Origin of the sequence: Myroides marinus (genome assembly GCF_900109075.1) — a bacterium.
GTDB classification, from domain to species: domain Bacteria; phylum Bacteroidota; class Bacteroidia; order Flavobacteriales; family Flavobacteriaceae; genus Flavobacterium; species Flavobacterium marinum_A.
Window position 1 is genome coordinate 1 of the sequence record NZ_FNYS01000014.1, and the last position, 57,671, is coordinate 57,671.

Annotated in this window: 50 protein-coding genes and 1 rRNA gene (1 of these 51 running past the window's edge); 18 read left to right on the forward strand and 33 right to left on the reverse strand. The window is 32.9% G+C overall.

The window, feature by feature from the left end; genetic code table 11:
• The 3 genes from BMX53_RS13165 to BMX53_RS13180 form a co-directional block, all read right to left on the reverse strand.
• Positions 1-157: ribosomal RNA gene (locus BMX53_RS13165) — 16S ribosomal RNA — on the reverse strand; the annotation flags it as partial.
• Between the two features lie 1,226 nt (positions 158-1,383).
• Positions 1,384-1,932, reverse strand: a complete 549-nt coding sequence (locus BMX53_RS13175; RefSeq protein ID WP_074746867.1) for a hypothetical protein — start codon at positions 1,930-1,932, stop codon at positions 1,384-1,386.
• 116 nt (positions 1,933-2,048) lie between these two features.
• Positions 2,049-3,044, reverse strand: coding sequence for an LLM class flavin-dependent oxidoreductase (locus BMX53_RS13180; protein ID WP_074746944.1), 996 nt, complete (start codon positions 3,042-3,044; stop codon positions 2,049-2,051).
• 169 nt (positions 3,045-3,213) lie between these two features.
• Here BMX53_RS13180 and BMX53_RS13185 point away from each other — a divergent pair, with 169 nt between their 5' ends.
• Positions 3,214-3,555, forward strand: a complete 342-nt coding sequence (locus BMX53_RS13185; RefSeq protein ID WP_074746946.1) for a cupin domain-containing protein — start codon at positions 3,214-3,216, stop codon at positions 3,553-3,555.
• 97 nt (positions 3,556-3,652) lie between these two features.
• Positions 3,653-4,597: an MBL fold metallo-hydrolase gene (locus tag BMX53_RS13190; protein WP_074746869.1), complete on the forward strand. Its 945-nt coding sequence runs from the start codon at positions 3,653-3,655 to the stop codon at positions 4,595-4,597.
• Between the two features lie 41 nt (positions 4,598-4,638).
• On the opposite strand, the gene brnQ is transcribed toward BMX53_RS13190, so the two are convergent.
• Together brnQ and BMX53_RS13200 are read right to left on the reverse strand one after the other, a co-directional pair.
• Entirely contained in the window at positions 4,639-5,970 is a 1,332-nt protein-coding gene (gene brnQ, locus BMX53_RS13195; protein ID WP_063176337.1) for a branched-chain amino acid transport system II carrier protein, read from the reverse strand.
• A 563-nt stretch (positions 5,971-6,533) separates the two neighbouring features.
• A complete protein-coding gene (locus BMX53_RS13200; RefSeq protein WP_038984526.1) occupies positions 6,534-6,845 on the reverse strand; it encodes a winged helix-turn-helix transcriptional regulator in 312 nt (103 codons plus the stop codon).
• 750 nt (positions 6,846-7,595) lie between these two features.
• On the opposite strand from BMX53_RS13200, the gene BMX53_RS13205 reads away from it, so the two are divergent.
• The gene (locus BMX53_RS13205) at positions 7,596-8,471 is read left to right on the forward strand and encodes a helix-turn-helix domain-containing protein (protein ID WP_038984525.1); all 876 of its coding nucleotides are present in this window, start codon (positions 7,596-7,598) and stop codon (positions 8,469-8,471) included.
• Positions 8,472-8,694: 223 nt separating this feature from the next.
• Here the strand turns inward: BMX53_RS13205 and BMX53_RS13210 are convergent, their stop codons facing one another.
• From BMX53_RS13210 to BMX53_RS13235, 6 genes are all read right to left on the reverse strand, one after another.
• Positions 8,695-9,129: an FKBP-type peptidyl-prolyl cis-trans isomerase gene (locus BMX53_RS13210; RefSeq protein WP_074746871.1), complete on the reverse strand. Its 435-nt coding sequence runs from the start codon at positions 9,127-9,129 to the stop codon at positions 8,695-8,697.
• Positions 9,130-9,174: 45 nt separating this feature from the next.
• On the reverse strand, positions 9,175-10,920 hold the full coding sequence (locus tag BMX53_RS13215; RefSeq protein ID WP_038984523.1) for a nuclease-related domain-containing DEAD/DEAH box helicase: 1,746 nt from the start codon (positions 10,918-10,920) through the stop codon (positions 9,175-9,177).
• Between the two features lie 267 nt (positions 10,921-11,187).
• Complete coding sequence (locus BMX53_RS13220; RefSeq protein ID WP_038984522.1) at positions 11,188-12,333, reverse strand: cytochrome-c peroxidase; 1,146 nt, start codon at positions 12,331-12,333, stop codon at positions 11,188-11,190.
• A gap of 28 nt (positions 12,334-12,361) precedes the next feature.
• Positions 12,362-13,891 (reverse strand): DUF6850 family outer membrane beta-barrel protein, encoded by a 1,530-nt coding sequence (locus tag BMX53_RS13225; RefSeq protein ID WP_074746873.1) that lies wholly within the window; start codon positions 13,889-13,891, stop codon positions 12,362-12,364.
• An 8-nt stretch (positions 13,892-13,899) separates the two neighbouring features.
• Entirely contained in the window at positions 13,900-15,132 is a 1,233-nt protein-coding gene (locus tag BMX53_RS13230) for a DUF4876 domain-containing protein (RefSeq protein WP_074746875.1), read from the reverse strand.
• 4 nt (positions 15,133-15,136) lie between these two features.
• A complete protein-coding gene (locus BMX53_RS13235; RefSeq protein ID WP_074746877.1) occupies positions 15,137-17,887 on the reverse strand; it encodes a TonB-dependent receptor in 2,751 nt (916 codons plus the stop codon).
• A gap of 407 nt (positions 17,888-18,294) precedes the next feature.
• Here BMX53_RS13235 and BMX53_RS13240 point away from each other — a divergent pair, with 407 nt between their 5' ends.
• Positions 18,295-19,299, forward strand: a complete 1,005-nt coding sequence (locus tag BMX53_RS13240) for a GlxA family transcriptional regulator (protein ID WP_074746878.1) — start codon at positions 18,295-18,297, stop codon at positions 19,297-19,299.
• Positions 19,300-19,399: 100 nt separating this feature from the next.
• A complete protein-coding gene (locus BMX53_RS13245) occupies positions 19,400-20,011 on the forward strand; it encodes a DJ-1/PfpI family protein (RefSeq protein WP_074746880.1) in 612 nt (203 codons plus the stop codon).
• 14 nt (positions 20,012-20,025) lie between these two features.
• On the opposite strand, the gene BMX53_RS13250 is transcribed toward BMX53_RS13245, so the two are convergent.
• Positions 20,026-21,405, reverse strand: coding sequence for an MFS transporter (locus tag BMX53_RS13250; RefSeq protein ID WP_074746882.1), 1,380 nt, complete (start codon positions 21,403-21,405; stop codon positions 20,026-20,028).
• A gap of 87 nt (positions 21,406-21,492) precedes the next feature.
• Between BMX53_RS13250 and BMX53_RS13255 the strand changes: the two genes are divergently transcribed.
• Entirely contained in the window at positions 21,493-21,852 is a 360-nt protein-coding gene (locus BMX53_RS13255) for a winged helix-turn-helix transcriptional regulator (RefSeq protein ID WP_038984515.1), read from the forward strand.
• Between the two features lie 78 nt (positions 21,853-21,930).
• On the opposite strand, the gene BMX53_RS13260 is transcribed toward BMX53_RS13255, so the two are convergent.
• The 4 genes from BMX53_RS13260 to BMX53_RS13275 all read right to left on the reverse strand — a co-directional run bounded on the left by BMX53_RS13260 (position 21,931) and on the right by BMX53_RS13275 (position 24,994).
• The gene (locus BMX53_RS13260) at positions 21,931-22,407 is read right to left on the reverse strand and encodes a hypothetical protein (protein WP_063176326.1); all 477 of its coding nucleotides are present in this window, start codon (positions 22,405-22,407) and stop codon (positions 21,931-21,933) included.
• 113 nt (positions 22,408-22,520) lie between these two features.
• The gene (locus tag BMX53_RS13265; protein ID WP_074746884.1) at positions 22,521-23,012 is read right to left on the reverse strand and encodes a hypothetical protein; all 492 of its coding nucleotides are present in this window, start codon (positions 23,010-23,012) and stop codon (positions 22,521-22,523) included.
• A 13-nt stretch (positions 23,013-23,025) separates the two neighbouring features.
• Entirely contained in the window at positions 23,026-23,400 is a 375-nt protein-coding gene (locus tag BMX53_RS13270; protein WP_074746886.1) for a DUF3592 domain-containing protein, read from the reverse strand.
• Positions 23,401-23,758: 358 nt separating this feature from the next.
• Entirely contained in the window at positions 23,759-24,994 is a 1,236-nt protein-coding gene (locus BMX53_RS13275) for an ABC transporter permease (protein WP_074746888.1), read from the reverse strand.
• Between the two features lie 7 nt (positions 24,995-25,001).
• Between BMX53_RS13275 and BMX53_RS13280 the strand changes: the two genes are divergently transcribed.
• The 7 genes from BMX53_RS13280 to BMX53_RS13310 all read left to right on the forward strand — a co-directional run bounded on the left by BMX53_RS13280 (position 25,002) and on the right by BMX53_RS13310 (position 36,436).
• Positions 25,002-26,219: an exo-beta-N-acetylmuramidase NamZ family protein gene (locus BMX53_RS13280; RefSeq protein ID WP_074746948.1), complete on the forward strand. Its 1,218-nt coding sequence runs from the start codon at positions 25,002-25,004 to the stop codon at positions 26,217-26,219.
• Between the two features lie 15 nt (positions 26,220-26,234).
• Positions 26,235-27,788, forward strand: a complete 1,554-nt coding sequence (locus BMX53_RS13285) for a histidine kinase (protein ID WP_244154512.1) — start codon at positions 26,235-26,237, stop codon at positions 27,786-27,788.
• A 105-nt stretch (positions 27,789-27,893) separates the two neighbouring features.
• Positions 27,894-30,485: a zinc-dependent metalloprotease gene (locus tag BMX53_RS13290; protein ID WP_074746890.1), complete on the forward strand. Its 2,592-nt coding sequence runs from the start codon at positions 27,894-27,896 to the stop codon at positions 30,483-30,485.
• A 34-nt stretch (positions 30,486-30,519) separates the two neighbouring features.
• Complete coding sequence (locus BMX53_RS13295; RefSeq protein ID WP_074746892.1) at positions 30,520-33,879, forward strand: SusC/RagA family TonB-linked outer membrane protein; 3,360 nt, start codon at positions 30,520-30,522, stop codon at positions 33,877-33,879.
• A 12-nt stretch (positions 33,880-33,891) separates the two neighbouring features.
• A complete protein-coding gene (locus BMX53_RS13300) occupies positions 33,892-35,220 on the forward strand; it encodes a RagB/SusD family nutrient uptake outer membrane protein (RefSeq protein WP_074746894.1) in 1,329 nt (442 codons plus the stop codon).
• A gap of 141 nt (positions 35,221-35,361) precedes the next feature.
• Complete coding sequence (locus tag BMX53_RS13305; RefSeq protein ID WP_074746896.1) at positions 35,362-36,123, forward strand: LytR/AlgR family response regulator transcription factor; 762 nt, start codon at positions 35,362-35,364, stop codon at positions 36,121-36,123.
• 106 nt (positions 36,124-36,229) lie between these two features.
• Positions 36,230-36,436, forward strand: a complete 207-nt coding sequence (locus BMX53_RS13310) for a hypothetical protein (RefSeq protein WP_038984506.1) — start codon at positions 36,230-36,232, stop codon at positions 36,434-36,436.
• A gap of 7 nt (positions 36,437-36,443) precedes the next feature.
• On the opposite strand, the gene BMX53_RS13315 is transcribed toward BMX53_RS13310, so the two are convergent.
• Positions 36,444-36,941, reverse strand: coding sequence for a YkgJ family cysteine cluster protein (locus BMX53_RS13315; RefSeq protein WP_038984505.1), 498 nt, complete (start codon positions 36,939-36,941; stop codon positions 36,444-36,446).
• 64 nt (positions 36,942-37,005) lie between these two features.
• On the opposite strand from BMX53_RS13315, the gene BMX53_RS13320 reads away from it, so the two are divergent.
• Positions 37,006-37,716, forward strand: coding sequence for a class I SAM-dependent methyltransferase (locus tag BMX53_RS13320; RefSeq protein ID WP_074746898.1), 711 nt, complete (start codon positions 37,006-37,008; stop codon positions 37,714-37,716).
• A 57-nt stretch (positions 37,717-37,773) separates the two neighbouring features.
• Here the strand turns inward: BMX53_RS13320 and BMX53_RS13325 are convergent, their stop codons facing one another.
• From BMX53_RS13325 to BMX53_RS13365, 8 genes are all read right to left on the reverse strand, one after another.
• The gene (locus BMX53_RS13325; RefSeq protein WP_038984503.1) at positions 37,774-38,178 is read right to left on the reverse strand and encodes a DUF2059 domain-containing protein; all 405 of its coding nucleotides are present in this window, start codon (positions 38,176-38,178) and stop codon (positions 37,774-37,776) included.
• Positions 38,179-38,217: 39 nt separating this feature from the next.
• A complete protein-coding gene (locus tag BMX53_RS13330) occupies positions 38,218-38,850 on the reverse strand; it encodes a 7-carboxy-7-deazaguanine synthase QueE (RefSeq protein ID WP_038984502.1) in 633 nt (210 codons plus the stop codon).
• Between the two features lie 115 nt (positions 38,851-38,965).
• Positions 38,966-40,624: a tetratricopeptide repeat protein gene (locus BMX53_RS13335; RefSeq protein ID WP_074746900.1), complete on the reverse strand. Its 1,659-nt coding sequence runs from the start codon at positions 40,622-40,624 to the stop codon at positions 38,966-38,968.
• A gap of 30 nt (positions 40,625-40,654) precedes the next feature.
• Positions 40,655-41,608 (reverse strand): PstS family phosphate ABC transporter substrate-binding protein, encoded by a 954-nt coding sequence (locus BMX53_RS13340; RefSeq protein ID WP_074746902.1) that lies wholly within the window; start codon positions 41,606-41,608, stop codon positions 40,655-40,657.
• Positions 41,609-41,945: 337 nt separating this feature from the next.
• Entirely contained in the window at positions 41,946-42,809 is an 864-nt protein-coding gene (locus BMX53_RS13350; protein WP_038984498.1) for an energy transducer TonB, read from the reverse strand.
• 25 nt (positions 42,810-42,834) lie between these two features.
• Positions 42,835-43,386 (reverse strand): ExbD/TolR family protein, encoded by a 552-nt coding sequence (locus BMX53_RS13355; RefSeq protein ID WP_038984497.1) that lies wholly within the window; start codon positions 43,384-43,386, stop codon positions 42,835-42,837.
• An 18-nt stretch (positions 43,387-43,404) separates the two neighbouring features.
• Positions 43,405-44,034: an ExbD/TolR family protein gene (locus tag BMX53_RS13360; protein ID WP_038984496.1), complete on the reverse strand. Its 630-nt coding sequence runs from the start codon at positions 44,032-44,034 to the stop codon at positions 43,405-43,407.
• An 80-nt stretch (positions 44,035-44,114) separates the two neighbouring features.
• The gene (locus BMX53_RS13365) at positions 44,115-44,951 is read right to left on the reverse strand and encodes a MotA/TolQ/ExbB proton channel family protein (RefSeq protein WP_038984495.1); all 837 of its coding nucleotides are present in this window, start codon (positions 44,949-44,951) and stop codon (positions 44,115-44,117) included.
• A 340-nt stretch (positions 44,952-45,291) separates the two neighbouring features.
• Here BMX53_RS13365 and BMX53_RS13370 point away from each other — a divergent pair, with 340 nt between their 5' ends.
• Entirely contained in the window at positions 45,292-46,842 is a 1,551-nt protein-coding gene (locus tag BMX53_RS13370) for a helicase HerA-like domain-containing protein (protein ID WP_074746904.1), read from the forward strand.
• 43 nt (positions 46,843-46,885) lie between these two features.
• On the opposite strand, the gene BMX53_RS13375 is transcribed toward BMX53_RS13370, so the two are convergent.
• The 3 genes from BMX53_RS13375 to kynU all read right to left on the reverse strand — a co-directional run bounded on the left by BMX53_RS13375 (position 46,886) and on the right by kynU (position 51,031).
• Complete coding sequence (locus BMX53_RS13375) at positions 46,886-48,220, reverse strand: FAD-dependent oxidoreductase (protein WP_074746906.1); 1,335 nt, start codon at positions 48,218-48,220, stop codon at positions 46,886-46,888.
• 301 nt (positions 48,221-48,521) lie between these two features.
• The gene (locus BMX53_RS13380) at positions 48,522-49,607 is read right to left on the reverse strand and encodes an agmatinase family protein (protein ID WP_038984492.1); all 1,086 of its coding nucleotides are present in this window, start codon (positions 49,605-49,607) and stop codon (positions 48,522-48,524) included.
• Positions 49,608-49,738: 131 nt separating this feature from the next.
• The gene (gene kynU / locus BMX53_RS13385) at positions 49,739-51,031 is read right to left on the reverse strand and encodes a kynureninase (protein WP_074746908.1); all 1,293 of its coding nucleotides are present in this window, start codon (positions 51,029-51,031) and stop codon (positions 49,739-49,741) included.
• A 104-nt stretch (positions 51,032-51,135) separates the two neighbouring features.
• Between kynU and BMX53_RS13390 the strand changes: the two genes are divergently transcribed.
• Positions 51,136-51,465, forward strand: coding sequence for a hypothetical protein (locus BMX53_RS13390; protein ID WP_074746910.1), 330 nt, complete (start codon positions 51,136-51,138; stop codon positions 51,463-51,465).
• A 42-nt stretch (positions 51,466-51,507) separates the two neighbouring features.
• On the opposite strand, the gene queA is transcribed toward BMX53_RS13390, so the two are convergent.
• The 5 genes from queA to dtd all read right to left on the reverse strand — a co-directional run bounded on the left by queA (position 51,508) and on the right by dtd (position 54,911).
• On the reverse strand, positions 51,508-52,557 hold the full coding sequence (gene queA, locus BMX53_RS13395; protein WP_006257217.1) for a tRNA preQ1(34) S-adenosylmethionine ribosyltransferase-isomerase QueA: 1,050 nt from the start codon (positions 52,555-52,557) through the stop codon (positions 51,508-51,510).
• A 135-nt stretch (positions 52,558-52,692) separates the two neighbouring features.
• A complete protein-coding gene (locus BMX53_RS13400; RefSeq protein WP_074746912.1) occupies positions 52,693-53,919 on the reverse strand; it encodes a 3-phosphoshikimate 1-carboxyvinyltransferase in 1,227 nt (408 codons plus the stop codon).
• Positions 53,920-53,925: 6 nt separating this feature from the next.
• Positions 53,926-54,252, reverse strand: coding sequence for a nucleotide pyrophosphohydrolase (locus tag BMX53_RS13405; RefSeq protein WP_006257219.1), 327 nt, complete (start codon positions 54,250-54,252; stop codon positions 53,926-53,928).
• A 9-nt stretch (positions 54,253-54,261) separates the two neighbouring features.
• Positions 54,262-54,459, reverse strand: a complete 198-nt coding sequence (locus tag BMX53_RS13410) for a hypothetical protein (RefSeq protein WP_038984482.1) — start codon at positions 54,457-54,459, stop codon at positions 54,262-54,264.
• Positions 54,459-54,911, reverse strand: coding sequence for a D-aminoacyl-tRNA deacylase (dtd, locus tag BMX53_RS13415; RefSeq protein WP_063176308.1), 453 nt, complete (start codon positions 54,909-54,911; stop codon positions 54,459-54,461). Before dtd ends, BMX53_RS13410 begins: the two co-directional genes overlap by 1 nt.
• 247 nt (positions 54,912-55,158) lie before the next feature.
• On the opposite strand from dtd, the gene BMX53_RS13420 reads away from it, so the two are divergent.
• A complete protein-coding gene (locus BMX53_RS13420; protein WP_074746914.1) occupies positions 55,159-56,490 on the forward strand; it encodes a metal-dependent hydrolase family protein in 1,332 nt (443 codons plus the stop codon).
• Between the two features lie 544 nt (positions 56,491-57,034).
• A protein-coding gene (locus BMX53_RS13425) for a SusC/RagA family TonB-linked outer membrane protein (RefSeq protein ID WP_074746916.1) crosses the window boundary here: on the forward strand, positions 57,035-57,671 show its beginning. It continues 2,384 nt past the right edge of the window; only the first 637 of its 3,021 coding nucleotides appear in the window; the start codon lies at positions 57,035-57,037; its stop codon lies beyond the right edge, outside the window.

Here is a 57,671-nt window from a genome sequence, read left to right on the forward strand (position 1 = left end):
AATTTCTCTGGGCTATTCCCCTGTATAAGGTAGATTGCATACGCGTTACTCACCCGTGCGCCGGTCTCAGAAAAGCAAGCTCTTCCTACCCCTCGACTTGCATGTGTTAGGCCTGCCGCTAGCGTTCATCCTGAGCCAGGATCAAACTCTTCATCGTATATTTTTAATTTCGTAAATTAAAAAAGTATAATCCCAAATCTTGCGATTTGCCTTACTCTCTTATTTGTATGCTGTCAATCCAATATGTTTATGAACGTAGTCTTCTTATTCTATTCTCACTTGTTTTTCAAAGCGAGTGCAAAAGTAAAAAACTTTTCTAAACTAGCAAAACTTTTTTTGAAAAATTCTATTTTTCTTTTTTTCGCTAATCCCGCGTTTTTACTGAAGCGGACTGCAAAGATACTATCTTATTTTTATCTTATCCAAATTTATTTTTATAAATTTTTCAAAGCTTATTTTTTAGTAATTCTTGCTTCACTATTTGTTTATAATCGTCTGCCTCTAGAGTCGTTATTACTTCTCTAATGCGGATGCAAAAGTAGTACCTTTTTCCTTACTCGCAAACTTTAGCTAGTCTTTTTTTAAAGGTTTTTTCAAAGTATTCCATAACTACCTATTATACGATGTTTTAGAGATGAAAGTTTTTTTGAAGAATTATCACTTTTCTTGTTTTACTATTGGTGATAGGGAATATTTCTAGCTTTAATGCCATATAAAGAGCCTTTACTTACATATACAGTATCTACACTACTCTATTATATATAGTACAGATATACTCTTATTGAGTAGTTATACTCCCCTACTCTATATTATATAGTATATATTGTGCAAATAGCTATTTTTAAAGGTTATCCCCTTTTCTAGTTATCATTTTTTGCTCTTTAACGCTTTATATGTCCATTTATACCTTTTAAAAACACTATTTAAAAGGTATTTCTAATTTAAATATCCTATTATCACACTTTTAGCGCTCTAAAAGTAAAAAAGTAGTTCACTTTTTTTGTTCTCAAATTGAGATAAATTAAATTAAAGAAACTATAAATCAAACACTTACAAACAAACTACATTAATCACTTACTTTCTAAAACACACTTCTAATCCCAGTAACAGCAAGCGTTCGTGATAAATCCTTTTACAATTCTTCTACAATTCCCCCTATTTGCTCTAAACAAAAGCCGTTTTATAAGAGAATCCTAAAACCATCTTAGACCTATCATAGAACAATCTTTCTCTAGCAATTGCATATAAAAAAACCTCAGTATTTAATACTGAGGTTTTTTATATGATTATTATATTTTACCTATTGATTTTAATACAATAATCTATCTTTTATAATCCTTTATATCCTTTATATACGCTATATAGCGATCTATTATATATGTGTTATATTTCTTTAAATGAACTTATCATCTTTGTCATAGCTGGAAGATTAGCTTCTTTTTTATCTGCTAAAGACCAAGTTAATACTTGATAATACTTATCTTTTCCTTCAACACAAGCTAACTTATGATAAACTTTAACTCCTTCATACATTCCTTGATAAGTACCTACATAAGTAGAAAGCCCATTTGTAGTAACTTGTTTTAACTCTTCATCTGCTTCTAAATCGGCATTACTTAATATAGAACTACTCACTAATTCTGAATATCCTTTAAGGTCAGGTGTAAAAGCTTCAGCCATTATACCAGTACTTTCTTTAACTAGGTCTAGATATTCAGCTTTTTCACTTTCGATTACAATAACATATAACTCTTGAGGCCCATTCTCCATTTGAAAAACAGCTGCATCATTAAGATTTTTTGCATCAGAAAGAGATACAGGTACCTCAATACTCGCAGTAGTACCAACTTTTACTTCTTTAACTTTAGACTGATTATCACATGACGTCAATATCAATGCGAAGATTCCCATTAATGCCACAATTTTTTTCATACCTTTTATTTCCTTTTTTATTAATACTTAAATTTAAGCAAATTTATAAATAAAAGGAATTGTTAAACAATCGTCATAAATTTAAATTTCCTTTCTACCTATTCTTATCTATGTTTTTACATATCTTGTATTAACTCAGAGAACAGTTCAATACTTTTAAGCCTATCGGATAATTCATAAACTGGAGTAGTAATCATAATTTCATCAATTTCTACTGCATTAAACAACTCACGTAATTCAATAGTAACCTTTTCTTTATCCCCTATATACGAAAAGAAAGTTTTTTGGCGCACAACATACTCTTCATAATCTGTCCAATTACCTTCCATAGATTCACAAGGCTTCTGGAGAGGCTTACGATCATTACGTATAATTCCAAGAAACATTTTATAAAACGAAGTTGCTAAAATATCTGCTTGCTCATTGGTATCAGCTACGATAACATTAACACATGGCATAAAATAAGGTTTGTCCAATTGACTCGAAGGGACAAAATTTTTTCTATAAATATTAGCAGCTTGTAACAAATGATCAGGAGCAAAATGACTAGCAAAAGCATAAGGCAATCCTAACTCTGCGGCTAAATAAGCACTATCTGTACTCGATCCTAAAATCCACATTGGGATATCGCACCCTTCTCCAGGAAAAGACCTTACCTTAGCTCCTTCATTAACTTGAAAAAATCTTTTTAACTCTTCAATCTGTTGTGGAAAATAATTAGCCGCATTAAAATCATTTCGACGTAATGCTAAAGCAGTAGCTTGATCAGTTCCTGGAGCACGGCCAAGACCTAAATCTATCCTGTTTGGATATAATGCTTCTAGTGTTCCAAACTGTTCAGCTATCACTAAAGGCGGATGATTAGGCAACATGATTCCACCAGATCCTACTCTAATAGAACTAGTACCGCCAGCTATATAACCAATAAGTACAGATGTTGCAGATGATGCTATGTGAGGCATATTGTGATGTTCTGCAAGCCATAGTCTACTAAACCCTCTCTGTTCGGCATGTTGGGCTACTTTTAAAACATTGTACAATGTATCTGTTGTTGATTTGTCTTCTCCTATAATAGCCAAATCAAGGAATGAATATGGTGTATGATTACTCATCTTATCTTTAAAATTGTTAGTATAACACAAGATAACATTAATATACATACCCTATTTAGTCCTTAACTATAAAATTAACACAAATCAAACATAACAGATTAATAACCAACAAATAAACTAATATATATCGTATATTTATACATATAATTCTTTAATCAAAATAACTATGATACAAATTGATAACTTACTAGAAAACATAGAATATGGTGATAAAAAACCTGCTATTAAAATAATTGTAGACAATGACTTCACAAAAGAAATTAGAATAGTCTTTAGAAAAGGACAAGAAATGAAAGAACATAAAACCTCTTTTCCTATAGTTGTCGAAATAGTAAGAGGATTAATCAAATTCGGTGTAGAAGGAAAACCACATAACTTAAAAGAAGGCAATATCATTACACTAGACCCAAGTATTCCACATGATTTGATAGCTCAAGAAGACAGTATCGTGAGACTTACATTACACAAATCTGATCAAGTTAGTCGAGTAATGAATGTCATTAAAGAGTAAAAGGCATAATCAATGGGATATTAATATAATTATTCTGTAGTACTATTGGAACTTTCCAAATAGCTAAACTACCTTTGTACAAAACATAAATGATACAATGAAAAAAATTATACTAAGCTTTTTACTATTTAGTAGCGCATTAAGTTTTTCGCAAAAGTTAGAAATTATTCCATTAGGAATATATGGCGGTGGAGATGAAAGCAACTTATCTTCTTATTTAATAGGAGTAGAAAACTCAAATAGCTATTTAGCATTAGATGCAGGAACACTACATAGTGGGATAAATAAAGCTATAGCTGAAAAAACATTTAATGTAGATAATAGTACTGTACTTAAAGAGTACATTAAAGGGTACTTTATATCTCATGGCCATCTAGATCACTTATCTGGTTTAATTATTAATTCTCCAGAAGACTCTTCAAAACCGATATATGCTTTACCTTTTGTAATTGACATTTTTAAAAACAACTACTTTACTAATGCTTCATGGTCAAACTTCGCTAATGAAGGAGAAAAACCAATTATAGGCAAATACAAGTATACAAGAGTAAAACCTTCACAATCCTTCTCAATAGAAAACACTAGTCTATCTGCAGAAGTTTTTGAGTTAAGTCATGTAAATCCACAGTTGAGCTCTGCTATACTTGTAAAGAATAATGACGAATATGTACTATATTTCGGAGATACGGGAGCTGATCGAGTAGAAAAAACAACAAAACTAAATTATATTTGGGAGTACATCTCTCCTTTAATTATCAATAAGAACTTAAAAACAATATTAATTGAAGTTTCTTTTCCAAATAGTCAAGCTGAAGACAAACTATATGGTCACTTAACGCCAAAACTATTAAATGAAGAGTTAGGAAATCTAGCTGCTTATGTAGGGGTAGATAAATTAAAAGATTTAAATATTATAGTTACCCATTTAAAACCAAGTGGAACAGCAATAGAGACTATAAAAAAAGAGCTAGCTGACAATAACTTATATCAAGTAAACTTCATCTTCCCTATACAAGGACAAAAAGTAAATCTAAAGCAATAAAAAAAGCCATCTTAGTGATGGCTTTTTTTGTATTATATCAATTAGTCAATAACGACCTGTTGTTTAAAAAATAACTTATCAAATAAATAAACGATAAAGAACGCAAGAGCAGATGGTATTAACCAAGGTACGTCATAATCATTTAAAGGCAATGATTTGATAAAACTTGCAGATGATTCTGAATAGCTAATAAAATCATACTTAAATGATATAAAAGAACTAAATTGAATAAGTGCAATTATCGTAGTAGTAGCAATAGCAGCAACAAAAGGAGCTCTTCTCTTTACTCTTTTTCCAAATGCAACCATATAAATAATTAACGTCAATGTAATAGGATAAATAATACCTAAGAAAGGAGCGGCATAATCAATAATATTATCTACCCCTTTTACAGCCAAAATTCCTGAAGATATACATGTAATTATCACAATAGTCTTATATCCTAGTTTTCCTTTGGTCAACTGTGAAAAGAAAGTACCAGTAGCACATACTAGAGCTATTGCAGTAGTTAAACATGCTAATGCTATACAAAGTGAAAGAGCTATAGTTCCATACGATCCAAGTAATCCATGTGAAATATGTAATAACAAATCAGTACGTTTAATATTATCTGTCATTTCGTATCCAGAAGTAGCTCCTAAATAAACTAACCCTCCATATATAAACAACAAACACGAAATAGCAACTCCACCCGCCATATAAGTAACTTTTGTCTTCTCTTTTAGACTAACATATCCAGCTGCTTTCACTGCAGAAATAATAATACCAGCATAAATAACAGAAGCTAGTACATCCATCGTTTGATAGCCTTCTGAAAAACCAAGTCGAAAAGGATCTTTATAAGTAGTATTTACTAATCCGGAAGTATCTATAGGATTAGCAATACCAATAACAACCATGGTCACTAATAATACAAGCAATAAAGGTGTCAAATACTTACCAATAATATCAACTACTCTAGAAGGAGAGATAGATAACACGAGTGTAATTCCAAAAAACACAATAGAAGATATAGTAGCACTAAAATCTGGCCAAATAGCCAATACTCCAATCTCATAGGTTGTAGCTGCTGTACGAGGAATAGCTACAAATGGACCAATACTCAAAATAATAGCAGTAGCTAGTACCCATCCTAAAGTACTATTAATACGTTTTCCTAAATCCGTAAATTCATCTCCTGAAATTAAGACTGCAACTATACCTAAAAACGGTGCTAAAATAGCTGTTATCGAAAAACCTGAGACGGCTGATGTCCAAGATCCCTCAGTAAATAACCCGATAATGGGTGGTAAAATAATATTTCCAGCTCCAAAGAACATTGCAAATAGTGCAAAGCCGATGGTAATCGCATCAAAAATGGACTTCTTACTCATTTATTAGTTTTTAGGTATTTATAATTCTATTATTTTTAAACTAAAAAGAAAGGATATTTTTATATAAATAATGAGTCAGTATGACCATTTCTACAACATCTCAAACTCTTAGAGCAGCACAATATATAAAATAATACCCGGCTTAGAAGCATCTACTTCAATATTTTACAACATAAAACCACTAATTTTAACACGATAAAAGATATAATATCTAATTAAAGCAACAACTTTAGATATAATTAAAAAAGCGAGAAAAAACACTGCTATTCTTAACAAAAAATTAAAAAAAAAGAAGAAATCAATACAAGTAACGCTATAAAAAGTATCTATTACAAAGATCCTCAAAAAGACAATTTAACACCTAAATAAGAACTTAAAAAATTGATAATCAAACAATTTACTGATAAATCAAGAAAAAATAAAATCGAGGACATAGTATCCCTTAAACTAAGATCAAATATTATTTTCCTACTAATCTACAACTATCAAAGAAAGGTTATCTCTAAACGCTAATAGTATATCTTAAAAAATAAAACTCTAAAAAAACATAGCACTAATGCAGCTTAAGCTGTTAATGTCTTATGCAGATTATCCAATACAGGTATAACAACTTTTGCACGTTCTGTCAGAGTATACTCTATATGAAGAGGTTTCTCATTTACTATACGTTTTATTAAAAAACTATCTTCCTCTAACTCTTTTAATGCTACTGATAGAGATTGCTTATTAGTACCATCTATCAAACGCATATAATCACTAAACCTTTTAGGCCCGTCTATGGTAAGATGAAGAATATGGACTTTCCACTTACCTCCTAAAGTCTTAAGAACTTCTTCTGCTGGGCATTTAGTTGTTTGGGGATTGGTTTTACTCATAATATTCATTCTTATTAGCTACAAAACTAAGACAATTATAATGATAATGAACAATCTTGTTTATAATCATTATCGATAAAGTTATTTTTAATTTAAGTAAAGCCTTATCAAAAACTACAACAATTTTAAACTAAGTATGTAAGTCTAATTAGATCATACTTCATCTCATATCACAATACTTTTAGCTATTTATGTATTAAAAAAGTCAATCTATAAAAGAACAATACATTTTTTACCGAGAAATTAATTAAGAAAAAATTAAGAATAGTATTGACAAATAAAGTATACAAACTTAAACTCCATTAAGACTAATAATCAATCTACTATCTGTAAAATAAATAAATTCAAACAGCACCAACTGAAACTTATTGTCAATAATACAAAGAATATCAAATTATCAATACATATAGTAAATAACAGATATCATATTTATAATTTATTTCATTTTTTGTGTAAAAAGTATGGAAATAATAAAATACTTTTTGTTAAAAAAATTAAATAAAAACCAATATTACAACACAATCAATATCACAAATAGACCTATTTAAGTAAAAAAGACTATAAAAAAGACTTTTTACACAACTTCAATACATTTCATATTTATACTTTTACAATAACATAAAAAGCAACAAAAAATTAACAAAATTTAATACCATAAATAGCCGAATGAAAAACACAACTTGATATAACTAGTATACCGTTTTTTCTATCCCCAAAATAAGAAACTAGTGTACACAAATCACCTACATTATGACAAGCACAGCATCCAAACTTCCAATTCAAACAAAGATTATTGAATTGAAGAATTCACCGAAAGAGGATTTTATAATCTTCTCTCAAGATGATAATGCAAAGAATGTTTCTCCATATAATAAGAGAAACTATTACAAACTATCTTATCTAAAAACTAAAAGTAAGTTTTTTGACGGAACAAAGATAGTAGAACTAGAAGGACCATCACTATTCTTCTCAAATCCAGTATCTCACTATACATTTGAACCAGTATCTGAGAAACCTGAAGGTTACTACTGTTTATTTAACAACAACTTTTTAGGGTATAAAAGCAACTTATTAAAGAGTATTCTCTCTCACTTACACGAGAATCCTATTTATCTTTTAACCCCTCAACAAGATGAGTTTATCTCTTATGTATTTAAGAGAATGACAGAAGAAAGCAATCAAAAGTATGCTCAAAAATATGAGTTACTACGCAACTACATTGAAATTATAATACACCAAAGCAACAAGTTAAGCGCCTCATATACTGTTGATCAAAGTGTAAATGCACCACAAAGATTGTGTGCAAGGTTTCTAGAAATATTAGAGAAGCAATTTCCTATTACCAAAACTAATACTGTAATTAAGTTAAAAACACCTGGTGATTTTGCGGAGTTACTTAATGTACACGTTAATCACCTTAATCATACACTTAAAAAAACAGTTGGTAAGTGTACTACAGATTGTATTCAAGAAAGGATATTAATAGAATCACAAAAATTATTAAAATCAACTAATTGGAGTGTAGCTGAGATAGGGTATTGTTTAGGTTTTGAATATCCTACATACTTTTCTAGTTTCTTTAAAAGATACACTAGGGTAACCCCTAATGAATATAGAAAAAATTAACCATATTAACTTAAAACTGTTTGAATTGTTTAATAACAGAATCAAGTATATGTATTAATTTTACAGTAGAACATAAAACAGCTAATAAGCATAATAAAAAATCTTATTTGCAGAATACTGCAAGAAAACACTTGCTTATCTTCAAGAAAAATGGAGAAAAAATAGTAGCCCTAAATCTTTTTTATTGTTAAGAGCCCTTACCACAAGTGATAAGGGCTCTTTTTTATTTTACACTTAGTAATTCAACTTCGAAGATAAGTGTACTATAAGGTCCTATCGTTTTACTGATATGTTCATCTCTATATGCGTACTCAGGAGGTGTTACCATCTTAAACTTGGTTCCTATAGACAATAGCGGAAGTACCTGTTGATAGGCTAAAATCAGCTTACTCAAATTAAAAATAGCAGGTGTACCACGATCCACAGAACTATCAAACACTTCCCCGTGAATATTTGTGCCGTGATAGTGACATTCAATTTTATCAGACAAAGCTATTTTTACTCCTTCACCATTTACTAATATTTCGTAAGCTATACCTGATGGAAGTAATACCACATTCTCTTTCTTTGCATAGTCACTCAAAAAGTTCTGCCCTTCTTCTTTATTCTTTTGCTCTAATTGTTCTCGCTTTTTTCTTAGCAGATCAGCTACACTCATACTCTAAGTTATTTTAAATATTCAACAAAAATAATACAATCAGCACTAGCCTTCATGCTCTTGATAAGTATGCAATTGCCAAATACTTAAATTCTCAATTGCACGTGTACATCCTACATACCATTCATAAGGGGTAAGTTTATTAGGTTTATCTACGATTAAGATAACATTCTTACGTTCCAATCCTTTAAACTTTACAGCTGTAGTATACTGTAGTTTTGTTGGTTTTAGAGTTAAATTATCAACCGTTAACTCTTCCATTCCTAATTCTAGAATAAGATCAGCTACGTTATTACGTCTTTGCCATACCTTACTCTGAACCAACACTATAACATCCTCAGCATTCAAAGAAGACTTAGGATCATGTATACTAGCTATTATATCTTGCATTGCTTGTTTAATCTCAAGTTGATCATGGAATGAACGCAATTCGATCTCATCATATTCATTCTTATGAGTTGTCACATCTTCCCAATCTTCTGGATGTATTTGGATGTGTTCTGCTATTTGACGTATCTGAGATTTCTGTGCACTGCGTCTTACTTTGTGTAATTTAAAATGAGTAAAATATTCCTTCAAGAAATAAGCATAATCAGATACATCTCTACCAAACAGAGAAAAGCTTTGGTCTAAATCATATAGCAGCATAATATTACCTTGTTTCATACCATTGTGATCACCACATAGCTTATGCATCATTAAATGTAGATTTCTATCAAATAAATCCTGTGCTTCGTCTATTATCATATAATCATAATTAGGAAGCTTGTTTTGTTCTTCTAAATAAGTTATAGTCTCACGTATATAATCAGCAAACTTCTGTGGTTCGATATATAGTAAATCACGCTCAGTAACATCTGGTAGATACTTCATAACGAACTGAGTAAATGTAAGACAGTCTATTCGGACATGGTTTGCCTTAAATCTTTGTTCATTATAAGCACATAACAATGAGTTCCAACATAGATAAATACCCTGTCTCCCTACTTGCATTTCACCATATGCCATTGCCATAGTAGTTTTTCCTGTACCTGGAGCTCCTTCTATCATCAATCTAGGGTTCTCAGATAACGAATATAGAATCTCAAGATTGCGCTCCTTTAACCATTCTAAAGAATCACGAGACTGAAATACATTAGTATCCTGAATCATAGGACTAAACGTATTAACAATATTCTCTAACTCCCCCTTAGTTAGTTCTGTAAATTTAATAGGGTGAGTTCTTTCTAATTTCTGTCTAGAATACTCATAGATATGCAATAAGAATTTCTCAATGTTCTTATACTTATTACGTCTAGTATATTCACTAAATATTAAGTTCTTATCATAAATGGTATTTTCTATAGCAATCTTAGTAGTAGGAAAGGCAACAGCCTCACAAAATAGGACATGTTTAAAACTAGGAAATACCTTGTTCATCAACGTATATTTATACCCTTTAACTTGTTCAAAAGGATTTTGGTTTAACCATTTTTTGCGTTTACCATCTTTAAAACAGAACCGCCCTTGATCAACAAATATATTCCCTCCTTTTACTTCAAGAACAATAATACCAAACTTAGATGCAATAATAAAATCAATCTCTGCATCTGCTTTAGCACGTTTTATCATAGAATTATCATGAAAAGGTAACTTCATGCTATACCACACATACCAATCATGTGGACTTTTTATCAATGATTCGACTATATCTCCATAAACTAGAAACTCTCCAAAAGGTACTTTGTTCCCATTTATAACTAATTGCTCGAGTTCATCAAGAGGGTACTCTGGATAAATCTTTAAAGCCATGACACTACATATTTTAGATGAACTCCTAATTTACGACTTTTAGCTCAAGGAAACCTTACGAAATCAAATGAAAAAGGGCGAACTGTGAAGTTCACCCTATAAGAACAATATTTACATTTTTAAAATGAAGAAACAAGTAAATAAATTATCAAAATATCATTGATCAATCTATTTCATTTAATTTCAACAAATGTACTTTGCCTAACTGTCATAATACACAATTCATAAAAAAAAATGACTACTTATTTCTAAATAGTCATTCATATATTATTTCGTAGGAAACTCAGGTCTTCTCATCTTAAACTTACTACCTGAAAGAGACTCTAAAAAAGCAACTATAGCTTTAGTTTCTTCTTTAGTCAACTCTAATGGTTTCATCAATGGATCTGTAACTGGATACATAGGATCCTTAGCTTTCTGTTCAGGTGTAGGGTCTATCATATGCATACCACTGTTATACATATTCACTATTCCTTCTAAATCATCAAATAAACCATTGTGCATCCAAGGTCTAGTATTTAATAAATCTCTCAATCCAGGAGTCTTAAACTTACCTACATCGTTAGGATCTTTAGTCACTTCGTATCTACCTAGATCTTCGAACTTTCTCTTATAATAAGTCAATCCAATATTATGAAATGATTCATCAGTCAAGTATTTACCATTATGACAGTTCATACATCCTGCTTTAGTTCTAAATAAATGCATTCCATAAATCTCTTGATCATTAAGAGCTTTATACTTACCATCTATAAAAGCATCAAAGCGACTAGGCTGACTCTTTATAGTCTTTTGGAAAGCAGCTATCGCACCAACTATACGCTCATAAGTAATCTTATTATCTCCAAAAGCTTTTTCGAAATAAGGCTTATATCCTTCCACTTTATTCAGTTTGGCAGGCAACTCCACTACATCCATCGCCATCTCGTTATGAGCTGATAATGGCCCCGAAGCTTGTTCTTCTAAGCTATTAGCTCGTCCATCCCAAAAATAAGAAGTACGCTCAGCAGTATTATATAGCGACGGTGTATTACGAGCACCTTTTAGATGATCATGGCCTAAACCTACCATTCTACGGTCTGTCCATCCCATCTCAGGATCATGACAAGAGCTACAAGATATCTGATTAGACTTTGATAACTTCGGATCAAAGAATAACATTCTACCTAATAATACATCTGGTTTAGCTTGATCTGTGAAATAATCATTGTCGCGTTGAATACTTGCCATTTCACTCCACTCTACTCCTTCTTCTATAGTAGGAGCAGGCCATTGGGAAATAGGTTGTTTATAACTATCAATTATTTTTTGATACTCAGGATTGTCGCTTCCTAAGAATCCAGTAAACTTAGGGCTAAAGCTGAATAACCCAAAAGCTACTACTCCAGATAATAAAATAATTACCTTTTTCATTGTTCATTTATTGTTAGTTAATAGTCATTTAGAAAGTAACACCTAAGGATATTCCTATATAACTATTTGTTTTGTTTATATTATATCTAGTCTGTTCATACTGAACTTGAGCAAACATAGCTGGTATATTGTTAAACTTCACATCATATCTAGCCGTGGCACCATAACTCTGGTAATTAGAACTCTTAACAGCTAAGTCATGTAATGTCCATTCGGTCATAGCTGGGCTTTTATAAGACTCTATATTATTCACAGTACTTTCTTTTAGATTGCGTACTCTAAGATATGGGCTTACTGTTATGGCACTTGTTTGATTAATTTGTCGCATATAATCTACCTCAACGCCATAGTGTAAATAAGTAAAACGTTGCTTAGCAAATGTATCTCTCCTCTTCTCATCAGTCTGCTCTATTGTAAATGATGGTGAAACGATTAAGCGGCTTACCTCTGTACTATATTGATAGAATAAAGAAGTATAAATATCACTACGAACAAACTTGTACAACTGTTTCTCTGCTATCTTTTGTTCTAGCTTCCCTACTTTAGAATAAAAGTATTCTGTTCCTCTAGATTCAGTTAATAGATAATTTACTTTAGCTCCTAATCGGTGTTCATTTATATCTACATACTTAATAGCTCCTACTGTATATTTCTTCGTTTTAAGCTCAGACATATCCTTTGACGGATTACTGCTAAAACCTTTTAATACACTAAACTGTCCAAAAGAAGCTTGGACTAAAAAGTCTTTCCCTCCATTCTTTGCTATCGTTCCTCCTACATCATATCCTGTGCCTTCATAAATTGTCGTCATATTAACAGCAGAGCTAAAGTAATAATTATAAGCCCCCAATCCAGTCAAATGATAAGCAATAGGCTTTCCAAGTAAATTTACAAACTGAAGACTACTGTTCTGTGTATACTTATTCCATTTCGCATAGACTCCTAATTCATAATCTCTATACAGATTATAGCTCACTCCTAAGTGTATATTAAGATCTGATGTCGTATTTTTAGGTCTAGGGTCTATCTCTCTATATCCACTTTTAGCGATATAACTAACTTCTCCTCCTACTGTCCATCTATCTAGCTGTTTGGCTATACCACCAGTGAATTGGTAGATATCTTGTTTCATCGTTCCACCAACAGAATCCCCTACTACATATGGTCCTAGAATATGTCTATCCATATTCTCATTCCACTTCATGTTTTTCTGTTTTTGAGTAGTATAGGATGCACTACCCCATATTATCTTATTCCCTTTAAGGCGTTGATAAGACGATGTGTTCACTTTAAATGCATCTAACCCATCTCCATCTTGAAGTAAATAAGCATCTTTTCGCTCTGACTGATAGTTAGCACTTAACTCAGAGAAAGACTGCTCACTATACTTCATCATATAAGCACGATTAGCATAAAACTCTTGTCCAAATACTATTCCCATATCCCGTTGAGCTAATCTACTCTCATAGAGACTAGGCACAGCTTTATCTTGTGCATTAGCTACTGTACAAAACAGTAAACTTATGACTCCAACTATATTTCTATATTGATTCTTCAATGCCTAATTTATTTATGATTTATACCCTCTAATAAAGACATTCTAGATCTTGGAATAAAGTCTGCAGAAGAATTATTAGTATCCTTAAATACAGGTCTACCTTGTTCATTTTTCCCCAATTCCTTTCTTCTAATAGATTTACCATATCGCTCTTTATCTCCCTCTGAAAGTGTGCAGTAAGAGAATCCACTATCTAGAGCTTCTCCCATTACTAAACGAGCGAACTTATCTGGCATACTATTATTCACCCCATCTAAGATCCATTTATTAGGTATCGTATATCTACTGAATTTATTCTCTTTTCCTGTCCCTGTTAGGTAGCTATAATCAAACTTATATCCTGCTAACCAACTTTCCACAGTCTCTCCTTCTGGGAAACGTGCTATCACATATCCTGTGTATCCTCTATCGTGAGGCAAAAACATACTATAAGTAAGAGAAGTATAAATCACCTTAGCATTTGGAACATTTGGATTATCAGGTTGAACCATTTTTGGGTTTTCTGTAATTGGAAACTCAAAGTTAGCTTTTGTTAAGTCTGGTCCTGGTACATTTGCCAGGTTATGATTCTGAGCATTATCAGCAATTACAATAAAATCGCCTGGTTCTACAGGATAATCATTTCCACTACCTGGTAACATCATTACTGATTTAGTAACGAATGCTTCATCTAATATATATGGAGTTTCTTTATTATCCTGAGTTGTCAAATATTCAGACTGGGCTAATAGTAGTCCATCAGCATACAATACTTTATCTGTATTATTAACTAACTTAAAGTATTTACCTACTTGATATGCCTTTCCTTCTAAAGTTTGAATACCTGTATAGAATAATTCTTCAAATATGAAGTCTTCATTAAACTGCTTAACAGTTAGCTGAATATTAAGATTTACAACATTATCTGTTACATCTAACATATCATTTTTTCCACCTAGTAGTACCTCTTCTCCATCTTCAAGAATACCAACACCTTCAGCAGACATTCTATACGAACCTATTGGCAATGCAACTGAAAAGTAAGGCGTACCTGTCACTTTTTCACTAGTGACCATCCCCGTATTCACCTCAGTAAATTCAACAGATAATTCTTTAAACTCTTTAATACCATCTGCTTTAAATGTCATTGTCGTCGTTGACTTCTGAGTATAGCTCATAGCATTATCATCTGTCAAACAAGAACTAACAGATACTCCCATCGTTAGCATCAATCCAACTAAAAATATATGTCTATATTTCATATTCTTAAATATTAAAGTTTATCTCCATTCCAAAATAAGGGCCATTAGCATCCTTTCTATTTACCTTTACTCCATTATAAGTATATGATTGATAATGTGTAAATAATCTATTGACAAACATAGAAGCTTTCACTGATTTATAAATTCTCTTTGATATCTTGAAGTTAGCATTAAATGTAAATGGCTTTCTTTCTTCCATTCCATCCGTTTTAGACACAGGTCTAATCAAATGCTGTAACATTGGATCTTTAGCACTCTCATCTGTATAAGGATGAACCACATTATCAATTCCTATATATGCAAAAGGCTCTGCTACACGGTTTAAGTTTAAGTCCCTTCTAAATATATCTCCTTGTAAAGAAGCTGAGATATTCATATCCAAACTAGGCAAATAAGTATCTACAATTAAGTTATATACTAAAGAAGACTTTCTGTATCCGTTATCATCAGCGTAAATCCCTGCATACATATAGTCTTGCCCATTAACAGAAACTCCAGGTCTATGTAAAATAGGAGCGCTATTAGAATAAGTAGTTTTAAACCATGCTCCATTTAATGTAAAACGCGTATTAATACTTTCAAAACGAGGAGAAGAATAACCAAACTCTATTCCTTCTTTAAAGGTGTTACTTCCATTTTCAGTATGAGAATATTGAGACATTATTTTCTTCTGACTTGATGGTGTATTATCTAAATCTGGTCTTCCTAATTCATTGTTCCAAACAACATCCTTAGACTCATATCTCTGATATTCAAATCCCATAAATTGAGTCATATCTCTAAACCCTGTATTCATCTTCTCATCAAAATAAGTTACAAAGAATTTATGTCTTTTATATTCGAAGTCTACTCTTACTTCTCTTTTTGAGTTCTTAGCACCTATTAGATTATAGTTCTCTAAAGACATTCTATAAGTATAAAACTGAGCGTAAGAGTTATTGGTTTGTGGATCAAAATAACTCACTTGTAACATATCAAAATATCTATCTTGTGGGTATAGTAATGATAAGGTAGGTTGTTTATACAACTCTCCATACCCTACTGTAATATCTGTCTTTAAGTAGTCTTGACCTAATTTTATCTGAGGAAGTCCCCATTGAAAATTAACACGAGGTTCTGCAAATACCCTATCACTGATACTAAACTCTTTGTCTATCCCTAACATCTTTGACAAACGAAGACCTGCGTATAATTGTAAATGGTGATTCCCTAAATCATATTCCATACGATCTCCTATATATGTCGACAATAATTGAGAAGCAGGTACTTCATTAAAAGGTCTTGGTCGTCTAGTAAATCCAAGAGTAGGTGGTTTTAAAGGATCATACATTTCTCCGTTACCATTATTTTTAGAATATCTAAACTCTACTCCTGCTTCGATATTATGCTTTATATCAAAAGCACTAAAGCTAAGCTCTGTTTGCAATTTTGCATTTATATTTAAAGGACGACCTTCTGTCTTATATTCTGAAATATAAGACGCAGGAAGAAATACACCTTCACTAATACCCGTTTCATTTCCTGTAGGTATCGCATTACGACCACTCTGTTGAACAAAAACAGTTCCTTTAATATCCTCTATTCCTTGTGATAAATAAGTATTTAAAGTCACATTTTTGAACAATGATTCTTTACCAAAATCAAGCTTCAAATTATTACCTAAACTAAAGTTCTGTTTACTACTCTTAAAGTTATCTATATTTTGTACCCCCGTATCAGGGTCAAACTTATCGTTATCAATAGTTCCATTATAATCTACATTTGCTTTCCAATTAAGATCATATCCACCTATCATAAATGTTTTTTCTGATCTTAGAGAAGCAGAAATTCTCTTATAATTTTCATAGATATCGCGCGGTTCGTTCTTAGCATCTAAGAAATCTATACTACTATTTAGCTTCCAGCCAGTTTTAGTATCTATCCCTTTACCTACATAATACAGTTTACTAAAACCATCAACTTTAAAACGAGCTTGTAGTGGAGTATACCCTATCTTTCTATTAATCTTAATCAGTCCCGAAGTCAAGTCACCATATGAAGCACCTGGAATACCACGTACTACTTCTACACTTTCTATATCATTAGTAGAGATACCACGCATATCTACACCTATACTAGAGGTTTTCACTTTACCCCCTGTACTAGAAGAAGATACTTGCATATCAGCATTAGAATTAATAATGTTCCCATCTACCATAAATTGCACTCCTAAAGAGCTCGTGTCATAGCCTCCTTTCCCTGTCTCTCTTATTAGGGCAGGATTGACACCTGTTAATACAGGATCCTTAGCTTGTCCTCCTGGCAATAACTCCATAAGATCCGCGAAGCTAGAAGGTTGTAGATGCTCCATAGCTTGACGGTTAATCACAGATGTAGAAGTAAGTCCCTTACTCTCAGTAGCAGTGATAACCATCTCTTCTAATATATTAGTAGTCGGAACCAAAGTCATCGAAACTGACTGACTCTCTAGTAAATTAATCTTTCTCTGTTGTCCTATATATCCAATATGAAATACCTCAACAGTATAGTTATCTGCTTTTAGATCAAACGTAACTATCCCTTTCTCATCACTAACCTTTAATTGAGAATCTTTTGTACCCGTTACCTGAATAGTAGCGTCATTAATAGATTTATTATTTGAATCAACTAATACAAACTTTAACTGCAAACTTGGAGATTGTGCAATTGTATTAGAACTAAACAAGATTGTTAAAGTAACTAAAAGAACTTGAATAATCTGATATATACGTGTCATTGAGTATCTTAATTATGCGGATGCCAAAAGTAGTCAACAAAACATATACAAAACAACTTATTTAGACTTGTTTCAAATTAATTCTATATATCTATTTAAGAATCAGTACAAATAGCTTTTAAAATACTTTTCACTTAAATCTATTAGCGTATTCTTATAAAACATACCAATACAGTTACTTTTTATCATATTAACTTCACTCAAAAGTATACAAATCACATACCTAAAACTTCTAAAACAAACTATCTCCTTCTTAATACCACAACCTTATTAGATTAATCAATCTAAATTAAACCATATTACACTCTAAATAACGAAATACACATTTGGCAGAAAAAGCATGTTATATGTCATTTACGCCTCAGAAATGCTTTTTATCTTTGTACTACAACAAACAAGGAAACAAAATGAATATCAAAATACATCATATCGGTTTTTTACTATTACCACAAGCGCAGTTATTAGACTTCGCAGGGCCGAGTGATGTATTTAATACAGCTAATCAGCTCATAACTCTTACCGCAGCCACAGCACCTATCCACTATCAGATATATCTGATATCAGGTACTACAGATAAGAAAGTGATGACTAGTTCCGGTATATCAGTCAACTGTGACTATACTATATATGATAAAGATATCGCTATAGATACTTTACTTATAGCAGGGTCTAAAGCAGATCTAGACAGTGAGTATGATACAACTGTACTGCATTGGATAAAGAGAATACAACCTCATCTATCGCGTATAGGCTCAGTCTGTATAGGAGCGTTCTTATTAGCCAAAACAGGATTGCTCCACAATAAAAAAGCGACAACACACTGGCAGTTTGCACAACAGCTAAAAGAGAGCTATCCTTCTATAGAGGTAACTTATGATCACTTTTATATTAAGGATAATAATACTTATACCTCTGGGGGCATTACCTCTGGTATAGACCTAGCTTTAGCTTTAGTAGAGGAGGATAGTGGACACACACTAGCTTCAGATGTATCCCGTTATCTAGTGGTAAACCTAAAGAGAATTAACACTCAAGAACTCTACAGTACACTAGTCCCTTCTGATATAGAACTTACTCCCCTAGTCAAGAAAGTAAAACAATACATCACTGATCGCCTCGCTCAACAGGCAGTATCTATCATAGAACTAGCAGAGATGGCTAATATGAGTGAGCGAAACTTCGCGAGAGTCTTTAAAAAAGAGTCGGGTATGACTCCTGGTATCTTTAATGATTGTGTACGCATAGAGAATGCCAAACGATTATTAGAGTCATCAGATTATACTATAACCGAAATAGCCACTATGGTAGGCTATGCATCTGATAATGTTTTTAGAAAGACATTTATTAGGCTAGTCACTGCTACTCCAATGCATTATAGAGCATCATTTAGATCTAGCACTATAGACAGCTAAACGCACCCCTTCTACAGTTCATAACCGTACAATAATAGCATCGAAGTAATACTTCGACAGTGACACTATTCACTTAACTGAAATAAATCAACAAAATAATATGACAACAACAAACCGTCCCCTTAACGTAGCCTTTATCATCTTTAATCAAGTAGAAGTACTAGACCTAAATGGTCCATTAGATGTATTCGTAAAGGCTAATATATTACACCCTAACACTTATAATCACTACTTAGTAGCAGCCACTAAAGATATAGTAAAGACAGAGAGCGATACTACACATATCTTACCACAATATAGCTTTGCAAACTGTCCTACACCCGATATTATAGTACTGCCGGGTGCTAACCCTGATATTGTGATGAACTATCTACAAGATGAATCTTTTCAGAATACTTACACGAAGTGGATTATAGCTCAGCACAGTGCAGGCGCTATGCTGTTCACAGTATGTACTGGTAGTTTACTACTGAGTAATACACATCTATTTGACCATTTAGACATTACTACACACTTTATGGCTATAGAGGCATTACAGCAGGCTATACCTACAGCCAAAGTCATTACTGGTGTGCGTTATGTAGATCAAGGCAATGTATTAACTACTGCTGGTATTACAGCTGGTATAGATGGAGCTCTATACTTAGTGAGCAAACAACTAGGAGAAGAAATAGGTAAAACCATCAGTCAACTATTCGAATACAACAAATAAAGCCAAAAGGCGACTTAGTCATTAAGTCGCCTTTTATAGGTTATAAAGAATACTACCCCAGTTAGTACTAATAAAACAATCATTAATACCGTAGAATTAAAATGCCCTGCTGTACTACTAAAATATGACTGACCTACGATACTAACACCTAATGCTATACTCAGCTGCTGTAAGGTTAGGTATAAACTAGAGGCAGTCGAAGTAATATCACTAGGCAATGTACTCAGAGCGTAAGTAAACATAGATGGTAAGATAATACCACACCCAACTCCATACTCAAAAAGAAGTATAGCTACCTCATAAAACACAACTTGCTCTTGACTCAACAACCAATAATGTAATGCTAATCCCACTACCATCATCATCAACCCAAAAAGCATAAAACGCTCTTGATACTTAGATAAGAATTTTAATGAAAGAAAAGAAGCAATGACATATCCCACTCCCTGAAAAGCAAATAAGATTCCTGTCTCAGTAGCTGTATAATGCAACTTTAATTGAAAGTGATTAGCATAAATAAAGAAATAAGAATCCTGTACTAACGAATAAAACACCAAGGCTATCAAGGCTACTGCAAAGGCTTTATACGTAAAAGGCTTAAAGTCTATAAGAGTACCTATCTCTTGTTTATAGTTCTTGTATTGAACAACTAAGAATAGAGCAATACCTAATACAGCACCTACTAATAATGCAAATAATATAGTAGTCCAACCATAATCTGCTCCAGTCACTAAGCTATACATAAGTACAACTAATAAGATAATCATCACCAACTGAGATAGAGGTTGTATCTTCAATTCACGTTTACGTTCTATCTCTACTAAGACACCCCATGATATAATACCCACTACGAATGCAATAGGCACATTAATTAAGAATATCAATCTCCACGCTCCAAAACTGTAATCCAAATCTGGTAACACTCCTCCTAATATCTGCCCTAATACAGAAGATATTCCTGCTATAGCCCCATATATAGAGTACGCCTTACGTCTCTCCTGCTCATCTACATATATACTAGATAATAAAGTCACTCCCTGTGGAATCATAAATGCCCCACTAATTCCCTGAAACAATCTAAAAACATTCAGAGAATGTACGTCCCAAGCTATACCGCATAATAGAGAAAAGACCCCAAAGCTAAACATCGAAAGCACAAAGATCTTTTTATGCCCATATTTCACACCTATCTTTCCTGAGGTAATAAGAAAAGCCCCATAGCCTATCACATAATACACAATGATAAACTGTATATCTGCCACACTGGCTTGCATAGCTGTTCTAATCTTAGGAATTGCTACATTGACTATAAACAAATCTAACACACTTAAGAAGATAGACATAGAAATGAGCAAGAGCATTATTTTCTTTTTAACTGTTGATATATTTTGCATCTATTACTTACTATTTTTTATAATTATCTTTGCAAAAATGAATGATATATAACTTACAGTCAAGTAGGTAAATAATATAGACTAAGTATGAAAAACAATACTAATATTGATAATGAACTAAATACAGTAGAAAAAAAAATCAATGATTTTGAAAATAACTGCCCCGTCCAGTTTGCACTAAAGACTATATCAGGTAAATGGAAAACCTCAATTATACAAACCATTGCTTCTAATTGTCCTAAGCGATTTGGAATACTTAAGAAAGATTTAGATAATATAGCACAAGGGACACTGACTACGGTATTAAGAGAATTAGAAAACGACGGTATACTAATGAGAGAAGTATTCCCAGAGATACCACCACGTGTAGAGTATAGTCTAACAGATAAAGGGATTAGATTACTACCTATATTAGAAGAACTAAAAAAGTGGCATACTACCCTATAGAATCCATAATAAACACAAACAAAAAAGCGATACTAAACTGTTTTAGTATCGCTTTTTATAATTTTATATGTGTTGTTACTATTGTAACTTCATATTAACAGCATTAGCAAAATCACGTTGTTCTTGGATAGCTTTATTCTCAAGACCATCTATTTTTTGATTTGCAGCATTTACTTTATCGATTATTTTATTGTACTTATCGATATTAGCGTCAGACTCATCAGTCTCATCTATCTGTACTAACTCTTTAAAAGTAGGAATTACATCTGCTTTCATAGACGAATATACATCAATAACTGCATTTTTAAATCCAGTAGCTTCTTTGCTTTCTTTTAAATCTTTAGTTACAGTAGAACAGCTATCTGCTAATACCTCTAATCGATCTAATACTTTCATTTTATCTTCTACAGACCCCTTGTCAATCTCGTTCATTAACTTTTCAGCTTCTACGCTAAATTTTTCGTAAGTATCAACAATTTTTCCGTTAACATCTACATTTCCTCCACAAGAGAACATAGTTAGAGCCAATACAACTCCTAAAAACATCTTTTTCATAATAATATTTATTTTAATTTTTACTAGTGCGCAAAGGTATGTTTTATAAAATATAATACAAAAATTATACTCTACACAACAACCATTTCTACTTAATACATACTCGTTATAAACTAACAGTTATATTTATTTTTAAAGAACTGTTTGAATGCTTTTGCTTCTTCTCTCTGAGAAATAGCTAATTCATACCCACCTCCCATATTAACCATTTTAGTATTAATCTCTGGTACTTCAAATTCTAAAGAAGCCTTATCCTTAAAATCAAAAGAGAATACTACTCCCATCATAGTTAATTTTGCTTTTTTTAAACTATCGTTAGTGATAAATATAGGATCACCATAACTACTCAACTTGTAATCTGTAGATACTACTATAATTTCTCCTGTACCTTTATTAAAAGCAACTATATAGCTATAATATGTTGTGGTAGAACTCACAATGTAATTAGCATTTTTACTTGTCTTTCCATACACTATTGCATATTCATCTACGTCCTGTCTATTCAGAGATTGCCCTAACAAGAATTTCATTTTACTTTTTATTTCAGCCATCTCCTCTTCTGACCCAACAAAAAACTTTTTAATCATATCAATGATTCCACTCATAAACTTTCTTTTATTAATTCATAGCTTCTTTATATTCCTTTTCTGATACGAACTCATTTGGATTACTTGGATTGTAGTAAATAATAAGCTTTTCTCCTAAGCTTTTACTAAAGAAGGTATCCATTCTCTGTTTTCCTTTATATGCAGTACCATTAATATCTTTATACTTTAGTATCCATGTTATATTTCTACCTCTACGCCCAGTTCTCTCACTACCAATAATCTCGGCTTCCACCTGTATATATTCATTATACACAATACTCTTAGCTTCATTTTTAGTGATATAGTCTAGATAGATAAACTTATATACGCAGATAGCGAAAATAACTATCACTATTACAAACACCTTTTTAGCAGTATCACTCTTCAGACTACTCTCTATATCCATGCGTAGCAATTAAAAAAACACCACAATAAATAAAATTTTAATCAAAATTAACATTTATAAATCAAAATAAATTTAAATAATCAAATATTATATAAATTATATTCTTAAAAAAAATCCACCTATACTTATATTAATATGATCCTTATATCCGTAGGGATTCGCTTAGAGTAAATCTAGTATTCTAGAATAATAAATCTATAGTGACTCTATTGATTTACCCTTAAACAATGGAGTCAGTATGGACTCATTATGGACTCACTATGGACATACCCCAAACAAAAATGACCTCTAATGCATCACGAAGTGAAACATTAGAGGTCATTTATCTCTTATATATTAATACAGTACTTACTGCTCTTTAATCATATCGGATAGCCTTAACTGGGCTTATCTTAGATATCAGATAAGACGGTATCAGAAGTACTAAAAACGCGATAACTACCACACCTACATTTAATAATAATACATCTGTAAAACGTATCAAAACTGGTGCTTCTCTCACATAATATGAAGATGAATCTAGCTTAATAAATCCGAAGTACTTCTGTGCATATAATAGCCCTAACCCTATAGCATTACCATATAGCAGCCCTTTTATGATTAGATAAGTAGCATTGTATAAAAATATCTTGCGTATACTCCAGTTATTAGCACCCATAGCTTTAAGAATACCTATCATCTGTGTACGCTCTAATATTAGTACTAATAATGCCACAATCATATTAATAGACGCTACTACAACCATAATGACAATAATAATCATGATATTAAAATCAAACATATCTATCCAACTAAAGATATTGCTGTACTTATCTACAATAGTCTTGCTATCTACAGTAGACGGAAGCTTCATATATAGTTCTTGTCCTTTCTGTTGTATCTCATCGAAATCGTTTAGCACTACTTCGAAGCCACCTACTTCATTAGATTGCCATCTATTTAGACGCTGTACATGCTTGATATCTCCTATCACAATATTAGCATCAAACTGTTGTAGTGCCGAATTATATATTCCTACTACTTCAAACTGACGAACGTTAGGTATCTTATTTCCCCATTCTTTCATAAAGTATGTAGTTACTTTGTCTCCTACTTTAAAGTGCATACGATCAGCCATATACTTTGATAGTAGTACCTCGTTACTCATACCTTGTATCTGCTTTGGTAATCTACCTTCTACCAGGTAATCCTTAATCTCATTTAAATCATAAAGCGAGTCTACTCCTTTATACACTATACCTTCAAAGCTAGTCTCTGTTCTTATAATTCCAGCTTTAGAAGCGTACTTCTGTATATGTTTTATACCCTGAATTTCTTTTATATCTGCTGACTCTACAGTACTAGCATCAATAGGCTTAATAGTGATGTCGGTAATATTGCTATCGTAATTAGTAATTACGATGTGACCACTAAAAGCTGAAATTTTATCTCTAATTTTGTATTTCAAACCAAGTCCTGTGGCTACCGAAATAAGCATCATTATCATACCTAGTGCAATAGCAGTTATTGCAATTTTAATAATTGGTGCAGATACACTACTTTTATAGTTCTTAGTAGTAACTAGGCGTTTGGTTATAAAATATTCTAATTTCAAAGTAAATATGGTATCAAATTCAATGTTCAAAAATACATTATTATTCTTAGTATGTCTATTCGCATTAGGGGTAAATTTAAAAAGCTTTGCAAAAAATGCTCCTTTAAAACATAAAATAGAGTCAAATATAAAAGTAGGTGCTGAACGTATATCAGAATATCACAACCTTATAAAAGGTAAGAATGTAGGTGTATTAACTAATCAGACTGGGGTAGTAATCAACGCTGATGGTACCTATACCTCTACTGTTGATTTCTTATTAGCTAATAAAGTAGCAGTAAAGAAAATATATGCTCCAGAACACGGATTTAGAGGTACTGCTGATGCAGGAGAATTAATTAAAGATGGTAAGGATACTAAAACAGGGTTACCTATCATCTCTCTATATGGCAATAACAAGAAGCCTTCTGCAGAGCAATTAAAAGGTATCGATATTATGGTATTTGACTTACAAGATGTAGGAGCCAGATTTTATACTTATATCTCTTCTCTACATTACTTAATGGAAGCCTGTGCAGAACAGAATATTCCCGTTATCGTATTAGATAGACCTAATCCGAATATCGATATTGTAGACGGTCCTACTTTAGAGATGAAGAATAAGAGTTTCGTAGGGATGCACCCTATCCCTGCTATGCACGGCATGACTATAGGAGAATATGCTAAAATGATCAATGGTGAGAAATGGTTAGCAAATGGTATTAAATGCGATCTATCTGTAATCTCATGTGAGAACTATACTAGATCGATGAGTTACTCTCTACCTGTATCTCCTTCTCCTAACTTACCTAATGACCAAGCGATAAATTTATACGCTAGTCTATGCTTCTTTGAGGGAACTAATGTTAGTTCTGGTAGAGGTACTGACTTACAGTTCCAAATATATGGTTCACCATTCTTAACGAATATGCCTTATCAATTCACTCCTAAACCGAATGCAGGAGCTAAAGATCCTATGAACAATGGCAAATTATGTTATGGGGAGAACTTATCTAAAGAGAATAAGGTAACTAGACTAGAGCTTAAATGGTTATTAAAAGCTTATAAAAGCTCAACAAATAAAGAGAAATTCTTCAATAATTTCTTCATTAAACTAGCGGGTACAGATGCCTTAAAGTCTCAAATAGTAGCAGGAAAAACTGAAGATGAAATCCGTAAAACATGGCAAGCTGGTTTAGATAAGTTTAAAGTTACTCGCCAGGCTTACCTAATCTATAATAACTAATACAATAAAAACATAGTGGCTCAGAAGAACTCAATATCTATATCACGTAAGACATTTATGGCTATAGGGATAGCAATGCTCCTTATAACTATAGGTGCTATATACGTATTGAGTTCTTCCATTAACAAGAGTAACGAGGATACTTATAAGTATATTACCTCTAAAAACTTTTATCAAAAACTACGCTCATTAGAACAAGAATTTGCTAAAATAGATAACCATCTCTATTCTCTAGAATATATTACTAAAAATACGCCTCTGGATCAACTATCTATTAAGTATGAAGTACTTAATGACATGTATAATTTAGATGGTGTAGTATCACTTAATTGGTATTTCAAAGTAAATGCTAATAACGAAATACTTGAGACATATATTGGTAAGGATAAACAACACGATACTGAAAACATATTTACAAAAACAGTACTAGCTAATCCTCTGCACTCTAAAAAAAACACCTTTATCGAACATAATGGTTTTCAGTACTGGTTAATGTATCACAGTATCTCTCTACCTAATAATGAACGATTAATCTATGGGATAGTAGTAGATATGGCCTTATACCATAAGTATCTAACTAATATAGATGTAACTACGCCTAACTATGCGTATATCTTTACTAAAGATGGATTGTGTATTTATCACCCTGAAAACAGTTTAATGGGAAAAAATGTGTTTGAACTAAGTAACTTTTCTGCAAAAGACACAATTAATATTACAGATGCTGCTAATCCGCCTATAGTAAATTCAGAATATCTAAACCTAGAAGTATTCCGCTTTATTAGTCCATTTAAGTCTGAGAATTTCTCGGGATATATCACTGTGAACTTTCCTAAGTTTAATGTAGATGATAATATCAAGCCGATTAGACGCAATACTATCTTGATCTTTATTACAACAGTTACACTATTAGTGTCTTTATTTTACATATTTAATATCGCTAATAAAAAAGCTTATCAAGAGAAGGAATTATTAGCTGTAGAAAATGAAAAGATTATTAAAGAAAAAGCGTTGATTCAATTGCAACAATTAAAGAATCAGATCAATCCGCATTTCTTATTTAATTCGCTAAATTCTCTGTATATGCTTATTGACTTAGAACCTCAAACGGCACAGAAGTTTACATTAAATTTAAGTAAAACTTACCGTTACTTAATAACACCTCCTGAAGAAAATATTGTTAATATAGACAATGAGGTAGAGTTTATAAATAAATATATCGCTCTACAAAAAACTCGTTTTACACAAGAATTACACTTTGAATTAAATGATAAAAGATCAGAAAAAAGCGTTAAAAAAATCCCTTTCTTAGGGCTACAGATTTGTGTAGAAAACGCACTAAAACACAATATTGCAACTATAGAACATCCTCTATCTATCAGCATAGATATAACCGATGAAAACGTAATTATCAGCAATAATTACCAGCCTAAAAAGTCAGAAATAGAAAGCGAGCATTTTGGCGTAAAATACTTAGACTCAATTTATAACTATTATAACACAATTGGATTTATGACATTTTGTGATGAAGGTAAATATATTTGTATTTTGCCATTGATCAAATGTTAAAATTATCCATTCACTCCTCTATTCCATCCACTCACTCCCAAAAATTTGAAGCATAGAGTTAAGTCAACTAGTTTTATACTGACTTAATAATAACTTAACATAACAATGGATAAAAACACGGTTAAACTAAGTATCAGTGCTTTAATATTTTCTTACTGCCTTGCACAGGTACCACCAACCTATGCTGCTAAGAAAAAAACTACCCCAAAAACTGAAAAAACAGTTACCACAGAAAAAGATTCTACAGATAGCAAAAAAAATAATTACGCAGACTTAATCAAAAAAGGTACTTATACTAAAGGTATGTTCAATACTATTCAAGTTAAGACTGATATCTATTTTGAAATTCCTGACAGTTTACTTAACCGTCAATTCTTAATTGTTAATAAGCTATCTCAAGTTCCATTAGAAGTTAATGATGCTGGTGCGAACACTGGTATGAACTATGAGAATAAACTAATCACATTTCACAAAGATACTATTGCAAAAAAAGTATGGGTAAAGACGATCACCCCAAGAGTCTCTTCTCCTGCTGAGGATGCAATAACTAAATCGGTTAAAACTAACTTTATAGAATCTGTACTAGAGGTATTCGATATTGAGGCTCAAAGTCCAGACTCAACTGCTACAGTAATTAAAGTTAATAAAGTATTTGACGGAAATCAAAAAAGCTTTAATGATGTATTAAATGGTCTTGGCCTACCTACATCTGTGAAGACTAATCTATCTTATATAGAAGGAGTTAAAACATTTCCTGAAAATATTGTAGTAAAATCTTTATTAACTACTAGCGTAAATGAAGGTTCAGGTGATATGCCTGTTTCTTTAGGAATAACGAGTAATATCGTATTGCTATCAGAGAAGCCTATGCAACCGCGTATAGCTGATAAGAGAGTAGGATACTTTACAGAAAAACATTGGTTCTTCAGTGATGCGCAACACAAGATGAAAGAAGAAGAGTTCATCACGAAGTGGCGTATGGAACCAAAAGAAGAAGATATAGAGAAATACTTAAGAGGCGAATTAGTAGAGCCTAAAAAACCAATCGTATACTATGTAGACCCTGCTACTCCACCCCAATGGAGAGCTAAGATTATAGCAGGGGTACACGATTGGCAAGTGGCATTCGAAAAAGCAGGTTTTAAAAATGCTATTATCGCTAAAGAGCCTACTGAAGACGATAAAGACTTTGATATAGATGACGTACGCTACTCTGTGATTACGTATGCTGCATCTCCTAAGTCTAACGCTATGGGACCATCTGTAATAGACCCTCGTAGTGGAGAGATTATCGAGTCTGATATTATCTGGTGGCATAATGTAATGACATCTGTACACAGCTGGATGCGTATACAAACCGGACCTATCGATCCTAAAGCTAGAGCTAATAAATTTAGTGATGAGCATATGGGTGAGGCTATCCGTTTCGTATCATCTCACGAAGTAGGACATACATTTGGTCTTAAACACAATATGGGTTCTTCATTCGCTTTCCCAGTTGATTCTTTGCGTTCTAAAGAGTTTACTGATAAAATGGGAGGTACTGCTCCATCTATTATGGATTATGCTCGTTATAACTATGTAGCACAACCTGAAGATGGTGTGACGGCTATCACTCCTCAGATTGGTCTATACGATAAGTATGCTATCGAGTGGGGTTACCGTTGGTATCCTAACCAAGAGGAAGAGAAAAAAGCACTTCGTACAATGATAGAAGATCATCAAGATGATCCTATGTACTTCTACGGAGAGCAACAAAGCTCGCTTAATATCGTGGATCCTCGTTCTCAATCAGAAGATTTAGGAGACGATGCTATGAAAGCAAGTGAATACGGACTTAAAAATTTAAAAATAGTTGTAGAAAATATTATTCCTTGGACTTACGACAAAGGAGAAGATTACTACGAAGCTGGTAAATTATACATGGGCGCTATAGGACAGTGGCAAATGTATAATCAACATGTATTAAACAATATCGGAGGGGTTTATTTAAACCATGCAGTATACGGAAACAACAAAAAAGCATACGAGCCTGTTCCTTTCGAAACTCAAAAAAGAGCTGTAGAATATTTAGCAAAGAATGCTCTACAGATACCTACATGGTTATTCTTTAATGAGGTAATTGAGAATACATACAGCTTAAAAGATTCTCCTGTAGGTCCATTCGAATATTCACCTTACTCATTAGCTAGAGAACTACAATACTCAACGTTATACTACACACTAATGGATGAGCGTCTGTTACGCCTGTTAGAGAACGAAGTACAACAAGTTCAATTAGGAAAAGAGAAAAACTTTACCATAAATGATTTGTTTTCAATGCTTAATAGTGAGATTTTTGCACCCACAAAAAAAGGAAAGAATTTATCTATCCTAGAGCGTATGACTCAAAAGAATTATGTGGATGCTCTAATCATCGATGTAAACAAACTATTTGAGAAAACAAGCAAAAAAGGATTATTGACAGCTCATTCTCTACAGTTCCCTACTCTGTGTAATCACATTGAGGAAGAGAACAAACTGAGAAACATTAACTATACTGTTATGAAGAGGGTATCAGAGGTTACTTCTTACAAAAAAGGTGAGTTAATGAACATTAAGAACACACTTAATAAAAAGAAAAATAGCGGAGATAAAGCTACGCGTGCACATTACTTAGATCTAATTAATAGAATCAACGAAGCTTTAAATCTATAATGATAAACTAACCCCCAATTATTTTAAAGGAAACATGAAAAAACTTTTTCTCCTTTTCTCACTCCTTACTATTTCTCTTGCTTTCGCGCAAGAGAAAAGAGTGATCACTGGTCTAGTCCAAGATAGCACGGACAAGCTAGGATTACCTGGTGCCTCAGTAATTGTAGAGACACAAACTGTGTCTAATGCAACTACTCAAGCAGGTATCGTAGAAAGTACTAGTATAGGTACTATGACTGACTTTGACGGTAACTTTACCTTAGAAGTACCACAAGACACAAAGAGTATTCGTATCAGCTTTATCGGGTATGAGTCTAAACTTATTACCTTAGGTGCTAAAGGTCATTATGTAGTGACTCTAGGTACTGATACTGATATCTTAAACGAAGTGGTTATTACTGGATATCAAACTATCGAAAAAAGAAAGCTTACGTCTTCTGTGGCGCAAGTAAGTATGGCTGAAATTAATCAAAATGGTGTAGCAAGCGTTGACCAAATGTTAGCTGGGCAAGTAGCTGGTATGGCTGTAGTAAACCAAACTGGTGCTCCTGGTGCTCCTGCTAAAATTAGAATACGTGGTACTGCTTCTCTTAACGGTCCTCAAGATCCATTATGGGTACTTGATGGTATGCCATTAGAAGGAAACGATGTTCCTAACTTTAATGATAAAGCTAATATCGATCAATTACAAAACTTCTCTATCGCTGGATTAAACCCTGACGATATTCAAGATATTACAATCCTTAAAGATGCTTCTGCTACTGCTATTTATGGTGCAAGAGCGGCTAATGGAGTAATCTTGATTACTACTAAAAAAGGGAAGAAAGGAAATATGAAGGTGAACTTTACTGCTAACACTTTTATCAATGAAAGACCAGATTTTAAGAAGTTAAACTTAATGAACTCTGACCAAAAAGTTGATTTAGAATTAATGTTGGCAGGTAGATCTGATATCTTTAACGACAGATCTAACCAAGGTGAAGTAATGCGTATCCTAAACGGTACAAACGAACTAGATACTTATAGAAATGGTGGTTTTGGAGCTTTATCTTCAGCTACTCAAGCTTCTATTAATAACCTTAGAAAAACAAATACAGACTGGGGTAAAGAAGTTTACCGCCCAACATTTAACCAACAATATGGATTAAGTTTATCAGGCGGTAACGATGTAAATGATTATTATTTCTCGTTAGGATACTTTAATGAAGAAGGTACAACTATTGGGACCGGTTTTGAACGTTTCAACATTACATTAAAAGACAACTACCAAGTAAGTGATAAACTTAAAGTAGGTGTTGCTTTATTTGGGACTCATTCTACAAAGAAAAACTTCATCGCTGATTCGGATTCTAGTCCAGTGAATTACTCTAGAAATGCGAACCCTTATTTAGCCCCATACAATGCGGATGGTAGCTATATGTATGATAAAGATATTAGTGGTTTTGGTGATGTGTATGTCCCTTTTAACTTTGCTGAAGAAAGAGCAAATACTAGGTATGAATTAGTAAATAAATCGTTTAAAGCTGTATTTGACTTAGAATACCAAGTGTTAAATGATTTAAAGTTAACATCTCAATTAGGTCTTCAATTAGACAAAAGTGATACTGAAAAATTCTTAGGTAAAGAGACTTACTCTACACGTAAATTTAGAGAAGGAACTAGATACTGGGACAGTGCTTCTAAACAGTATAAATATTTCTTACCTGATGGAGGAATCATTGAGAATTTTAATGACGATATGTTCCAATACAACTGGAAAACACAACTTACTTACAATGCTATCTTTAACGATATGCATGAAGTAGATGTGATGGCAGGTATGGAGATTAGAAAAACTGATCAAACAATTATAAAATCAAAAGGTTTTGGTTATGATGAGCATACATTAACAACTAAGCCTCTTATCTTCCCTAACGGAAGTACTGCTGTTAATAATAAAATATACGAACAATACAGAAAGACTGTAAATGAAAATGCTTATGCATCTTTCTTTGCAACTGCTTCTTATACATTCAATAGAAAATATACTGTATTCGGAAGTGTACGTGCTGATGGTTCAAACTTATTTGGTGTAGATCCTAAATACAGATATGTACCACTATGGGCTGTGTCTGGATCATGGGATGTGACAAGAGAGAAGTTTATGGAGAATTTAGACTTCGTAAGTAATCTACGTTTACGTGCTTCTTATGGACTACAAGGAAATATAGATAGAACTACTTCTCCTTTCTTAGTAGGCGAATACAACAGTGTTACTATTCTACCTGGTTACCCTGAATCAAACATTCAGATCTTAGGTGCACCTAATGGAACATTGCGCTGGGAGAAAACAACTAATACAAACGTTGGTTTTGATTTAGGATTATTCAACAATAAAATCTCTATTGCTGTAGATGCTTATAACAGAAAGAGTACAGACTTAATCGGTTTAAGAAAGTTACCATTAGAGACAGGATTTGAATTTACAAATATGAACTGGGCTCAAGTAACGAATAAAGGATACGAAATTGCTATTACAACTAGAAATATCTCTAAACCTGATTTCTCTTGGACGACTACATTTAACTTTGCTCGTAACAAAAGTAAAGTAGATAAGATTCAAATCTTTGATAATGAAAGACTACCTTCTAGAGAAGGGTTACCTGTTAACTCTGCCTTTGTTATCAAAACAGCTGGTCTAGATGAGAAAGGTAATTTGTTGTTCTGGAAAGATGGAGCTAAAGTAACTGGTAAAGAGTTCTTCAAACTATATGATCCTATGGCTGACTTTATGCCAGGATATATGGTAAACTCTACATTAACAAATGAAGAATATAGAGACTTATATACTTATGCTGGAGATAAAGATCCTAAATTTACTGGAGGTCTTATTAATACAGTAAGAATCAAAAACTTTGACATCACTGTTTCTGCTGCTTTTAACTTAAAGCAAACAGTACAAAAAACACCTTCATATAATGCAGCTAAAATAGACCCAGGTAAGAACTATACAACTGAGATATTAGATGTCTGGTCTCCAACAAATCCTAATGGTACATTACCTGGTATTATTGCAAATGACAATAATGGGAACTATACTGACAATGACAATTGGATGTTAGCTAAATGGTTTGATGGTGCAGATTTTGGAAATGGAAATGCTTATAAAAGTCTAGATATCTGGACTAAAGAAATTAGTTATATCCGTATTAGTAGTATTCGTTTAGGATATACACTTCCTAAGGATCTATTGAAAAAAATGAGAATAGACAACGTTCGTTTTACAGTTGAAGGACGTAACTTATTTGTATTTGGAACAAATTACGATGGTTACTTTGATCCAGAAACTTATGGAAACATCTATACTCAACCAATCCAAAAGTCATTTACTCTAGGATTAAATGTTACCTTCTAAACTTGATTAATCATGAAAAAAATTATATTAATACTTAGCGGTCTTTTCTTAGGATTATCAGCAGTTAGTTGTGATGACTTCCTAGACATAGAACCTCAAGGAAAGATTATCCCAAAAACAGTAGAAGATTTTAGAAATGTAATGTCTTCTGCCTATAATAAATATCCTAGACATAAATCTCTTACAAACTTCAGAACTGATGAAGTAAGAATTATAATCGACGAAGAATCAACAAACTTCTTAGGTGTAAAAGATACTTATACTTATCAGGATGTCAATCCTGGTAAAGATGCTAAAAGCTATGGTTATCTTCAATTCTATGAATCTATATTCTACGCAAGTCAGACAATTATTAGTGGTTCTCAAACGATGCAGCCTGGAGATCAAAAAGAACAACTCTTAGGTGAAGCTTATGGATTAAGAGCATTAGCATATTTTGATTTAACTAACCTATATGTTAAGCCTTATGATAAGAATACAGCGACTACAGATTTAGCTATCGTATTACAAAACGAGATTGATATCGAGAACCAAAAACCTAGGTCAACAATGGCTGAAGTTTATGCTCAAATACATTCTGATATTGACAACGCTAAAAAGCACCTGAAAGTAACAATCTATGAGGAGGGTAAAAATTACCGATTCACATTGGCTGCAATCTATGCTCTAGAAGCTAAAGTTAACCTATACCAAAAAGACTACGAGGCAGCTTTAGTAAGCGTAGATAAGGCATTAACATATAAAAGTGAATTACAAGATATAAACACGGATATAAAAACATCAGTAGCTAGTTTTAAATCTGTCGAATCTATTTTAGCTTTAGAAGAAGGGTTAGATTACAGTCTTCAAACGACAGCTTTAGTTTCTGATGAATTGTATAATATTTATGATCGAGAAAATGATTTGCGTTTTGCCACTTCATTTGAAAAAGTACGTGAAGGTTATATCAGTAAAAAAACAGGTACTGGTGAAATGAAATCTTCTTTCCGTACTTCAGAATTATATATAATCAAAGCTGAAGCATTAGGTCACTTAAATAGACTTGCCGAAGCTAAGAGTACAATAGAAAAATTGATAGTTAGCAGATACAAACCGGAAGCTGCTGTGAAAGTTAAACAGAAGCTTTCTGGTCTGGATCAAAAAGGATTCATCTCTTTTATCCTTGATGAAAGAAATAAAGAGTTTGCCTTAGAAGGTCACAGATGGTATGACTTAAGACGTTTACATCAAAAACAAATTGTACACAAATTTGGTAATGAAACGTTTACTCTATCTGAAAATGATTTGAGATACACGTTGCCATTCCCACAAGAAGCAAGAGAAAACAACCCAAATCTATAGTCTTCGCCAGACTCATATATTCAAAAAAGCCACTCGTCATGAGTGGCTTTTTTAATATCTGAAGTTCTGACTTTATAGCCTCTTATAGTCAAAATACTACATTCAATAATATTTTATACTTTTGTGGAAACTTACCACCACATGAAAGTTGCCATAGTAGAAGACGAGACTTTAGCATCAAATTACTTAAAAGCACTGCTTTTAAAGCAAGAACACATACCTATAGAAGACATAGTAATACTATCTTCTGTAAGAGAAGCTACAGCCTTCTTTTTGAGCAATAAAGTAGATCTAATCTTTATGGACATTCACTTAGGCGATGGTAAAAGTTTGGAAATTTTTGAGCATATAGAGATCAAATCTCCTATCATATTTACTACAGCATACGATTCTTATGCTATACAGGTATTTAAACAATTTACTATTGATTATATCCTTAAACCTTTTACCAGTGAAGAGCTAGAAGATGCTTTACTAAAGTTTAAAGAAATTAATAAGCACTACGAAATAATACCTACTCTAAATAGCCTAGCTAAAATAGAGAATGAAGGTGATGATGCAAGTAAAGATCGCTTCTTGGTTAATAATGGCCATAAATTAAAATCTATTGAAAAAGAACAAATAGCTTATTTCGTTGCGTCTGGAAAGCATTTATTTCTACACACTTTTGACAACAATTCATATATCTACGATGATACAATTAAGGATATTATTAGTAAACTAGACACAAAAACTTTCTTTAAGGTTAATAGAAAGTACATTATAAATATAAAATCAGTGTCTGATATTATTAAACACAATAGTCAAAAAATAGAATTAAAACTAATACCTACTCCTGAAGATGACTCTCCAATTCTCGTGAGTAAAAATCATATTCTTGATTTAAAAACATGGTTGAGTTAACAAAACTCTTTTATGTTTAAATCATTAAATTTTCTAATACCTTTAAGATAATTCAGTATTTTATTTTGTTATATTTGGTTTAATCTAAAATAAAAAAAGAAAGACTATGGACTTTGGAGAGCGACTTATCAACTTTGTTGATAGAATTCTTGATCTGTTTAATGCTATTAAAGGTTACTTAGAAAACGCAGTAGCATTCTTTGAAAAATTAAAAAATAAAATACTAGATCTAATAGAGTATTTCTACGATAATGTAGAAGAAGTTACAGATGAAAATCTAAAAGCATTAGAAGAAGAGCACTTCTTCATCTAATACTTTATTACTTTATAATTATCCTTTTCTTCATTTCTTCTACTACTTCATAAGCAGCAGGACAAATAGCTACATTCTTAAGCGTAAGATTTGATATTTGATTAAACTTCTTGCGATCTGTATGTGGATATTCACGACATGCTTTTGGACGTACATCGTAAATCATACAGTAATTTTCATGATCTAGAAATGTACAAGGAAGACTCTGTAAAACATAATCACGATCCTCATCAATATGTAGATATTTATCTATAAATTGTTGGGGTTTCATTTTTAGATGCTTTGCTATTCTCTCTATATCTGCATTAGTAAATAAAGGCCCTGTGGTCTTACAACAATTTGCACAACTTAAGCAATCTGTTCTCTTAAATACACTATCGTGTATATCTTGCATCTGATAATCTAAATCTTTAGGAGCTTTCTTTTTTAGTTTATCAAAATACTTTTTATTTTCATTATGCTTATCTTTGGCCAACTTAGGAAGTTGTGATAATATTTTATCCATCTAGTATGCTTTTGGGTACAAAATTACAACAACTCTTCTTTAAATTTTAATGAAAGACTAAATAATGAAAGACTTATTAGGAAAAGCTATACTAGATTTTCAAACAAATAATAATCCTCAAAACGTAATTACAGAAACCGATATTTCTGAGGCTGAAGAAATGGATATAGCATATCTATTCAGATCTTATAAAGAAATGCCTAAAATCGAACAAAAAGCACTTAATCTAGCTAAGGGAAATATACTTGATGTTGGATGTGGTGCAGGAGCTCATACTTACTACTTACAAGAAAAAGGTTGTCACGTAAAAGCAATAGATATATCTCCTAGTTCTATTGAAGCTTGTAAACTAAGAGGTATTAAAAATGCTGAAGTCTTAAATCTACTTGACATAAAAGATGAAAAGTTTGATACAATTCTTCTACTAATGAACGGAACTGGTATTTTTGGTCGTTTAGTAAATACTACTAAATACTTGCAACATTTAAAGTCTCTACTTAATCCAGATGGACAAATACTAATAGATAGTTCTGACTTAATATATATGTTTGACGAAGATGAGGATGGTGGTAAGTGGATACCAATGGAAAACAAAGACTATTACGGAGAGCTAACATTCACTGTTGCTTATAAAGGTGAAGAGGATGAGCCTCTAGAATGGTTGTATCTAGATTATAATACTCTACAGAATGCAGCACATTCTAATGGATTAAATTGTGATTTAATTATCGAAGGAGAAAACTGTGACTACTTAGCTAAACTAACATTGATATAATAAAACAAAAAAGCTTCACTAGATTAGTGAAGCTTTTTTTAATATAGTAATGTGCAATTACTCTTGCATATATTTCATCATAAGACCTTGTAATCCTACAGACCACTCTTCTCCTACCTTTTGTCCTTTTTCGAAAAGAACCTCACTCTTATCACTTAATTTCTTTCCAATAGGTGATTCATAAAACTGAATAAGTTTTTTAACATCATCATGAGTAAACTCAGTCATGTACATATCAGCCATTTTATCGATAAGTACTAACATACTCGCTTTTAATTCTTTCTCAAAGTCAGGACGTTTACTTTCTTCAACATTTGATACTAACTCTCCCGTTAATAGTTCAAAAGTTTTCATTTGTCCACTTAAGTTCATATACTTTTTAGTGTCGTTTTTAAAAGCATCCTGTGCGAAAGAAAACTGACATACTAACATCATTGCAAAAGCAAGTACTATTTTTTTCATAGTTTATATTTTTTACGTATTTGTAAATTTAAAGGCTATTTAAGGAATATCCAAATATTTATGAGTTTGTACTGATATTTTCCACTGTGGATTTTTCTTTACATACTCTACGATTAAAGGATTCATCTCTGCACGTTTACTCCATTCCACTTGCAATAATAATAAAGCATTATCATTAACTCTAGCAGCTTGTTCCTCTGCAAAGATAAAGTCATGTTTATTATAAATAACAACTTTCAATTCATCTGCTGCATCATATACACTCTGAGTTGGTAATTTATTCTTCTTCGGAGATAAACAGATCCAATCAAAATCACCAGATAGCTCATAAGCTCCCGAAGTTTCAATATTTGTTTGTAGGCCAGCCTTCTTTAACTCTGAAGTGATGTAATCTAGATTATACATTAAAGGTTCTCCTCCTGTAATCACAGCTAAATTAGCTTCAGCCTTTGCACGTGCTACAATATTATGAACATCAGTCAAAGGGTGTAATTCTGCATCCCAACTTTCTTTTACATCACACCAATGACATCCAACATCACATCCTCCTAATCTAATAAAATAAGCGGCATGTCCTGAATAATATCCTTCTCCTTGAATTGTATAAAACTCTTCCATTAAAGGCAATATTCTACCTTCATCCAATGCCACTTTATCGTAATCTTTAGTCATTTTACTTTTACATTAAGTATGCAAAGATAAGTCATAATAGCTTTTAATCTACAATAAACAAAAAAACTCATCTATCACTAGATGAGTTTTAAGTTTATTAATAATAAAGATATTCTTATTTCTGTAAAGCTTTAATTGTATTCTTAGCAAACTCATTTTGAGGTTCTAATTCTAACACTTTATTAAAGAAAGTAATTGCGTCACTATTTTCACCTTTATTTGCATGATATGTAGCTATAGATGTATAAGCTTCTACAACTCTATCTTTGTTCTCTGCTTTATTAAGAGTGCTCTCAGCAGTTAAAGTATTAATATACCCTTTATATGCTTCATACATACGTTTATATGCTTCATCTCCTTTTAATAGTCGATTAGCTCTAGCTTTAAAGAAATAAGCCTCTGCTAACTTAGGATCAGCTTTTATTGCGATATCAAAGTATTTATCAGATTGATTTAAGACAGATTCATTATTTCCACTTTCATCATCTCTTCCTAACAAGTAATAACAATAAGCAGCATAGTAATTGTCATATACATAATTTGGTTGATCCTTAATCTCAGCAGCAATACTAAAGATATCAATAGCCTCTTTTATCTTCCCTTTTTTAGACCAATCAAGTCCGATAGAATGGAAATCTTCAGCTACTGCAGGTTCTACTTTTATAGCTTTTTTTAACTGGTCTATACCTTTAGCATAAGACCCATTGTTGTCATTTGCAGTATTTAGGTAACTCAATCCTAAATACAAATGATCTCTACCAATCGTTTTCTTTGCTTTAGTCAAATAACTTTCTAGCCCTTGTACTGCAACAGCATAATTAGAATTATGATATGCAGCATACCCTAAATAACGATTGATTTTATTACTTATCCCTGCCTCCTTAATTAACTCAGATGATAGTTTCTCTAACTTAGTATAATCTCCAGTTACTAATAAGAAGTCAGCATATTTCACTCTAGCTTCTACTGAATTATCAGAAGCTGTAATATACTTTTGGAAGTACTCATTTGCTTTAGAAATATGAGATTCTTTATTTTTACTATCACGTGTACTCCATAAATAGTAACTATCTGCTATCTCTCTTAAAGCAGGAGCATATTTTGGATTTACAGCTAAAATCTCTTCACAAGCTTTAATTGCATCAGCAAATCCACGTCCTCTTTTTGTGATAATAGCAAGTTGCAATTTAGCGTCTAATAAACTATCATCATAAGAAATAGCATTTCTAAAAGCAGAAAAAGCTTCATTAAAATTATCTTCTGCTAAATAAGCTTTACCTAAAACATTATAAGCAGTTGCATTAGTATAATCAGCATCAATAACAGCTTTAGCAATAGCAACAGCTTCTTTAGGTTGCTTATTAGCTGAATTTAAATAAGCAGATGCAACTAATAATTGTTCATCATAATCCTTCTTACGAATGCTTTTTAAAGCCTTGTCAAAGTTCTCTTTTGCTAAAGTAACATTGTTTTCATCTAATGCTATTTGTCCTAAACCAATAAAACTTAAAAAACCTTTATTCTTAACCGCTATACCTTTTTCAAAATAAGCTTTAGCAGATTCTACTTCTTCTTCAAGTAATAAAACATCACCTAGATAATAGTAATTCTTACCATCAGTAGGTTTGCTTTCCACTAAAGACTTTAATATAGCCTTTGCTTTATCATATTGTTCATCCTGTATAGCTTTTTTAGCACTTTCTAAATCTTGTGCGAAAGCACTTGCACTAATTAAAGCTATAGCCAGTAACGACTTTAGATTTCGATTATTCATATTCAGATATATTTTGGTTATTTACATTTTTTAGATTTCGTCTCTCACATTTAATTCTCGTGGAGGTATTTTAAAAGGAACTAAACTAGATTTAAGTATGATACGTTGTCCTTTATATCCCGCTATAAAAGAAGCAAAACCAACGCCTAAACCTGATTTCCCTTGATTATCTACAACATATAACTTACGAGTAAGAGGATAAGCTCCTTCTGCTATATTATTTTGAGAAGCTTTATAGAATTTACCATCAGTATAATTCTTAACACCTAACACTTTTACTTCGTCAATCACCTTACTTATTCTCTCACTAGGTTGTGTCAACCAATTCAAACCAATAATACCTATGGCATTAGGATTCTTACTAACATACTCTAAAGCCTTTTCTGTATCACCAGCGTAATAAGCATACTCAGTAGGAAACTTCTCTACTTTAGCCTTTTCCTTAAATGAGCGAACAATGCTAGAATTGATATCATCAAACACTAATATAGTTTTATCACTTGCGTTAGCTGATTTAGATTGTAAATTTTTTAATACTAAATCATAATCTATAACACTATCATTATATGTCTTGTTAGTTACAAAAACAATAGCATCAGTAGCAAAATGAGTCATTTTTGGAACTACACGTCCCTTAAAACGTTCAATCTCATCAGCGTTTAATTCTCTAGACATTATAGCTATACGAATAGAATCATTCAACAATTGGTTCAAAACTTCAGCTTCTGATAACTTTAATAAATCAACCTTCACACGATTATACTCGTACATAAATACAGTATTAACATCTTCAGCTATCGGATAAATAGACTCATCTACTAATATTTTTGTATAACCAGACACAGGAGATTCCTCAAGCTCACTAGGATCTACTACTGAATTCTCTGCCACAGTATTGCCCTTTTTATTACATCCTATAAAAGTACTTGACAGAGCAGTAAAAGCTAAAACATAGCTAAATACCTTAAAACCTTTTCTTATCATTTATTTACTACTAAAACTAAATATTTGTTATTCCATAAAGATAGAAAAAAACAAACAACTAACATTGTTAAGATTTGAACAAAAAATAAAAGCCGCTAAAAGCGGCTTATATAAAAGAATCAATCCTGATTCCACAATCTTATAAATCTAAATATACCATACACAATAAGAAGTCCTCCGAAAAGCATTCTATGTGTATACTCTAGTGCAATTGGCATTGAGTCCCAAAACAAAAACATGCAACCTAATCCTAAATAAAGTAAAAAGAAGCATAGTCCGAAAACAAACAGAAATCGCTGTACTAGCGATTTCTGTTGAAATTTATTTTTAAACATACCTATTGTACTTGAATAGTAATTGGTAATGTAAATTGAGATCTTACAGCTTTATTATTTTGAATAGCTGGTTTCCATTTTGGCATAGAGTTCAGTACACGTACTGCTTCTTTACCAGCACCGTAACCTGGGTCACGAGCAACTTTAATATCAGTTAAAGAACCATCTTTCTCAACAATAAACTGAACGATAACTTGAATTCTTTTAACTCCAGAATCGATATCTGGTGTTCTGAATCGGCTGATGAACTGTTTGTTGAAAGCTCCCATACCTCCAGGGTATTCAGCTTTAACTTGTACAGCTACGAATACTTTATTCGTATCTTCACCATCACCAGTTACTTCAGGTTTTGGATCACCTTTATCAGCTTTTCCAGTTCCTTCTCCAGTTTTGATTTCACCTTTATCTTTATCACCTTTAGCATCTTTTACTCCAGGATCTGCATCCTTAAAGTCATCTTGCTTAGCGATTTCTTCTTTCACATCCTCTTTCTTAGCCACTTCAGGTTCTACGAATTTTTTAGTGTCATTAACACTTTTCGCTTCCTCTACTGGTGGTGGAGGTGGTGGTAACTCTTCCTCTGGTGGAGGAGGAGGTAATTCTTCAGGTAACTCTGGCATTTCAACATCAATAACCTCGATTGGAACATCTAATTTATCAACTTTTGTTATACCTAAAGTACCTTCTGCCCATCTAATAATCATAGGCGATGCGATTCCTAAACCAAAAACTACTATACCTGCAATTAATGCTATAGTCGTTACTTTAGGATTCTCAGATCTTAATTGATAAGCTCCGTAAGATTTGTTACGTCCTTCGAAAACAATATCAATCCAATCTTTTTTAAAGATATTTAATTTTGACATTTCTTTTAATTTTTTTAGACGTTAACTATTTTTTCTCACCTAACATATCTAAATCCGCATCAGAGATATCAACGATAGCATAGGTTTTAGTACCTGTAATTGCCATTTCGTCAAGAATATCTACTAAGTTACGGTAATTAGCGTTCTCACTAGCTTTAATGATAACAATTAATCCTTTCTCAACATCTTGAGAATAAGCTAAAGCTTTCTTAGAATTTTCTAAAATAACTTTTCTTATTCCATTTTGACCGTAAGAACTATCATTCGGTCCATCTAATGGTTGTTGAGGCATCCCCATGTACCATTTCACTTTATTATCCGCACCCAATAGAACAGTCATCGTACGATTCTCATCTACTGGAGTCTTAGAGTCTTCTTTTTTCTCAGCATCATCAGACTTGTCTGGCATCGCTAAGTTCATAGACTGCGGTTTATTCATTGATGTAGTCAACATGAAGAAAGTAATCAATAAGAAAGCTAAATCCACCATCGCAGTTAAATCTACTCCGGCATTTTGTTTTTTACTTCTTACCTTTTTACCTTTTCCGTCGCCTCCACCTGTATTTAATTCAGCCATTTACAGTTTGTTTAATGATTAAAAATCTTCATTTCTTAGACCTGTTACCAAGTAGAACTTGTTAAGACGTTGCTCTTGCATAATGTTCATTACTTCCTTCACCTTTGGATAAGGAACTGTAGCATCAGCTTTGATAGCAACTTCTAGAACCTTATTGTTCATATCCTTAGCTACAATACGAGCAGTTTGAACCCAATCTTTCAATTGGTTATTCTCCTCTGCTGTAGGGATACCAGGCTGAGATGCACTAACTTTATTTCTAACGTCTGGCGGAAGATTCAAGAAACTTTTCAAATCTTTCATCGGTGTACCAACACCTTCTAAGTATGAAAAAGTCATTTTCTCTTCATCATTAAATTCTATATTGTAACGCTCTCCCATTTTCACAAGAGTTGCGATACGATCTTCTTTTCCTAAAACTCCAAAGAAAACCTTTTCTGCTCCTTCTTCACCTCCTACAGTTACAGTAGCTAAATTCACCTCTGGTAATTTAGTCTGTACAGTCGATGATGGAGTATCAACAGGTAATGGTTCTGGCATTTTAGCAGTAGAAGTCAATACGAAGAAAGTTAAAAGTAGGAACGACACGTCACACATCGCGGTCATATCCACTCTCATACTTTTCTTTTTCATTTTACCTTTTGCCATTGATAGTGTATTTTAAACTAAACCTGTATTCATCTATATTGTCATACAGGCTTAGTATTTATATTATTTACTTATTCTAATTATTTTACTAAACCTCTGAATCTTCTGTAAGATTGAGTAATAGCAAAACCAGCTTCGTCAATTGAATAAGTTAATCTATCAATTTTAGTTGTAAATGAGTTATACATAACAATAGCTAATGTAGAAGTACCAATACCTGTAGCAGTACAAACTAACGCTTCAGAAATACCAGTTGCTAATGCAGCTGAGTCAGGAGTACCAGAAGTTGCTAAAGCAGAGAACGCTTTAATCATACCTGTTACTGTTCCTAATAATCCTACTAACGTACCGATAGATACTAACGTAGCTAATACGATCATATTTCTTTCTAACATTGGCATCTCTAATGTAGTAGCCTCTTCGATTTCTTTTTGAATAGCTTCTGTAGCTTCTTCGCTATCAAAACCTTCTTTTTTCATTTGCTCATATTTAACTAACCCAGCTTTTACTACGTTAGCTACTGAACCTTGTTGAGCGTCACATGCTTCCATTGCTTCGCTAATTTTCCCAGCGTTGATGCTTACTTGGATATCTTGAACGAACTTGCTTACGTTTCCTTTTCCTGAAGCTTTAGAAATTACAAAGAATCTCTCGATTGAGAAAACAATAGTCATTGTTAATAAACCAATTAACGCAGCTACAACAATTCCTCCTTTATAAACCATCCCCATAAAGTTTCCTGGTAGTGGGTGTCCATCTGGATCTCCGTTTTCAAAGTTTGATGGAGCTCCCATTACAAACTTCCAAATAATGTATCCAAATAAAATACAAAATACTACTGCTAATGATGCAATTACTCTGCTTGCGCTTGAGCCAGATCCTTTTTTCTCAACTGATTCGTTTGATACGTTTGTCATCTTTTTAAAAATTTAATTCTTTTTTTTTCAATTATTACTTATTACTTATTTTCTCTTTATTAACTAATGAGAGTCGCAAATTTATGTTTTTAGATCAAATAAAAAAATTTATAATGATTTTTTTCAACCTGCATACAATCATTTAACACTAAAGAAATTTAACATCCTCGTATTAAAAGAAAATGTTAAGCTAAGGTAAAGATAACAACTCTAAATGGAATAAACTACTCCATTTTTTACATTCCCTTTAATTTTAACATTTCAACTTTATACATTATATAATTTCTGAATAGATTATATTTGTTAATAATAAAATCACTTTTTTAAAAGCATTAAGACTATGAATAAAGAAAACTTCAGCTCTCAATTCTTAGATGGCTATACCTTCAAAGGAGATTATATCACCATTGGAGCAGCCAAATTAGAAGGTGAGATTCTAGCTAATCACTTTGTCAATATATCACTCAAAACCATTAATAGACACGGACTTATAGCAGGTGCTACAGGGACAGGTAAAACTAAAACAATACAAGTTCTATCGGAACAATTATCTGCTAAAGGAATCCCAGTATTGATGATGGACATCAAGGGAGATTTTAGTGGAATTGCACAAAAAGGTACTGAGAATGACTTCATAAAGGAACGTCATTCTAAGATGAATCTACCTTTTACTCCAGATAATTTCCCTGTTGAGCTTTTATCAATTTCTCAACAGAACGGTGTTAGACTAAGAGCAACTGTTACAGAATTTGGACCTATTTTATTCAGTAGAATACTAGATTTAAACGAAACACAAGCTGGAATTGTCTCATTAATATTTAAATATTGTGATGATAAACAGCTTCCTTTATTAGATTTAAAAGACTTCAAAAAGACATTACAGTACTTGACTAATGAAGGAAAAGACGAAATAGAAGCAGAATATGGTCGTATTTCAGCAGCTTCTACTGGAGCAATTATCAGAAAAATAATCGAATTAGAACAACAAGGGGCAGACATATTCTTTGCAGAGCCTTCTTTCGATATCTCAGATCTTATGCGAGTAGACGATAAAGGTTATGGTTATGTAAACATTCTACGTCTTACAGATATACAAGATAAACCTAAACTATTCTCTACATTTATGTTGAATCTACTTGCTCAAGTATATTCTCAAATGCCAGAACAAGGTGACAGTGGGCAGCCTGAATTAGTTATTTTTATAGATGAAGCACACTTAATCTTCAATGAAGCGAGCAAAACTCTCCTTAATCAGATAGAAACAATCGTCAAATTAATTCGTTCTAAAGGGATTGGAATTTATTTTATCACACAAAATCCAACAGATATTCCAAATGGCGTACTAGCCCAGTTAGGTTTAAAGATACAACACGCTTTACGTGCTTTTACTGAAAAAGACAGAAAGGCAATTAAAACTGCTTCTGAAAACTTCCCTACCACGGAATTCTATAAAACAGATGAAATCATCACATCTATGGGTACAGGAGAAGCTCTTGTGACAGTATTAAACGAAAAGGGAATACCAACTCCATTAGCTGTATGTACAATGAGAGCACCAGCAAGTAGAATGGATATCTTATCTAATAGTGAAATAGACGAATTAGTTAATAAATCATTATTAACTAAAAAATACAATGAATACTTTGACAGAGAAAGTGCTTACGAAATGCTAACTGCAAAACTCGAAGCTATCAAACAAGAAGAAGAAAACAAAAAACAAACTAACACTAACTCAACTAAACCATCTACATCATCTAAATCTCAACAAGGAAGTAGTGATGTTACGAAGGGAATTATAAAGGTAGTTACTAGTGCTACATTTATAAGAGGAGCGTTTGGAATCTTAAACAAAATATTTTCTGGAGGCAACACTAAAGGAAAACACAAATAATAAAAGAGGCTGTACATAATGTACAGCCTCTTTTACTTATATATTATAGGAGTGATTTTATTTTATTCATCACTTCATCACTATCCCATTTATCATTGATATTACGTATATTCATTATCTCATCCATAATACGCGCCTGTCTATCTCCTTCTGCTAAGGCAGACACGTAGCTTTCTGTACTAAAGGTCACTCGATCATATAATGGTAACCACAGATCAGGATATTTCTCTGCAAACTTTGCTTCAATCTTTTTTCTTAACAAGAACATATCGTTAGCCGTATCCTCACTCATCTCTTTAAAGTTTCTATAAGACAACTCCGCTATAGCATCGCCATTTGGTTTGCGTTGTTCTTGATACTCTTTAAATATAGTTAGCCAATCGCCATTCTTCTCTCCTCCTACTATTTGATTTAACACATAAACATCTTCTAGCCCTGCATTTAATCCTTGTCCATAAAAAGGCACCACAGCATGTGCAGCATCACCTATCAATGCTACTTTATCTGCATACACCCAAGGGAAACACTTCATTGTAACTAATGAATTAACTGGGTTTTCTTTATACTGTTCTAAGTAATTTGGAACTAAATGATCTACATCTTTAAAATAAGTAGTAAAGAAATTTCTTATTTCTTCATCACTCACAATATTCTCAAAAGACACTTCTCCTTCATAAGGCATAAATAATGTACAAGTAAAAGAACCATCAACATTTGCTAGAGCAATAAACATAAAGTCCTTTCTAGGCCAAATATGAAAAGAATTCTTAGGCAACTTATGCTCTCCATTAGGCAATGCTTCAATTCGAAGTTCTTTATATCCTAAATGTAAATAAGATTGTTGATATTCAAATCTACTTTGCTTCTGCATTTTACCACGTACTCGAGAGTACGCTCCATCAGTACCGAAGATAAGATCCACCTTAATTTCTTGCCATTGATCACTTTCTCGTTCAGCTGTATATAAGATACCTTTTTTAAGATTGACATCCCATATAGGAGTATCAAACTTAAAAAGAACTCCTTCGCGTTCAGCTATAGAGATAAGATCTTTATTCAATCCTCCACGAGAGATTGCCCAGATAGAATCTCCTTTAATACTATACTGTTGATATTTTACAGTCCCATCTATAGTATGTATAGCACGAGCAGACATAGGTATTCCTAATTCTCTTACTTCATCATCTATCTTTAGTTCTTTTAATATCTTCCAACCCCTATCTGATAATGCTAGATTAATAGATCGACCACTAAAATCTATATCTCTTATATCTTCACTTTTATCATATACAGTGACATTATATCCTTTTTTCTTTAAACTAATAGCTAATACCACACCTACTAAACCACTCCCAACTACAGCAATATCTTTAACCATTATAATAACTATTTAAACTTTAACACTTTACATATTATTTCATTTGAATTCTTAAACTTTAAGATCATTATAATATGTACTTTTAAGTAACAACAAAAGCATACCCGAAATGAAAGATTTACTATGGATTTTAGTGATACTTCTCTTAACAGCGTGGTATCTACTACACATTATTTTTAATGTAGATCACTTTTTAGTTACTACATTATTACTCGCCGCCACAATACTTTCAGTGTATAACTACTTTTTTATTGATAACCGTATAAAAAATAAAGAGTCTTAAAGACTCTTTATTTTTTTCTTATTTCTTAAACTCTATCTTTTGCCCTACTGCTAACCCTTGTGATTTAGCAAAAGCTCCACACATATGGAATAATAATCTAGCTCCTACATTTCCATCCCAATCATCTTCCCCTGGTGCTACTTCCACTAAGTCCATACCTATGATTAATTTATTAGACTCTGATAAACGAGTAATCATATATGTTGCTTGTTCGTAAGTCAATCCTCCTGGTACTGGTGTTCCTGTATTAGGACAATACCAAGCTAATAATGCATCAATATCAAAGCTAATCGCCACCTTCTCTGGTAATGAAGCTATAATGTGATCACATTTATCTTTCCAGCTCATTCCTTCGAACTCATCTTTCTTCAAGTCTGCATCAGTGTGAACTAATACTCGACCATTAGATTCCATTACTGTAGCAACTTCTTGTTCACAGAAGTCACGAATACCTACCTGTACAATTGTTTTTACTTGAGGTAACTTTAATGTATTAAACATAATAGACGCATGAGAATAAGTAAACCCTTCATACGCATCTCTTAAATCCATATGAGCATCAAAGTGTAAAATACCAAAAGCATCGTGATGTTTAGCTAAAGCATTGTAATATCCTAGTGGAGTACTGTGATCTCCTCCTAGTAATACCACTTTCTTACCTTTTGCCATCCACGAAGATACTTTTTCTTCTACTTCTTTGTGAAACTTATCACATACAGCATTGATTGTATCTAAGTCTTTTTGTAACTCTGGTAAGTCTGCGATAGTCTCACCATTTTCTAAAGCTTCGATGATAGGCTGAGCCATTTCTTTATACTTAGCACTATCTGTAGCCCAATGTTCTGGTGCCTCATCGATATAAATTCCCAATTTCCATAAATCAGGATATTGTTGGTGTAATAAGTCTACTTGGTAAGAAGCTTCTAAGATTGCTTCTGGTCCTTCAGAAGCACCAGCTCCATAACTTACTGTTACCTCCCATGGTGCAGGCACTACGATTATCTCACTTTCTTCTGCTGTAAATGGTAATCCATATATAGTTGCATCTGCTAACCCAGGTTGAGATGGATCGAAATTATCTATCTTATTTTGTTTAGTTGACATCTTATTTTGATTTTTTGCAAATGTAATCCAATTTACACGATAGACAAATCAGTGAAATTAAATTATATCAATTAACGTTTATTACTTTATACCTCACACTTCTAACTAGATAGTTAGATGACCTAAACTAACTATTCTTCTTGACTATGAAATAAGCTATCTGCTTTTTTTAATATCTCTCCAAATCTAAAGATATCTTCATACGAAGTATAGAATGGCACTGGAGCTATACGCACTACATTTGGCTCTCTCCAGTCTACTATCACCCCTTCATCCATTAAGTACGAAAACAAATCTTTTCCTTTACCATGAAGAAATACAGATAACTGACTACCTCTTTCCTTCCCTGCCTTAGGAGTAATTATCTCATAATTAGCATTAACAGCCCTAGCCACATCTTCCATTACATATTCTAGATAAGCTGTTATTTGATCTCTTTTAGTTATCAATTTCTCCATTCCTACCTCTGCGAACATCTCTATAGAAGCTAAGTAAGGAGCCAAACTAAGTATTGAAGGATTACTTATCTGCCATCCATGAGCACTCTCTATAGCATCGAACTTGCGTTCCATTAAGAATCGTCTTTCTTTATTATGTCCCCACCATCCTGCTAAGCGAACTAATTCTTTATCGGTATGATATCGTTCGTGTACAAAACAACCTGATGCACTACCAGGTCCAGCATTCATATACTTATAACTACACCACGCTGCGAAGTCAACATTCCATTCGTGAAGTTTAAGTTCTACATTACCTGCTGCATGAGCTAAGTCCCATCCTACTTTAGCACCATACTGATGTGCATGTGCAGTAATTGCCTGCATATCGAACACCTGTCCTGTATAATAATTAAGTCCTCCTATTAATACTAGAGCTGCCTCATCACCTACCTCATCTATCTTAGCTATAATATCTTCATATCTAAAATTGTGTTCTCCTGGTCGTTTTTTTAATTCTACTATAGCTTCTTTAGGATCTAATCCATGTAATCTTACTTGAGATTGTATCATATATTGATCACTAGGAAAAGCTTTTTCTTCACAGATAATCTTATATTTTTCAGCAGTTGGACGATAGAACGTCATCATAAGCAAGTGAAGGTTTACCGTCAATGTGTTCATCACTGTAACCTCAGATGGTAATGCTCCAACTAATCCGCTCAATGGTTCACTTAATCTCTCGTGATAATCCCACCAAGGTTTCTCTGCATAGAAGTGACCTTCTACAGCTAACGCTCCCCAGTCCTGCATTACTTCATTTACATACTCTACAGCTCTCTTAGGTTGTAGTCCCAGTGAATTACCTGTAAAGTAAATAACCTGTTTTCCGTTTACCTGAGGAAAGTTAAACTCTTCTCTGTACTTTGCTAGAGGGTCTTTTTCATCTAGGCTCTTTGCATAAGCAAGTGTATTCTCAAAAGTCATTATATGTAGAGTATTTTATTACGTATTAACTGTAAATTTACCCCTTTTAAAACAAATAAGCTCACAAAGGTTCTATAAAAATCTAACCAATAAATTGAAATAATATGAGTCAATCACATCTTGAATTATTAAAATTAAAACTAGAAGCTTCTAAATGGAAACTTCTCACAGAATATAACCTACAGACCCCTACTGACTATTGGTTCATAGCTAGACCTAACGGAGATTGTATTACTAAACTAACGTTCACTATAGGAGGCAATGGAAAATTTGGAGCTATACTAGGCAATGAAACCATCTGTAATGCCATAGCATGTACTATAGAAGAACATCCCAGCATAAGCATCTATTTTGGCAAGTACAGCAAGCAATTCCAATTAGATATCAATCAATTCATTAAACAACTAAATACACTAGATAAAAAAAGCCTTTGAGAATCTCAAAGGCTTTCTATTATCATTATTTAATTGTCCTAATTATAGGATCAACATTGCATCTCCATAAGAGTAGAATTTATATTTTTCCTCTACAGCTTCTTTATAAGCTTTCATCATTAAGTCATGTCCACAGAATGCAGAGATCATCATTAATAATGTAGACTTAGGCATATGGAAGTTAGTTACCATACAGTCTGCAATACTAAAGTCATAAGGAGGGAATATAAATTTATTCGTCCATCCTACAAATGGGTTTAATGTCTGACTAGAAGAAACAGAACTTTCTAATGCACGCATACTTGTAGTACCGATAGCACATACTCTGTTCTTTCTTTCTTTAGCAGCATTTACGATATCACAAGCCTCTTGGTTAACGAACATCTCTTCAGAATCCATCTTATGCTTAGATAAATCCTCTACCTCTACTGGGTTAAAAGTACCTAAACCAATGTGTAATGTCACATTAGCAAACTCTACTCCTTTAATCTCTAAACGTTTTAATAAGTGCTTAGAGAAGTGTAATCCAGCTGTTGGTGCAGCTACAGCTCCTTCTTCAGTAGCATAGATAGTTTGGTAACGCTCAGCATCTTCTGGCACTACCTCACGGTTAATATACTTAGGTATAGGTGTTTCTCCTAACTCTTGTAATTTAAATCTAAACTCTTCATAAGATCCATCGTATAAGAAACGTAAAGTTCTTCCTCTAGATGTTGTATTATCGATTACCTCAGCTACTAATGAATCATCATCTCCGAAGTATAATTTATTTCCGATACGTATTTTACGAGCAGGATCTACTAATACATCCCATAGACGTTGTTCAGCATTTAACTCACGTAATAAGAATACTTCAATTCTTGCACCTGTTTTCTCTTTATTACCGTATAGACGAGCTGGGAATACTTTAGTGTTGTTTAACACCATCACATCTCCTTCGTCAAAATAATCAATTAAATCCTTGAATAACTTGTGCTCTATTGTCCCAGTTTTACGATCTACTACCATTAGGCGTGCCTCATCTCTGTTCTCTGCTGGAAACTCTGCCAATAATTCTTCAGGCAAATCAAAATTAAAGTTTGATAACTTCATTGAATATGTGTTTTGTTAGAAAATAATACTAAACTACATCCAGACATCTAAGTGTATAGATGTCCAAATTGAGTACAAATATACAACCTCAGAGTAGGGGTTGTCAAGTATTTAGCCATATTTAATTTTATGACCCTATTTTTTAGCCATATTTACACCTATCTGAGCTAGACAATCCCAGTAGTTTATAAATGACTTAGTTACCACTTCTGCCTCAGATATTTCTATATCTCCTTTTAATACTAATGGAGCGAAAGCCATAGCCATTCTGTGATCTTGATAAGTACTTATCTCTACCCCCTCGTTCATTCCTTCAGTTGGATATATTACCATAGATTTATCTGTTATCTCTACCTTCCCTCCTAGTTTAGTCAATTCATTCTGAAGAGCTACTAAGCGGTCTGTCTCTTTAATTTTTAAAGTATGTAGCCCAGTCATCTCACACTTAATCCCTAAACCAAAACAAGTTACTGCAATAGTCTGTGCCAAGTCAGGTGTTTCTATAAGATCAGCTTTAAATACAGGAGCCGTTTCTCTCACTTTTTTCAGTTCTAGCGTATAATCAGCTAAATAAGTAGTTTCAACACCTAATGTAGTATACAGTTCGTTCACATAACTATCTCCCTGTAAACTATCTTGTTTATAACTCTTTAGTTTAATAGTTGTCCCAATAGGTGACAATGCGACAAAAGAATAAAAATAAGAAGCCGAAGACCAGTCTGATTCTACTGTAAACTGCTCTGTATTCACTTTCACTAATGGTTTTACACTAATGATATTCCCTTCGAATGTACTCTCCACTCCTAATTGTTTTAGTAGTTGTAGTGTCATCTCTATATAAGGACGAGAAGTAATATTACCTACTAGATGTAACTCTATTCCTTTCTTTAGTTTTGTTCCTACTAATAATAGTGCAGTGATATACTGACTACTCACATCAGCAGGCAATTCAACTTTACCTCCTTCTACTATTTTACCTTTGATGCGAAGAGGAGGGTAACCTTCTTTTTTGTCATACTCAATATCAGCTCCTAGTTGTCTAAGCGCCTCTACTAAGATACCGATAGGACGCTCTTGCATTCGACTACTTCCAGTCAATACAAGTTCACGAGTACTACACAGCGAATAATAAGCTGTCAAAAATCGCATAGTAGTTCCTGCGTGATGTATATCCACCACATTCTCTATTGAGGCTAATGCACGTTGCATAGCACATACATCGTCAGAGTCAGACACATTATCTATTGTCAATGACGAAAACAATTCTTGTAAGATCAATAATCTATTGCTCTCAGATTTACTACCAGAGATGACAAGTGTCTTGTCATTCTCTATTTTACTTTTTAACAGCTTAATATTCACGTATTCTTATTTTAATTTTTCATTATTATGGTGACGGTCGTGATCTCTCTTAGTCTTCAAGTCCATTTTTTTGTCAAATGCTTCTTGTAAGTTCACACCTGTCTGATTAGCTAAGCACATTACTACGAATACTACATCAGCTAATTCTTCTCCCAAATCTTTATTTTTATCACTCTCTTTCTCAGATTGCTCTCCGTATCGTCTAGCGATAATACGAGCTACCTCACCTACCTCTTCTGTAAGTTGAGCCATATTAGTCAGTTCGTTAAAATAGCGAACTCCATGTTCTTTAATCCAATTATCTACTGCTAACTGTGCATCCTGAATATTCATATCTCTTAATTATTTTGTTTTAAAAATTCTACCTTTTATCCATTTATCATAAACGAACATTAATATCATAAAGACAACATACTTCCCTACGAAGCTTACTAAACATTGTTGATCTCCTGAGAAAGCACAACCTACCTCTTCTGTTAAGAACCAAGTCATGATCACATAGATAACTGTGAATAAACTAAATTTTACTAAATTATTCATTACTCTTTATTTTGACTATCTATTACTATTGTTACTGGTCCATCATTTAGAAGCTCTACCTTCATATCTGCTCCGAATTCTCCTGTCTGAATAGACTTATCTAAATCTTGTTCTAACTGCTTGATAAACTTCTCATACATCGGAATAGCAAAATCAGGTTTAGATGCTTTTATATAAGATGGACGATTTCCTTTCTTAGTAGACGCGTGTAAGGTAAACTGACTTACTAGCAACACCTCTCCTTCCACTTCTTTCACAGACTTATTCATCACTCCATTCTCATCTTCGAAGATACGTAGATTCACTATTTTTCCTGACAACCACTCTATATCTTGTACTGTATCTACATCCTCTACTCCTACTAAGACTAACAGTCCCTGTCCTATCTTACCGATTACATTACCCTCTACCGTTACAGAAGCTTTAGTCACACGTTGGATTACTACTCTCATTTCTTTTGTTCTATATTGTTTATGCTAATACTTACAAACTTAAAAACTTTCTAAAGTTCTACCTTACATTAAATAGAATTATTTCTATGATACCCCAAAACAATAAAGCATACTATTTATCATTTTCTCATACAAGTCCTGCAATTCCAACAACAACATCAAATAATGTTAGGCAGAAACCTACTTTTATAATAACTTAGAGGCAACTTATTTTTTTTGTAAAAACAACCCATAATTTATATAATTTATGAAGTTTAAATCATTATTAGCTCTATTTCTTGCTAGCTCAACAGTTGCTTTTGCTCAGACAAAACAAGTTCTTATTGAGAATGTTAGAATATTAGATCACAAGACTGCTGCCCTTACAACACCAATGAATGTGTTAGTATCAGGTCAGACTATCGAAAAGATCAGTCCTTCTGCAATATCTGTAAAAGGAAGTGATGTGACCAAAATAAATGGTAATGGTAAAACACTAATGCCAGGACTTATAGATGTACACGTACATATGGTATTCGGAGCATTAAGTATGGAACAAATGATGTCTCCTACTGCTACTCCTGAAAGCTTAATGCAAAATGTAGCTGTAGGAGCAAATAGCATGCTTATGCGTGGTTTTACAAGTGTAAGAGATGCTGGAGGTCCTATATTCCCACTTAAGGCTGCTGTAGATGCAGACAAGGTAGCAGGTCCACGTATTTGGCCTTCTGGCGCTACGATTAGCCAAACTGCAGGTCATGGAGACTTTAGAACACCTAATGAACGCTCACGTCGTTTCTTTGGTAAGCCTTCTCGTGCAGAAGAGATGGGAGCTACTTTTATCGCTGATGGACGTGATGAAGTACTAACAGCAACTAGAGAAAACTTGCGCTTTGGTGCTAGCCAAATCAAAGTGATGGCAGGTGGAGGTACTTCTTCTGCTTATGATCCTATCGATGTGACTCAATACACTTTTGATGAAATCAAGGCAGCTGTAGATGCAGCAGAAGATTGGGGTACGTATGTTATGGTACACGCCTACACTCCTAGAGCTGTACAACGCGCTATCGAAGCTGGTGTTAAATCTATCGAACATGGACAAATGCTAGATGAAGAAACGCTAAAAATAATGGCAGAGAAAAACATTTGGTTGAGTTTACAGAACCTAATGGACAATAATGATAATATGGATGCTCAACGCAAAGAGAAGCGCAAACCTGTATTAGAAGGACAAGATAAAGTATGGCCACTAGCTAAAAAGCTAGGAGTTAAGTTAGCTTGGGGTACAGACTTCTTATTCGAACCTGAATTAAACAAAGATCAGAATACTTACATTCTGCGTTTACAAAAATGGTTTACTAATGCAGAAATTTTAAAGATGGTGACTCAAGACAATGCTGAGTTACTACAACTTTCTGGATTGCGTAGCCCATATCCAGGTAAACTAGGAGTAGTAGAAGAACAAGCTTATGCTGACTTACTACTAGTAGATGGTAATCCATTAAAAGATTTATCGCTAATCGCTAATCCTGAGAAAAGCTTTATCATGATCATGAAAGGTGGTAAAATCTATAAAAACACAATCTCTACTAAGAAATAATACTTAGTCAATAAATATAACAAGAAGGGCTGTCTTACGAATGTAAGACAGCCCTTCTTATTTCGTTTAAACTGACTCCGTTGTTACTCCATTATGAGTCCGTAGTGAGTCCGTTAAAATGATAAAAACAACGGAGTCACAGCCCACTGATGATCCTCTTATTAAGTACACATTCAGAACAGAGCACTACCTCTTGACATACTGAAATCATACTAGATTCTAAATAAAGGCCATTAATTAAGAACAAACCTCTTCCTTATACACTACCTCCACTCCCCTACAAAAGAAAGTAATTCTAAATAAGAAACATTTACATTTAAGACATAAAATACAGTGAAAACTAAAAACAAAATACTGTATTACAACTAAATAAAACAAAATAACACCCTTAAAAAGAAATAATAAACAACTATTATAACTTCACAATTCGTCAATAAATAATCTATATCAAATCTAAATAAAATGGATTAACATTTTGATAAGTAAAAAAACTAAGTAATTTTGCACAACAATTTAGAATTAGTCTTAATTACAACAAGCCATTATGTTACTTACTCCACCACGAGCTATTACATCCCTTGTAATCAGTTTATTTTGTGCACTTGGAGTTTATGCACAAGAGCCTGTCTTCACAGGTAAGATCTTAGATTTAGAAACCAAAAAAGGCCTAGATACTGCCGTTATCACAGTATTAGCATCTGGTGATACTTTCTTTACCAATGAGAAAGGAGAATTTGCTATTCCTGAATTATACCATTCTTCTGTTATCATAAGTCACTACGGATATGAGAACTTAGAGATGAAATTAAAAAAAGGGACTCAAACAATCTACTTACTTTCCAATATAAAACAGTTAGACGAGGTAGTCATACGCAAGTCAACCAACATTAATGATATCGATATTCGTAACACAACTGGTTCTGTTACTACGATAGACATGACTCAGCTTAGCCAACGCTCTGAATTAGATATGGCTAAACTATTACAAGGACAAGTAGCCGGACTTACCGTGAACTACTCTGGTGAACTAGGTCAAAAACCAGAAATAAGACTAAGAGGAAACTCTTCTTTTAATTATAAAGGTTCAGCCAATGAGCCTCTCTTTGTAATGGATGGTATCATTATCTCTACAGAGACCTTCATGACGCTTAATCCAAATGATTTTAGTACAATCAAAGTAC

Bases quoted from the DNA above. Each gene is read 5' to 3' on its own strand.
- BMX53_RS13175 (WP_074746867.1), bottom strand. From the start codon at position 1,932: ATGAAAAAAATTGTGGCATTAATGGGAATCTTCGCATTGATATTGACG.
- BMX53_RS13180 (WP_074746944.1), bottom strand. From the start codon at position 3,044: ATGAGTAATCATACACCATATTCATTCCTTGATTTGGCTATTATAGGA.
- BMX53_RS13190 (WP_074746869.1), top strand. From the start codon at position 3,653: ATGAAAAAAATTATACTAAGCTTTTTACTATTTAGTAGCGCATTAAGT.
- brnQ (WP_063176337.1), bottom strand. From the start codon at position 5,970: ATGAGTAAGAAGTCCATTTTTGATGCGATTACCATCGGCTTTGCACTA.
- BMX53_RS13200 (WP_038984526.1), bottom strand. From the start codon at position 6,845: ATGAGTAAAACCAATCCCCAAACAACTAAATGCCCAGCAGAAGAAGTT.
- BMX53_RS13205 (WP_038984525.1), top strand. From the start codon at position 7,596: ATGACAAGCACAGCATCCAAACTTCCAATTCAAACAAAGATTATTGAA.
- BMX53_RS13210 (WP_074746871.1), bottom strand. From the start codon at position 9,129: ATGAGTGTAGCTGATCTGCTAAGAAAAAAGCGAGAACAATTAGAGCAA.
- BMX53_RS13215 (WP_038984523.1), bottom strand. From the start codon at position 10,920: ATGGCTTTAAAGATTTATCCAGAGTACCCTCTTGATGAACTCGAGCAA.
- BMX53_RS13220 (WP_038984522.1), bottom strand. From the start codon at position 12,333: ATGAAAAAGGTAATTATTTTATTATCTGGAGTAGTAGCTTTTGGGTTA.
- BMX53_RS13230 (WP_074746875.1), bottom strand. From the start codon at position 15,132: ATGAAATATAGACATATATTTTTAGTTGGATTGATGCTAACGATGGGA.
- BMX53_RS13235 (WP_074746877.1), bottom strand. From the start codon at position 17,887: ATGACACGTATATATCAGATTATTCAAGTTCTTTTAGTTACTTTAACA.
- BMX53_RS13240 (WP_074746878.1), top strand. From the start codon at position 18,295: ATGAATATCAAAATACATCATATCGGTTTTTTACTATTACCACAAGCG.
- BMX53_RS13245 (WP_074746880.1), top strand. From the start codon at position 19,400: ATGACAACAACAAACCGTCCCCTTAACGTAGCCTTTATCATCTTTAAT.
- BMX53_RS13250 (WP_074746882.1), bottom strand. From the start codon at position 21,405: ATGCAAAATATATCAACAGTTAAAAAGAAAATAATGCTCTTGCTCATT.
- BMX53_RS13255 (WP_038984515.1), top strand. From the start codon at position 21,493: ATGAAAAACAATACTAATATTGATAATGAACTAAATACAGTAGAAAAA.
- BMX53_RS13260 (WP_063176326.1), bottom strand. From the start codon at position 22,407: ATGAAAAAGATGTTTTTAGGAGTTGTATTGGCTCTAACTATGTTCTCT.
- BMX53_RS13265 (WP_074746884.1), bottom strand. From the start codon at position 23,012: ATGAGTGGAATCATTGATATGATTAAAAAGTTTTTTGTTGGGTCAGAA.
- BMX53_RS13270 (WP_074746886.1), bottom strand. From the start codon at position 23,400: ATGGATATAGAGAGTAGTCTGAAGAGTGATACTGCTAAAAAGGTGTTT.
- BMX53_RS13280 (WP_074746948.1), top strand. From the start codon at position 25,002: ATGGTATCAAATTCAATGTTCAAAAATACATTATTATTCTTAGTATGT.
- BMX53_RS13290 (WP_074746890.1), top strand. From the start codon at position 27,894: ATGGATAAAAACACGGTTAAACTAAGTATCAGTGCTTTAATATTTTCT.
- BMX53_RS13295 (WP_074746892.1), top strand. From the start codon at position 30,520: ATGAAAAAACTTTTTCTCCTTTTCTCACTCCTTACTATTTCTCTTGCT.
- BMX53_RS13300 (WP_074746894.1), top strand. From the start codon at position 33,892: ATGAAAAAAATTATATTAATACTTAGCGGTCTTTTCTTAGGATTATCA.
- BMX53_RS13305 (WP_074746896.1), top strand. From the start codon at position 35,362: ATGAAAGTTGCCATAGTAGAAGACGAGACTTTAGCATCAAATTACTTA.
- BMX53_RS13310 (WP_038984506.1), top strand. From the start codon at position 36,230: ATGGACTTTGGAGAGCGACTTATCAACTTTGTTGATAGAATTCTTGAT.
- BMX53_RS13315 (WP_038984505.1), bottom strand. From the start codon at position 36,941: ATGGATAAAATATTATCACAACTTCCTAAGTTGGCCAAAGATAAGCAT.
- BMX53_RS13320 (WP_074746898.1), top strand. From the start codon at position 37,006: ATGAAAGACTTATTAGGAAAAGCTATACTAGATTTTCAAACAAATAAT.
- BMX53_RS13325 (WP_038984503.1), bottom strand. From the start codon at position 38,178: ATGAAAAAAATAGTACTTGCTTTTGCAATGATGTTAGTATGTCAGTTT.
- BMX53_RS13330 (WP_038984502.1), bottom strand. From the start codon at position 38,850: ATGACTAAAGATTACGATAAAGTGGCATTGGATGAAGGTAGAATATTG.
- BMX53_RS13335 (WP_074746900.1), bottom strand. From the start codon at position 40,624: ATGAATAATCGAAATCTAAAGTCGTTACTGGCTATAGCTTTAATTAGT.
- BMX53_RS13340 (WP_074746902.1), bottom strand. From the start codon at position 41,608: ATGATAAGAAAAGGTTTTAAGGTATTTAGCTATGTTTTAGCTTTTACT.
- BMX53_RS13350 (WP_038984498.1), bottom strand. From the start codon at position 42,809: ATGTCAAAATTAAATATCTTTAAAAAAGATTGGATTGATATTGTTTTC.
- BMX53_RS13355 (WP_038984497.1), bottom strand. From the start codon at position 43,386: ATGGCTGAATTAAATACAGGTGGAGGCGACGGAAAAGGTAAAAAGGTA.
- BMX53_RS13360 (WP_038984496.1), bottom strand. From the start codon at position 44,034: ATGGCAAAAGGTAAAATGAAAAAGAAAAGTATGAGAGTGGATATGACC.
- BMX53_RS13365 (WP_038984495.1), bottom strand. From the start codon at position 44,951: ATGACAAACGTATCAAACGAATCAGTTGAGAAAAAAGGATCTGGCTCA.
- BMX53_RS13370 (WP_074746904.1), top strand. From the start codon at position 45,292: ATGAATAAAGAAAACTTCAGCTCTCAATTCTTAGATGGCTATACCTTC.
- BMX53_RS13375 (WP_074746906.1), bottom strand. From the start codon at position 48,220: ATGGTTAAAGATATTGCTGTAGTTGGGAGTGGTTTAGTAGGTGTGGTA.
- BMX53_RS13380 (WP_038984492.1), bottom strand. From the start codon at position 49,607: ATGTCAACTAAACAAAATAAGATAGATAATTTCGATCCATCTCAACCT.
- kynU (WP_074746908.1), bottom strand. From the start codon at position 51,031: ATGACTTTTGAGAATACACTTGCTTATGCAAAGAGCCTAGATGAAAAA.
- BMX53_RS13390 (WP_074746910.1), top strand. From the start codon at position 51,136: ATGAGTCAATCACATCTTGAATTATTAAAATTAAAACTAGAAGCTTCT.
- queA (WP_006257217.1), bottom strand. From the start codon at position 52,557: ATGAAGTTATCAAACTTTAATTTTGATTTGCCTGAAGAATTATTGGCA.
- BMX53_RS13405 (WP_006257219.1), bottom strand. From the start codon at position 54,252: ATGAATATTCAGGATGCACAGTTAGCAGTAGATAATTGGATTAAAGAA.
- BMX53_RS13410 (WP_038984482.1), bottom strand. From the start codon at position 54,459: ATGAATAATTTAGTAAAATTTAGTTTATTCACAGTTATCTATGTGATC.
- dtd (WP_063176308.1), bottom strand. From the start codon at position 54,911: ATGAGAGTAGTAATCCAACGTGTGACTAAAGCTTCTGTAACGGTAGAG.
- BMX53_RS13420 (WP_074746914.1), top strand. From the start codon at position 55,159: ATGAAGTTTAAATCATTATTAGCTCTATTTCTTGCTAGCTCAACAGTT.